At 72.0% G+C, this 57,671-nt stretch carries 48 protein-coding genes (1 of these 48 running past the window's edge); 32 read left to right on the top strand and 16 right to left on the bottom strand.

Going from position 1 to position 57,671, the window contains the following annotated elements; genetic code table 11:
* From ACFV9J_RS32535 to ACFV9J_RS32520, 4 genes are all read right to left on the bottom strand, one after another.
* A protein-coding gene (locus tag ACFV9J_RS32535) for an amino acid ABC transporter permease (RefSeq protein WP_385360244.1) crosses the window boundary here: on the bottom strand, positions 1–203 show its beginning. The gene continues 697 nt to the left of window position 1, outside the view; the window shows 203 of its 900 coding nt (coding positions 1–203); the start codon lies at positions 201–203; its stop codon lies off the left edge, out of view.
* A complete protein-coding gene (locus ACFV9J_RS32530) occupies positions 200–868 on the bottom strand; it encodes an amino acid ABC transporter permease (RefSeq protein WP_385360241.1) in 669 nt (222 codons plus the stop codon). Before ACFV9J_RS32530 ends, ACFV9J_RS32535 begins: the two co-directional genes overlap by 4 nt.
* 84 nt (positions 869–952) lie before the next feature.
* On the bottom strand, positions 953–1,789 hold the full coding sequence (locus ACFV9J_RS32525; RefSeq protein ID WP_385360238.1) for a glutamate ABC transporter substrate-binding protein: 837 nt from the start codon (positions 1,787–1,789) through the stop codon (positions 953–955).
* A 126-nt stretch (positions 1,790–1,915) separates the two neighbouring features.
* The gene (locus tag ACFV9J_RS32520) at positions 1,916–2,692 is read right to left on the bottom strand and encodes an amino acid ABC transporter ATP-binding protein (RefSeq protein WP_385360236.1); all 777 of its coding nucleotides are present in this window, start codon (positions 2,690–2,692) and stop codon (positions 1,916–1,918) included.
* Between the two features lie 302 nt (positions 2,693–2,994).
* Between ACFV9J_RS32520 and ACFV9J_RS32515 the strand changes: the two genes are divergently transcribed.
* Positions 2,995–3,681 carry a response regulator transcription factor gene (locus ACFV9J_RS32515; RefSeq protein WP_385360234.1) on the top strand — a complete coding sequence of 229 codons (687 nt, stop codon included), beginning with the start codon at positions 2,995–2,997 and terminating at the stop codon, positions 3,679–3,681.
* Positions 3,682–3,690: 9 nt separating this feature from the next.
* The gene (locus ACFV9J_RS32510) at positions 3,691–5,136 is read left to right on the top strand and encodes an ATP-binding protein (protein WP_385360232.1); all 1,446 of its coding nucleotides are present in this window, start codon (positions 3,691–3,693) and stop codon (positions 5,134–5,136) included.
* Here the strand turns inward: ACFV9J_RS32510 and ACFV9J_RS32505 are convergent.
* Positions 5,115–6,110, bottom strand: a complete 996-nt coding sequence (locus ACFV9J_RS32505; RefSeq protein ID WP_385360229.1) for a TAXI family TRAP transporter solute-binding subunit — start codon at positions 6,108–6,110, stop codon at positions 5,115–5,117. The two genes, ACFV9J_RS32510 and ACFV9J_RS32505, sit on opposite strands and share 22 nt — an antisense overlap.
* Before the next feature lie 244 nt (positions 6,111–6,354).
* Between ACFV9J_RS32505 and ACFV9J_RS32500 the strand changes: the two genes are divergently transcribed.
* The gene (locus ACFV9J_RS32500; RefSeq protein ID WP_385360305.1) at positions 6,355–6,762 is read left to right on the top strand and encodes a MazG nucleotide pyrophosphohydrolase domain-containing protein; all 408 of its coding nucleotides are present in this window, start codon (positions 6,355–6,357) and stop codon (positions 6,760–6,762) included.
* 67 nt (positions 6,763–6,829) lie between these two features.
* On the opposite strand, the gene ACFV9J_RS32495 is transcribed toward ACFV9J_RS32500, so the two are convergent.
* Both ACFV9J_RS32495 and ACFV9J_RS32490 read right to left on the bottom strand, forming a co-directional pair.
* Positions 6,830–8,071 (bottom strand): cation:proton antiporter, encoded by a 1,242-nt coding sequence (locus ACFV9J_RS32495; protein ID WP_385360227.1) that lies wholly within the window; start codon positions 8,069–8,071, stop codon positions 6,830–6,832.
* Positions 8,072–8,075: 4 nt separating this feature from the next.
* Complete coding sequence (locus ACFV9J_RS32490; protein WP_361007084.1) at positions 8,076–8,561, bottom strand: TrkA C-terminal domain-containing protein; 486 nt, start codon at positions 8,559–8,561, stop codon at positions 8,076–8,078.
* 114 nt (positions 8,562–8,675) lie between these two features.
* Between ACFV9J_RS32490 and ACFV9J_RS32485 the strand changes: the two genes are divergently transcribed.
* Both ACFV9J_RS32485 and ACFV9J_RS32480 read left to right on the top strand, forming a co-directional pair.
* Positions 8,676–9,752, top strand: a complete 1,077-nt coding sequence (locus tag ACFV9J_RS32485; protein ID WP_385360225.1) for a HAMP domain-containing sensor histidine kinase — start codon at positions 8,676–8,678, stop codon at positions 9,750–9,752.
* Positions 9,752–10,411, top strand: coding sequence for a response regulator transcription factor (locus ACFV9J_RS32480; RefSeq protein WP_011030451.1), 660 nt, complete (start codon positions 9,752–9,754; stop codon positions 10,409–10,411). The genes ACFV9J_RS32485 and ACFV9J_RS32480 overlap by 1 nt, the downstream gene beginning before the upstream one ends.
* 30 nt (positions 10,412–10,441) lie before the next feature.
* Here the strand turns inward: ACFV9J_RS32480 and ACFV9J_RS32475 are convergent, their stop codons facing one another.
* On the bottom strand, positions 10,442–11,635 hold the full coding sequence (locus ACFV9J_RS32475; RefSeq protein ID WP_385360223.1) for a cellulose-binding domain-containing protein: 1,194 nt from the start codon (positions 11,633–11,635) through the stop codon (positions 10,442–10,444).
* A gap of 172 nt (positions 11,636–11,807) precedes the next feature.
* On the opposite strand from ACFV9J_RS32475, the gene miaB reads away from it, so the two are divergent.
* A complete protein-coding gene (miaB, locus tag ACFV9J_RS32470; protein ID WP_385360221.1) occupies positions 11,808–13,325 on the top strand; it encodes a tRNA (N6-isopentenyl adenosine(37)-C2)-methylthiotransferase MiaB in 1,518 nt (505 codons plus the stop codon).
* A gap of 49 nt (positions 13,326–13,374) precedes the next feature.
* Positions 13,375–14,091, top strand: coding sequence for a class III extradiol dioxygenase subunit B-like domain-containing protein (locus ACFV9J_RS32465; protein WP_385360219.1), 717 nt, complete (start codon positions 13,375–13,377; stop codon positions 14,089–14,091).
* 190 nt (positions 14,092–14,281) lie between these two features.
* On the opposite strand, the gene ACFV9J_RS32460 is transcribed toward ACFV9J_RS32465, so the two are convergent.
* Together ACFV9J_RS32460 and ACFV9J_RS32455 are read right to left on the bottom strand one after the other, a co-directional pair.
* On the bottom strand, positions 14,282–14,596 hold the full coding sequence (locus tag ACFV9J_RS32460; RefSeq protein WP_385360217.1) for an antitoxin: 315 nt from the start codon (positions 14,594–14,596) through the stop codon (positions 14,282–14,284).
* 24 nt (positions 14,597–14,620) lie between these two features.
* On the bottom strand, positions 14,621–14,914 hold the full coding sequence (locus ACFV9J_RS32455) for a hypothetical protein (RefSeq protein ID WP_385360215.1): 294 nt from the start codon (positions 14,912–14,914) through the stop codon (positions 14,621–14,623).
* A 182-nt stretch (positions 14,915–15,096) separates the two neighbouring features.
* Between ACFV9J_RS32455 and miaA the strand changes: the two genes are divergently transcribed.
* The 6 genes from miaA (at position 15,097) to hflX (ending at position 23,653) form a co-directional block, all read left to right on the top strand.
* On the top strand, positions 15,097–16,035 hold the full coding sequence (gene miaA, locus ACFV9J_RS32450) for a tRNA (adenosine(37)-N6)-dimethylallyltransferase MiaA (protein WP_385360213.1): 939 nt from the start codon (positions 15,097–15,099) through the stop codon (positions 16,033–16,035).
* A 107-nt stretch (positions 16,036–16,142) separates the two neighbouring features.
* Positions 16,143–16,640, top strand: a complete 498-nt coding sequence (locus ACFV9J_RS32445; RefSeq protein ID WP_385360303.1) for a hypothetical protein — start codon at positions 16,143–16,145, stop codon at positions 16,638–16,640.
* Between the two features lie 70 nt (positions 16,641–16,710).
* Positions 16,711–17,580: a diaminopimelate epimerase gene (gene dapF, locus ACFV9J_RS32440; RefSeq protein ID WP_385360211.1), complete on the top strand. Its 870-nt coding sequence runs from the start codon at positions 16,711–16,713 to the stop codon at positions 17,578–17,580.
* A 246-nt stretch (positions 17,581–17,826) separates the two neighbouring features.
* Positions 17,827–20,001, top strand: a complete 2,175-nt coding sequence (locus ACFV9J_RS32435) for a RelA/SpoT family protein (RefSeq protein ID WP_385360209.1) — start codon at positions 17,827–17,829, stop codon at positions 19,999–20,001.
* A gap of 473 nt (positions 20,002–20,474) precedes the next feature.
* Positions 20,475–22,013 carry a M1 family metallopeptidase gene (locus ACFV9J_RS32430; protein WP_385360206.1) on the top strand — a complete coding sequence of 513 codons (1,539 nt, stop codon included), beginning with the start codon at positions 20,475–20,477 and terminating at the stop codon, positions 22,011–22,013.
* 146 nt (positions 22,014–22,159) lie between these two features.
* The gene (hflX, locus tag ACFV9J_RS32425; protein ID WP_385360204.1) at positions 22,160–23,653 is read left to right on the top strand and encodes a GTPase HflX; all 1,494 of its coding nucleotides are present in this window, start codon (positions 22,160–22,162) and stop codon (positions 23,651–23,653) included.
* Positions 23,654–23,748: 95 nt separating this feature from the next.
* Here the strand turns inward: hflX and ACFV9J_RS32420 are convergent, their stop codons facing one another.
* Positions 23,749–24,966: a trypsin-like serine peptidase gene (locus ACFV9J_RS32420; RefSeq protein WP_385360201.1), complete on the bottom strand. Its 1,218-nt coding sequence runs from the start codon at positions 24,964–24,966 to the stop codon at positions 23,749–23,751.
* A gap of 97 nt (positions 24,967–25,063) precedes the next feature.
* A complete protein-coding gene (locus ACFV9J_RS32415; protein ID WP_385360198.1) occupies positions 25,064–26,296 on the bottom strand; it encodes a trypsin-like serine peptidase in 1,233 nt (410 codons plus the stop codon).
* Between the two features lie 532 nt (positions 26,297–26,828).
* Here ACFV9J_RS32415 and ACFV9J_RS32410 point away from each other — a divergent pair.
* The 4 genes from ACFV9J_RS32410 (at position 26,829) to ACFV9J_RS32395 (ending at position 33,064) form a co-directional block, all read left to right on the top strand.
* The gene (locus tag ACFV9J_RS32410; protein ID WP_385360196.1) at positions 26,829–28,151 is read left to right on the top strand and encodes an aminotransferase class III-fold pyridoxal phosphate-dependent enzyme; all 1,323 of its coding nucleotides are present in this window, start codon (positions 26,829–26,831) and stop codon (positions 28,149–28,151) included.
* A gap of 40 nt (positions 28,152–28,191) precedes the next feature.
* Positions 28,192–30,117: an IucA/IucC family protein gene (locus tag ACFV9J_RS32405; RefSeq protein WP_385360193.1), complete on the top strand. Its 1,926-nt coding sequence runs from the start codon at positions 28,192–28,194 to the stop codon at positions 30,115–30,117.
* Between the two features lie 34 nt (positions 30,118–30,151).
* The gene (locus ACFV9J_RS32400; protein ID WP_385360191.1) at positions 30,152–30,847 is read left to right on the top strand and encodes a GNAT family N-acetyltransferase; all 696 of its coding nucleotides are present in this window, start codon (positions 30,152–30,154) and stop codon (positions 30,845–30,847) included.
* 204 nt (positions 30,848–31,051) lie between these two features.
* Positions 31,052–33,064 carry an ATP-dependent DNA helicase gene (locus ACFV9J_RS32395; protein ID WP_385360189.1) on the top strand — a complete coding sequence of 671 codons (2,013 nt, stop codon included), beginning with the start codon at positions 31,052–31,054 and terminating at the stop codon, positions 33,062–33,064.
* A 157-nt stretch (positions 33,065–33,221) separates the two neighbouring features.
* Here ACFV9J_RS32395 and lexA read toward each other — a convergent pair whose 3' ends face one another.
* Positions 33,222–34,001, bottom strand: coding sequence for a transcriptional repressor LexA (gene lexA / locus ACFV9J_RS32390; protein WP_003973219.1), 780 nt, complete (start codon positions 33,999–34,001; stop codon positions 33,222–33,224).
* Between the two features lie 508 nt (positions 34,002–34,509).
* Here lexA and nrdR point away from each other — a divergent pair.
* Complete coding sequence (gene nrdR / locus ACFV9J_RS32385) at positions 34,510–35,058, top strand: transcriptional regulator NrdR (protein ID WP_164278463.1); 549 nt, start codon at positions 34,510–34,512, stop codon at positions 35,056–35,058.
* Between the two features lie 168 nt (positions 35,059–35,226).
* The gene (locus tag ACFV9J_RS32380; RefSeq protein WP_385360185.1) at positions 35,227–38,127 is read left to right on the top strand and encodes a vitamin B12-dependent ribonucleotide reductase; all 2,901 of its coding nucleotides are present in this window, start codon (positions 35,227–35,229) and stop codon (positions 38,125–38,127) included.
* A 77-nt stretch (positions 38,128–38,204) separates the two neighbouring features.
* Here ACFV9J_RS32380 and ACFV9J_RS32375 read toward each other — a convergent pair whose 3' ends face one another.
* Positions 38,205–38,738, bottom strand: a complete 534-nt coding sequence (locus tag ACFV9J_RS32375; protein ID WP_385360183.1) for a TerD family protein — start codon at positions 38,736–38,738, stop codon at positions 38,205–38,207.
* A gap of 160 nt (positions 38,739–38,898) precedes the next feature.
* Between ACFV9J_RS32375 and ACFV9J_RS32370 the strand changes: the two genes are divergently transcribed.
* The 3 genes from ACFV9J_RS32370 to ACFV9J_RS32360 all read left to right on the top strand — a co-directional run bounded on the left by ACFV9J_RS32370 (position 38,899) and on the right by ACFV9J_RS32360 (position 41,225).
* Positions 38,899–39,513 carry a YdbC family protein gene (locus ACFV9J_RS32370; RefSeq protein ID WP_385360181.1) on the top strand — a complete coding sequence of 205 codons (615 nt, stop codon included), beginning with the start codon at positions 38,899–38,901 and terminating at the stop codon, positions 39,511–39,513.
* 134 nt (positions 39,514–39,647) lie between these two features.
* Entirely contained in the window at positions 39,648–40,307 is a 660-nt protein-coding gene (locus ACFV9J_RS32365; RefSeq protein WP_385360179.1) for a histidine phosphatase family protein, read from the top strand.
* A 12-nt stretch (positions 40,308–40,319) separates the two neighbouring features.
* On the top strand, positions 40,320–41,225 hold the full coding sequence (locus tag ACFV9J_RS32360; RefSeq protein ID WP_385360177.1) for an ADP-ribosylglycohydrolase family protein: 906 nt from the start codon (positions 40,320–40,322) through the stop codon (positions 41,223–41,225).
* A 238-nt stretch (positions 41,226–41,463) separates the two neighbouring features.
* Here ACFV9J_RS32360 and ACFV9J_RS32355 read toward each other — a convergent pair whose 3' ends face one another.
* The gene (locus ACFV9J_RS32355) at positions 41,464–43,011 is read right to left on the bottom strand and encodes an MFS transporter (protein WP_385360175.1); all 1,548 of its coding nucleotides are present in this window, start codon (positions 43,009–43,011) and stop codon (positions 41,464–41,466) included.
* A gap of 186 nt (positions 43,012–43,197) precedes the next feature.
* Between ACFV9J_RS32355 and ACFV9J_RS32350 the strand changes: the two genes are divergently transcribed.
* The 3 genes from ACFV9J_RS32350 to ACFV9J_RS32340 all read left to right on the top strand — a co-directional run bounded on the left by ACFV9J_RS32350 (position 43,198) and on the right by ACFV9J_RS32340 (position 45,336).
* The gene (locus ACFV9J_RS32350) at positions 43,198–43,818 is read left to right on the top strand and encodes a TetR/AcrR family transcriptional regulator (protein ID WP_385360173.1); all 621 of its coding nucleotides are present in this window, start codon (positions 43,198–43,200) and stop codon (positions 43,816–43,818) included.
* Positions 43,819–43,900: 82 nt separating this feature from the next.
* Positions 43,901–44,602: a ribonuclease HII gene (locus tag ACFV9J_RS32345; protein ID WP_356862382.1), complete on the top strand. Its 702-nt coding sequence runs from the start codon at positions 43,901–43,903 to the stop codon at positions 44,600–44,602.
* 68 nt (positions 44,603–44,670) lie between these two features.
* Positions 44,671–45,336, top strand: a complete 666-nt coding sequence (locus ACFV9J_RS32340; RefSeq protein WP_385360170.1) for a hypothetical protein — start codon at positions 44,671–44,673, stop codon at positions 45,334–45,336.
* 327 nt (positions 45,337–45,663) lie between these two features.
* On the opposite strand, the gene ACFV9J_RS32335 is transcribed toward ACFV9J_RS32340, so the two are convergent.
* Complete coding sequence (locus tag ACFV9J_RS32335; RefSeq protein ID WP_385360168.1) at positions 45,664–46,278, bottom strand: hypothetical protein; 615 nt, start codon at positions 46,276–46,278, stop codon at positions 45,664–45,666.
* A gap of 287 nt (positions 46,279–46,565) precedes the next feature.
* Between ACFV9J_RS32335 and ACFV9J_RS32330 the strand changes: the two genes are divergently transcribed.
* The 7 genes from ACFV9J_RS32330 (at position 46,566) to ACFV9J_RS32300 (ending at position 57,614) form a co-directional block, all read left to right on the top strand.
* On the top strand, positions 46,566–48,725 hold the full coding sequence (locus tag ACFV9J_RS32330) for a DEAD/DEAH box helicase (RefSeq protein WP_385360166.1): 2,160 nt from the start codon (positions 46,566–46,568) through the stop codon (positions 48,723–48,725).
* Between the two features lie 164 nt (positions 48,726–48,889).
* The gene (locus ACFV9J_RS32325) at positions 48,890–50,485 is read left to right on the top strand and encodes a DUF4192 domain-containing protein (protein WP_385360163.1); all 1,596 of its coding nucleotides are present in this window, start codon (positions 48,890–48,892) and stop codon (positions 50,483–50,485) included.
* Between the two features lie 131 nt (positions 50,486–50,616).
* Positions 50,617–51,375: an NUDIX domain-containing protein gene (locus ACFV9J_RS32320; RefSeq protein ID WP_109029919.1), complete on the top strand. Its 759-nt coding sequence runs from the start codon at positions 50,617–50,619 to the stop codon at positions 51,373–51,375.
* A gap of 55 nt (positions 51,376–51,430) precedes the next feature.
* Complete coding sequence (locus tag ACFV9J_RS32315; protein WP_385360161.1) at positions 51,431–53,575, top strand: ATP-binding cassette domain-containing protein; 2,145 nt, start codon at positions 51,431–51,433, stop codon at positions 53,573–53,575.
* 164 nt (positions 53,576–53,739) lie between these two features.
* The gene (whiH, locus tag ACFV9J_RS32310; RefSeq protein ID WP_385360158.1) at positions 53,740–54,627 is read left to right on the top strand and encodes a sporulation transcriptional regulator WhiH; all 888 of its coding nucleotides are present in this window, start codon (positions 53,740–53,742) and stop codon (positions 54,625–54,627) included.
* A gap of 428 nt (positions 54,628–55,055) precedes the next feature.
* Positions 55,056–56,591: an RNA polymerase sigma factor gene (locus tag ACFV9J_RS32305; RefSeq protein WP_385360155.1), complete on the top strand. Its 1,536-nt coding sequence runs from the start codon at positions 55,056–55,058 to the stop codon at positions 56,589–56,591.
* Between the two features lie 165 nt (positions 56,592–56,756).
* Complete coding sequence (locus tag ACFV9J_RS32300; protein ID WP_385360154.1) at positions 56,757–57,614, top strand: S1 family peptidase; 858 nt, start codon at positions 56,757–56,759, stop codon at positions 57,612–57,614.
* Positions 57,615–57,671 lie beyond the last annotated feature (57 nt).

The raw sequence follows: 57,671 nt of genomic DNA, 5'->3' as shown, positions 1-57,671 counted from the left end.
AGGCCGGGCCAGATGTACGTCGACCAGGGCTCGCCGCTGGTGAAGAACATCTTCCACTTGTCCCAGTCGAGCTGCCCCTTCTCGTCGAGGGTCGTGTACACCCACCACAACAGGGCCACGATGGCGACCAGGAAGACGGCCGTGAACACGGCGTTGCGCCGCTTGGCACGCGGTCCCTGCGCGTCGTAGAGAACGGAACTCATCGCTTTACCGCCACCTTCTTGCCCACCCAGCCGAGAATCAGGCCGGTCGGCAGCGTCAGGATCACGAAGCCGACGGCGATGACCGCGGAGATCAGCAGCAGCTGTGCCTCGTTCTCGATCATGTCCTTCATCAGCGCCGCCGCTTCGGCGACGCCGATGGCCGCGGCCACCGTGGTGTTCTTGATGAGCGCGATCAGTACGTTCGCCAGCGGTCCGACCGTGGACCGGAATGCCTGCGGCAGCACCACCAGGCGGAGCACCTGGCCGAAGCTGAGCCCGATCGCCCGGGCCGCCTCCGCCTGTCCGACGGGCACGGTGTTGATGCCGGAGCGCAGGGCTTCGCAGACGAAGGCCGAGGTGTAGAGGATCAGACCCAGGACGGCGAGCCGGAAGTTGATCGTCTCGAAGTCGTCGCCGCCGCCGAGTGTGACGCCGAGGGTCTGGTTCAGACCGAGGGACGCGAACAAGATGATGACGGTCAGGGGGATGTTGCGCACGGTGTTCACGTACGCGGTCCCGAGGCCGCGCATCAGCGGCACCGGGCCGACGCGCATGGCGGCAAGTATGGTGCCCCAGATCAGGGAGCCGACGGCCGAGAGTACAGCGAGCTGCACCGTCGTCCAGAAGGCTCCCAGCAGGTCGTAATCCTGAAGAAAGTCGAACACGATCTCCCGCGCTTCCGCGTGTAGGGATGCCCGCCCCGGTGCGCCGCCCCTTCCGGAGGGCGGCGCACCGGGGCGGGCCCGGCCTCAGCTCTTGATGTCGCCGATCTTCGGCGCCGGCTCGTTCTTGTAGTTGGCCGGACCGAAGTTGTCCTTCACGGCCTTGTCCCAGGCGCCATCGGCGACCATGGCCTCGAGCGCGTCGTTGATCTTGTTCTTGAGGTCGCTGCCCTTCTTGACGCCGATGCCGTAGTTCTCGTTGGTCATCTTGAAGCCGCCCAGCTTGAACTTGCCCTTGAACTGCGACTGGGCGGCGTAACCGGCGAGGATCGAGTCGTCCGTGGTCAGCGCGTCGATGGCGCCGGTCTGCAGACCGTTCAGGCAGGCGGAGTACGTCGGGTACTTCTGCAGGTTCGCCTTGGGCGCCAGCTTGTCCTTGACGTTCTGCGCCGACGTCGAACCGGTGACCGAGCAGAGCTTCGCGTTGTTCAGGTCCTCCGGCGACTTGATCTTGTCGTCGTCGGCGCGGACCAGCACGTCCTGGTGGGCGAGCAGGTAGGGGCCGGCGAAGTCGACCTTCTCCTGGCGGCTCGGGGTGATCGAGTACGTGGCGGCGATGAAGTCGACGTCACCGCGCTGCAGCATGGTCTCGCGGTCGGCGCTCTTCGACTCCTTCCACTCGATCTGGTCCTCGGTGTAGCCGAGCTTCTTGGCGACGTACGTGGCGACGTCCACGTCGAAGCCCTCGTAGCCGTCCGGGGTCTTCTGGCCGAGGCCGGGCTGGTCGAACTTGATGCCGATGGTGATCTTCTTGCCGTCACCGTCGGACGAGCCGCTGTCCTTGTCGTCGCCGCCGCAGGCGGTGGCGGTCAGGGCGAGGGCGAGCACGGCGGCCGAGGCGGCGGAGACCTTGCGAAGCTTCATGGTGGACATCCTTTGGCTGTGATCGAGCTGCGATCGGACGATCAGAGGATCAGGCGATCAGGTGCGGGCCGTCGGGAGCGGGCCGCCGGTGCGGTCGGCGCGGGGCGCCGGAGCCGCTCCGAAATCTCAGTGGTGCAGGATCTTCGACAGGAAGTCCTTGGCACGGTCGCTGCGCGGATTGCTGAAGAACTGGTCCGGCGTGGCCTCTTCGACGATGCGGCCGTCGGCCATGAACACCACGCGGTTGGCGGCCGAGCGGGCGAAGCCCATCTCGTGCGTGACCACGATCATGGTCATCCCGTCCTCGGCGAGCTGCTTCATGACCTCCAGGACCTCGTTGATCATCTCCGGGTCGAGGGCCGACGTCGGCTCGTCGAAGAGCATGACCTTCGGGTCCATCGCCAGCGCACGCGCGATGGCGACACGCTGCTGCTGGCCGCCGGAGAGCTGCGCGGGGTACTTGTCCGCCTGGGCGCCCACGCCGACCCGGTCGAGCAGGGCGCGAGCCTTCTCGTCGGCCTTCTTGGCGTCGACCTTGCGGACCTTGACCTGGCCCAGGGTCACGTTCTCGAGCACCGTCTTGTGCGCGAAGAGGTTGAACGACTGGAAGACCATGCCGACGTCGGCACGCAGTTTGGCCAGCTCCTTGCCCTCCGCGGGCAGCGGCTTGCCGTCGATCGTGATCGAACCGTCGTCGATGGTCTCCAGACGGTTGATGGTGCGGCACAGGGTGGACTTGCCGGACCCGGAGGGTCCGATGACCACGACGACCTCGCCGCGGTGGATCGTCAGGTCGATGTCCTGGAGCACGTGCAACGCGCCGAAGTGCTTGTTGACACTCTTCAGGACGACCAGTTCGCCGGTCGCAGCCTTGTCTTCCTTGGCCACCGATACTTCGGTCATCGCTCTCGGGCTCCGTCCTCCTGGGTTTCGCAGGACAGTAGTGACCCGGGACACGTCGCGTCTCTACATCTGAGCGAGATCTGAGCATCACGATCCGATAGCAATCGGACACGAGTCGTAGCACTTGTGAGCTGGGCGCATATCGGCCGGATAACTTCGAGCGGCCGCAACCGGAAGCCTCTTGACGCCGTCCCCCTCCATCGGCGTCACTGCACAGGACGCACGCGCGCGTGCCCGTCCATGTGCCCGTCCCGATTTCTACCCGCCCCGAGCGTACGGCCGATGAACCGAAGGGAGCCCGGATGAGACTGCTGCTCGTCGAGGACGACAACCACGTGGCCGCCGCCCTGTCCGCGATCCTGGCACGGCACGGCTTCGACGTCACCCACGCGCGCAGCGGCGAGGAGGCGCTCCAGGCGCTCGTCCCCGAGGTCGACGGCTTCGGCGTCGTCCTGCTCGACCTGGGCCTGCCCGACCAGGACGGTTACGAGGTCTGCGGAAAGATCCGCAAGCGCACCAGCACCCCGGTCATCATGGTCACCGCGCGGGCCGACGTGCGCTCCCGGATCCACGGCCTCAACCTCGGCGCCGACGACTACGTGGTCAAGCCGTACGACACGGGGGAACTGCTCGCCCGGATCCACGCCGTCAGCCGGCGCACCGCCCACGAGGACGCCACCGGGAGCACCGAGACCGTGGTCCGCCTCGGCACGGTGCGCATCGATTTGCCGACACGCCAGGTGAGCGTGGACGGTTCGGTTGTCCAACTCACCCGCAAGGAGTTCGATCTGCTCGCCCTGCTGGCCCAGCGCCCCGGTGTGGTCTTCCGCCGCGAGCAGATCATCAGCGAGGTGTGGCGCACCAGCTGGGAGGGGACCGGGCGCACCCTGGAGGTGCACGTCGCGTCCCTGCGCTCCAAGCTGCACATGCCCGCGCTGATCGAGACCGTCCGCGGCGTCGGCTACCGCCTCGTCGCCCCCACCCCCTAGCGGGTCCGCGTGAGCACCCGCCTGCTCCCGCTGCTCATCGTCCTGATGGCGGCCGTCCTGCTCGCGCTCGGCGTGCCGCTCGGCGTCAGCGTCGCCCGCGCGGAGCAGCAGAAGGTCGTCATCGACCGCATCGACGACACGGCGCGCTTCGCCGCGCTCGCCCAGTTCGTCACGGAGGACGGCTCGGGCGGCTCACGCCGGACGGACACGGACGAGCGCCTGGAGACCCTGCAGACCGAGCTGACCAGCTACTACGAGGTCTACGGCATCAAGGCCGGGGTCTTCTACCGCAACCACATCCCGATGGCCAACGCGCCCACGACCTGGTTCCTGCCCCAGGCCGGCGAGGTCCGCGACTCCTTCGACGAGGCGCTGCTCAGCCGCCGCAGCCACGACCCCGAGCAGGTGTGGCCGTGGCAGGACGGCCGGCTCGTGGTGGCCTCGCCGGTCATCCGGGACGGCGACGTGGTCGCGGTCGTGGTCACCGAGTCGCCGACCGACTCGATGCGTTCGAGCACCCTGCGCGGCTGGCTGGTCATCGGCGCCGGGGAGTTCGCCGCGATGCTGCTCGCCGTCGGTGCGGCGCTGCGGCTGACCGGCTGGGTGCTCAGGCCGGTACGGGTACTCGACGCCACCACCCACGACATCGCCACCGGGAGGCTCAAGTCCCGGGTCGCGCCGTCCGGGGGGCCGCCGGAGCTCAGACGCCTGGCCCGGTCGTTCAACGAGATGGCCGACCACGTGGAGGACGTTCTGGAGCAGCAGCGGGCCTTCGTCGCCGACGCCTCCCACCAGCTGCGCAACCCGCTCGCCGCCCTCCTGCTGCGCATCGAGCTGCTCGCCCTCGAACTGCCCGAGGGCAACGAGGAGATCGCCTCCGTCCAGACCGAGGGCAAACGCCTGGCCCGGGTCCTGGACGACCTGCTCGACCTGGCGCTGGCCGAGCACAGCCAGGCCGACCTGAAGGTCACCGACGTCGGCGCGCTGGCCGCCGAGCGGGTGGCCGCCTGGTCACCGACGGCCGACGTCAAGGGCGTACGGCTGGTCGGCGACTGCCCGCCGACCACGGGCTGGGCCGACCCGGTGGCCCTGTCGAGCGCCCTGGACGCGATCATCGACAACGCGGTGAAGTTCACGCCGCGCGGCGAGAGTGTCCGGGTCGAGGTCGCCTCCACCGGGGACGCCGCCACCGTCGTCGTCACCGACAACGGTCCCGGACTCACCGACGAGGAGCTCACGCGCGTGGGCGACCGTTTCTGGCGCAGCGGCCGGCACCAGAACATCAACGGCTCCGGCCTCGGCCTGTCCATCTGCCGGGCGCTGCTCGCGGCGGGCGACGGCTCGATCTCCTTCGGCCACCACGAGCCGCACGGACTCCGGGTCACGGTCACGGTGCCCCGGACCGGCACGGTGCCCAAGGAGCCCGAGCGGGTCTACGGCTTGACCGACCGGTAGTAGCGCCGGGCGCCCTCGTGCAGTTCGAGCGGGTCGGTGTAGATGGCGGTACGCAGGTCCACCAGCTGCGCGGAGTGCACGTGCGCACCGATGCCGTCGCGGCTGTCGAGCACGGTCCGGGTCAGCCACTCGGTGAGCCGCGGATCGACGTCCGCGCGGGTCACCAGCAGGTTGGACACCGCCATCGTCGGCACCACGGCGCCGTTCTGGACGGTGGGGTAGGCCGACTCCGGCATGTTGGTGGTGCGGTAGTAGCGGGTCGCGCCGCCCGACTGGTGCAGCTTGGTGACCAGGTCGTCGCCGATCGGCACGAACCGGAAGGCGGAGCTCTCCGCGATCTTCTTGAGGCCGTCCGTCGGCACCCCGCCGGACCAGAAGAACGCGTCCAGCTCGTCGCCCAGCCGTCCGGGACCGGTGTCGATCCCGTCCGCCCGGGGGGTGATGTCCGTCTCCGGGTCGATGCCCACCGCCTTCAGCAGCCGGGTGGCGATCAGCCGTACCCCCGAGTTGGGCAGGCCTATGGCCACCCGCTTGCCACGCAGGTCCCGCACCGACTGGATGTCCGAGTCGCTCGGCACGACGAGCTGCACGTAGTCGTCGTAGAGCCGGGTGACCCCGCGCAGCCCTTCGGCGCCCGGGCGGCCGGCCAGCTTGTACGTCTCGACCGCGTCGGCCGCGGCGATGGTGAAGTCGGCCTCCCCGGACGCCACCCGCTCGACGTTCTCCTGCGAGCCCGCGCTGGTCATCAGCCGTACGTCCAGGTCCGGCATGTCCTTGCGCAGCTCGGTGCGCAGCAGCTCGCCGTACTTCTGGTAGACGCCCGCGCGGGTCCCGGTGCTGAACGTGATCGTCCCGCTCGGCGGCTTCTCGCCCAGCGGCAGCAGCCACCACAGCAGCAGCCCGAGCACGACGGCACCGGCGACCGTGCCCTGGACGGCCCGGCGCCTGCCGATACGGGAGAGGAGCGTGGACATGGGGGCGATCCTGCCAGCCCGCACCCGCACTGACCAGGGCCCACTGTCAGTGGTGGTCACTACAGTCGTCGGCATGAGCAACACCCCGCCCGCCGAGAGCGGCCCGCCGTCCGCCGAGGGCCGCACCCCGTCCGCCGGGGGCAGGACGTCGCCCGCCGAGGGCCGCACCCCGCCCGCCGAGAGCGGCCCGCCGTCCGCCGAGGGCCGCACCCCGTCCGCCCGGGGCAGGACGTCGCCCGCCGACCTGGTCCGCGCCTTCCACCTCGCCTTCGGGCTGGACGCCCGCAGTACTCCGGCCGAGGTTCCGCCCGCCCTGGCCGCGCACCGGGGCGAGCTGCTCGCCGAGGAGGCGGCCGAGGTCGCCGAGGTGTCGGTGCGGGGCCCGCTCGACCGGCTCGCGCACGAACTGGCCGACGTGGTCTACGTGGCCTACGGCACCGCCCTCGTGCACGGCATCGACCTGGACGCGGTGATCGCGGAGGTCCACCGCTCCAACATGACCAAGCTGGGCCCCGACGGCCGCGTCAGCCGCCGGGCCGACGGCAAGGTCCTCAAGGGCGACCACTACGAGATACCGGACGTGTCCGGCGTGCTGCGCCGGCAGGGCTGGACACCGCGGACGCCGGACGCCCCGGAACCGAGCGGCGCCTGACCCCGGCGTGCGACGACTCCGGCACCCGGGTGCCGGAGTCGTGTCAGGGGGTTGAGCCCGGTGCCGGTCAGTCGCCCACCGAGGCCTCCGCCTCCGTCGCCGCGGCCCGGGGCGCCCCCTCCGCGAGGCCGCTCGGGCGGTCGGGGTTGTTGTCGCGGCGCCGGAAGAGCCGCATCGCCAGCGGCTCGGTGAAGCGCGCGGTGAGGGGGCCGAGGACGACCAGGATCAGGACGTACGCCGTGGCCAGCGGGCCCAGGGACGGCTCGATGCCGGCGGAGACCGCGAGGCCCGCGATCACGATGGAGAACTCACCGCGCGCCACCAGCGCACCGCCCGCCCGCCATCGGCCCTTGACGGAGATCCCGGCGCGCCGTGCCGCCCAGTACCCCGTGGCGATCTTCGTCACGGCGGTCAGCAGCGCCAGCGCCAGCGCGGGCAGCAGGACCGGCGGAATGCTGGCCGGGTCCGTGTGCAGCCCGAAGAAGACGAAGAAGACGGCCGCGAACAGGTCCCGCAGCGGGCTCAGCAGCGTGTGCGCGCCCTCCGCGACCTCCCCGGACAGCGCGATGCCCACCAGGAAGGCGCCCACCGCGGCCGACACCTGGAGCTGCTGCGCGACACCGGCGACGAGGATCGTCAGACCCAGCACCACGAGGAGCAGCTTCTCCGGGTCGTCGCTGGAGACGAAGCGGGAGATGAGCCGGCCGTAGCGCACCGCCACGAAGAGCACCAGGCCCGCCGCGGCCAGCGCGACCGCCAGCGTGATGCTCCCGGTCATCAGACCGGCGCCGGCGACCAGGGCCGTGACGATCGGCAGGTACACCGCCATCGCCAGGTCCTCCAGGACCAGCACGCTCAGGATCACCGGCGTCTCGCGGTTGCCGACCCGGCCCAGGTCGCCGAGGACCTTCGCGATCACACCGGACGACGAGATCCACGTCACGCCGGCCAGGACCACGGCGGCCACCGGACCCCAGCCCATCAGCAGCGCGGCCACCGCGCCCGGCACGGCGTTGAGCGCGCAGTCGACGAGACCGGCCGGATAGTGGGACTTGAGGTTGGTGACCAGGTCGCTGGCCGTGTACTCCAGGCCCAGCATCAGCAGCAGGAGGATGACACCGATCTCGGCGCCGGTCGCGACGAACTCCTCGCTCGCGCCGAGCGGCAGCAGGCCGCCCTCGCCGAAGGCGAGACCGGCCAGCAGGTACAGCGGGATGGGCGACAGCCGGTAACGGCCGGCGAACCGGCCGAGCAGCCCGAGCCCCAGGATGATGGAACCGAACTCGATCAGGAGTACCGCGGAGTGCACGCGCTCACTCCTGCCCGAGTATCGCCGCGGCGGCGTCGACGCCCTCACGGGTGCCGATGACGATCAAGGTGTCACCACCCACGAGCCGGAAGTCCGGCGCCGGCGAGGGAATCGCCTCGGCTCGCCGCAGCACCGCCACGATCGAGGCACCCGTGTCGGTCCGCATCCGGGTGTCGCCCAGCAGCCGTCCGTTCCACCGGGACGTGGCCGCCACCTCGACCCGCTCGGCGACCAGCCCGAGATCCGTGGTGTAGAGCAGGCTCGCGCTGTGGTGGGACGGCTTCAGCGCGTCGATCAGCGCGCCCGCCTCGGGCCCCGTCAGCCGCAGCGAGTGGGCACAGGAGTCGGGGTCGTCGGACCGGTACACGTTCACCGTGCGGGCACCGTCGCGGTGGGCCACCACCGACAGGTGGCGGTGCTCGCGGGTCACCAGGTCGTACTGGACCCCGATACCCGGGAGCGGCGTCGCCCTCAGGCGTGGTGCTGACACGTGCTTTCCCCTCACTCGTCCTGCGTTGCCTGCCGCGTCCCCGGCTGCGCTTTCCGCACGTGGGTGCCGTGCCCGCGACCTCGCCATGCTGCCATCCGCACGTACGGTGGCGATATGGGTGTCGTGACGGATATACGCAGCCGGTCGCGGTCGGCGAAGCTCGCTGCGGGGGTGTCGTGCGAGCAGGCCGGGAGGAGCGGAAAGAGGAACGTGTCGCTGTTCTGGCGGATCTTCTCGCTCAACGCCGCCGGCCTGGTCGTCGCCACCGCACTGCTCCTTGGGCCGGTCACCGTGTCGACGCCCGTGCTGGCCGGGGAGGCCCTCGTCCTGCTGGCCGGCCTCGCGGCCCTGCTGGCCGGCAACGCGGTCGTGCTGCGCATCGGGCTCACCCCGCTGCACCGGCTGGGCCGGGCCATGTCCACCGCCGACCTGCTGGTGCCCGGGACCCGTCCCGAGGTCTCCGGACCGGCCGAGGCGGCGCAGCTCATCGCGACGTACAACACGATGCTGGACCGGCTCCAGGCCGAACGCGCCGCCGGTGCCGGTCGGGCCCTGCAGGCCCAGGAGCGCGAACGCCACCGCATCGCCCGCGAACTCCACGACGAGGTGGGCCAGACCCTGACCGCCGTCCTCCTCCAGCTCAAGCGCGTCGCGGACCGGGTCCCCGGGGAACTGCGCGACGAGGTGACCCTGGCGCAGGAGGCCACCCGGGCCGGGCTCGACGAGATCCGCCGCATCGCCCGCCGGCTGCGTCCGGGCGTCCTGGAGGAACTCGGCCTGGCCAGCGCCCTGCGCTCGCTCGCCGCCGAGTTCACGCACCACGGACTGACCGTCCAGCACCACATCCCCGGCGACCTCCCCCCGCTCGCCCCGGAGGCCGAACTCGTGCTCTACCGGGTCGCCCAGGAGGGACTGACCAACACCGCCCGCCACGCCGACGCCGCCCGCGCGGCGCTCACGCTGCGTCCGCTGCCCGACGACGCCGGTGTCGAACTGCTCGTCCGGGACGACGGCGCCGGTCTCGGCACGGCCGCCGAGGGCGCCGGCATCCGCGGGATGCGGGAGCGGGCCCTGCTGATAGGAGCCGAGATCCACTTCGAACCCGCCCCCGGAGGGGGCACCGACGTACGCCTGCGCGTCCCCGCGCCGCCCGGGGACCGTTCCGCAGACCGAACCGGAGACAGCCCCTGATGTCCGCACGGCCCCCGATCCGCGTCCTGCTCGCCGACGACCACACCCTCGTACGCCGCGGAGTCCGCCTCATCCTGGACGGCGAACCCGATCTGACGGTGGTCGCCGAGGCCGGTGACGGTGCCGAAGCGGTAGCGGCCGCGCGGGCCACCGAGATCGACCTGGCCGTCCTGGACGTCGCCATGCCCCGCATGACCGGCCTCCAGGCGGCCCGCGAACTCTCCCGGCGCCTGCCCGAGCTGCGCATCCTCATCCTGACCATGTACGACAACGAGCAGTACTTCTTCGAGGCCCTCAAGGCGGGCGCCTGCGGATACGTCCTCAAGTCCGTCGCCGACCGCGACCTGGTCGAGGCGTGCCGGGCCGCCGTGCGCGACGAACCGTTCATCTACCCCGGCGCCGAGCGGGCCCTCGTCCGCTCCTACCTGGACCGCGTGCAGGGCGGTGGCGGCCTGCCCGAGCGGCCCATCACCGAGCGCGAGGAGGAGATCCTCAAGCTGGTCGCCGAGGGGCACACCTCCAAGGAGATCGGCGAGCTGCTCTTCATCAGCGCCAAGACCGTCGAACGCCACCGCGCGAACCTTCTGCAGAAACTGGGCGTACGGGACCGCCTGGAACTCACCAGGTACGCGATCCGCGCGGGCCTCATCGAGCCCTGAGCCGGCGCGGACCGCGTACCGCCGCGCCGGTCAGCAGCCGATCGGCGCGGAGCCCACGGCCACGTCGTCGAACCAGACGGTGTCGTCACCCGTCGCGTAGCTCTCCCAGCCCAGTCGCAGGGCGGTCGGCCTGGGTGCGGTGCCGCGGGTGAGCCACTGCTGGTCGACGTCCTGCGTCGGCACCCCGTCGGCGTGCAGGCCCGGAACCTGCTCGTCGCCGAGCCAGGTGTCGAGGCCGGCGGCCGAGGTGTCGATCGCGAACCGCAGGCACTGCCAGCCGTCCGTCGGCAGCGGCCTGCTCAGCGCCACCCCGGCCGGGCTCTGCGCGGGCAGGGTGGCGTCGTCGCTCTCCCGGTTCCACTGCAGCGCGCCGTTCTGGCCGCCCACGCGCAGCGCCCGGCCCCCCTGCGCCGAGTCCGGCATCGACACGAAGGTGACGTGCGAGGTCGGCAGCGCGGTGGTGTGCCGGACCCACATGCGCACGTACATCACGGGGCCGACCGACGACAGGTCCGCGGTGTGGGCGACGAAGGCGTGGTTGCAGTACCCGGCCCGGCCGTCCACCCGGAGCGACCTGCCGCCCCCGTGCGACACCGCCGAGTCCACGGCCGCCGTGCCCGTGCCCTGGCAGTCGGGCGCGGTGAACCGCCAGTCGCCGGAGGGCGCGGGGCCGGCCTGGTCCTCGAAGCCCGAGCAGATCACCGCGTCACCGCACTCCGCGGACGGCGGTGGAGTGGTCGTGGGAGGCGTGGTCGGCGGTGTGGTGGGGGACGTCGTCGGGGTGGCGGGCGGGGTGCCGCCGTCGTCGCCGCAGGAGGTGCCGTTGAGCGCGAAGTCGTCCGGCTCGGGGCCGGTGGACCGCCAGGTCCCCTGCAGTCCGAACTCGGCGGTGCCGCCCGTGGACACGGCGCCGTTCCAGCCGGCGTCGTCGGCGACGACGGACGCGCCGGTCTGCGCGACGGTCGCGTTCCACGCCGACGTCACCTGCTGATCGCCGGTGTAGGTCCAGGTCAGACGCCAGTCGCTCACCGCGGGTCCGAGGTTGGTGATCCTCACCCGGGCCGTGTAGCCGCCCGCCCACGCGTCGACGCTGTAGTCGACCCGGCAGGCGGCCGCCGCCGCGCCGCTCGCGGGCATCGCCACCAGGACCGACACCACCAGCGCCACGGCGGCCACGGCCGCGGTCCAGGGCCGGCGCGGTAATCGAAGGACTCGGGTGCGCACAGGGTGCCTCCAGTGCGGGAGAAGGGATGCGTCAGCGCATGCATGGGGCCTGTACGGGGCATGCACGGTGTGATGCATGGGAGCGCTCCCATGCATCACACCGAGATTGGCGGTGTACTGTCAAGATGCGTGCGGGCGTCCGCCCCGATCGTGACCGCCTACCCTTAGTGCCATGAGCAGCATCGACCGGAGCCAGTCAGTGGGCGGCACGCGCACCTACGAAGTACGCACCTACGGGTGCCAGATGAACGTCCACGACTCCGAGCGATTGTCCGGTCTGCTGGAGGGCGCGGGTTACGTCCGCGCCCCCGAGGGCGCCGACGGCGACGCCGACGTCGTCGTCTTCAACACCTGCGCCGTACGGGAGAACGCCGACAACAAGCTGTACGGCAACCTCGGCCACCTCGCCCCGAAGAAGGCGAGCCGCCCCGGCATGCAGATCGCGGTCGGCGGCTGCCTGGCGCAGAAGGACCGCGACACCATCGTGAAGCGGGCCCCCTGGGTGGACGTCGTCTTCGGCACCCACAACATCGGCAAGCTCCCGGTGCTGCTCGAACGCGCCCGCGTGCAGGAGGAGGCGCAGGTCGAGATCGCCGAGTCCCTGGAGGCGTTCCCGTCCACGCTGCCCACCCGGCGCGAGAGCGCGTACGCGGCCTGGGTCTCCATCTCCGTCGGCTGCAACAACACCTGCACCTTCTGCATCGTCCCCGCCCTGCGCGGCAAGGAGAAGGACCGCCGCCCCGGCGACATCCTCGCCGAGGTCGAGGCCCTGGTCGCCGAGGGCGTCAGCGAGATCACCCTGCTCGGGCAGAACGTCAACGCCTACGGCTCCGACATCGGTGACCGCGAGGCGTTCAGCAAGCTGCTGCGCGCCTGCGGGAACATCGACGGCCTGGAGCGTGTCCGCTTCACCTCCCCGCACCCCCGCGACTTCACCGACGACGTCATCGCCGCCATGGCCGAGACGCCGAACGCGATGCCGCAGCTGCACATGCCGCTCCAGTCCGGCTCCGACCCGGTCCTCAAGGCGATGCGCCGCTCCTACCGCCAGGAGCGCTACCTGGGGATCATCGAGAAGGTCCGCGACGCCATCCCGCACGCGGCGATCACCACCGACATCATCGTGGGCTTCCCCGGCGAGACCGAGGAGGACTTCGAGCAGACGCTGCACGTGGTGCGGGAGGCCCGCTTCGCCCAGGCCTTCACCTTCCAGTACTCCAAGCGCCCCGGCACCCCGGCCGCCGAGATGGAGAACCAGATCCCCAAGGCGGTCGTCCAGGAGCGCTACGAGCGCCTCGTCGCCCTCCAGGAGGAGATCTCCTGGGACGAGAACAAGAAGCAGGTCGGCCGCACCCTGGAGCTGATGGTCGCCGAGGGTGAGGGTCGCAAGGACGGCGCCACCCACCGTCTCTCCGGCCGGGCCCCCGACAACCGCCTGGTGCACTTCACCAAGCCCGACCAGGAGGTCCGCCCCGGCGACGTGGTGACCGTGGAGATCACCTACGCCGCCCCGCACCACCTCCTCGCCGAGGGCGCGGTGCTCGACGTGCGCCGCACGCGCGCGGGCGACGCCTGGGAGAAGCGCAACACCGCCGAGCAGGCCAAGCCCGCGGGTGTGCTGCTGGGACTGCCGAAGGTCGGCGTTCCCGAGCCCCAGCCGGCCGTGGCGAGCGGCTGCGGCTGCGACTGACCGCAGAGGGTGCCGCCGGGGGCGGCGGTACGGGGATACGCTGCCGATCATGCTTGTCGCCGCCGCCGTCTGCCCCTGCCCGCCGCTCCTCGTGCCGGAGGTCGCCGCGGGTGCCGCACCCGAGCTGGACGCCGCACGCGCCGCGTGTACGGACGCGCTGGGCGTGCTCGCCGCGTCCCGGCCCGACCGGCTCGTGGTGGTCGGTCCCGCGGACTCCGCCGGGCCCGAGGTCTATCCGCGCGGTGCGCGGGGCTCCTTCCGCGGCTTCGGCGTGGACGTGGAGGTGTACCTGGGCGCCGACAGCGGCGGTGCCGAGGTGACCGAGCTGCCCCACGGTCTCGCCGTCGGCGCCTGGCTGCTCGGGCGGACCGGCTGGGCCGACGCCCCCGTCGACGCCATCGGGGTGGGGGACGGGCTGTCCGCCGAGCACTGTGCCGCCGTCGGCCGGGACATCGCCGCGCGGGCGGCGGGACGGACGGCGCTGCTGGTGCTGGGCGACGCCAGCGCGTGCCGCACGCTGAAGGCGCCCGGCTACCTCGACGAGCGGGCGGCGCCCTTCGACGCGGAGGTCGGCCGCGCGATGGAAACGGCGGACCCGGCCGCGCTCGCCGCCCTGGACCCCGGTCTGGCCCGCGAACTCAAGGCGTCGGGCCGGGCACCCTGGCAGGTCCTCGCGGGTGCCGCCGGGGACTCGGACCTGGACGGGTCGCTGCTGTACGAGGACGCGCCCTACGGGGTCGGGTACCTCGTGGCGACCTGGTCGTAATGCACGGGCGCAGCGGCGGGGTGTCACCTGGTCGCAGCGGCCGCGCGGCCACCATGTCGTAGTCGTAGTCGTAGTCGTAGTCGTAGTCGTAGTCGTAGCCGTAGCCGTAGCCGTAGCCGTTGACGCGCCCGCGGACGGTCCGGAGCCCGCCCGGGGGCCGGGCTCCGTGACCGTCCGGCGGCGTACCGGGTCAGGAAGCCGGTGGCGGGCCGGCCGGAGGGGTGCCGCCGGGCGTGCCGCCGGGTGCGCCGCCGGGTGCGCCGCCGCCTTCTTCCCCGCCCCTGTCGTCCTTGTCGTCCTTGTGGGCGAGGCGGTCCATGGCGCCCTTGGCCTTGCCCGTGCCGGTCTGGATCCGGTCGCTGTACTTGCCCTTGGTCCTCTCGTCGACGGTCCGCGCCATCTTGTCGAGACCGCGATCGATCTTGTCGCCGTGCTGCTGCGCGAGGTCGGAGACCTTGCCCTTCGCCGGTTCGAGTCTGGCCTTCAAGTTGTCCAGGAGACCCATGGTTCGCCTTCCCTCACGGGGCAGTCAGGTGCGGGCGCCGTTGTCGGCCTCGTTGTCGACGGCCTCCCCGGCGGACTGCTGCTTGGGGATGCCGACGCTCTCCGGGTCGCCGGCCTCGGCGGAGGTACCGTCGGCTTCGCCGGCCTCCGCCGTGTTCCGCGGACCGGCGTCGGCGGTCTCGGCCACCCCGGCAGCCTCCGCCGCCTTCGCCTCCGCCTCCGCCGCGCTCCCGGTGTCCGGGACGTCGGTCCGCGTCTCCGCGGCCGCCGCCGCCTCGGTGTTCTTCGACCTCCGAAAAAGCCGTGCAAAAACGCCCATATCAACTCCATACGTTACTCGTGCGGGCGAAATCCCGCGGCATCCGGTGCGTCCGTTTGCGTGGCCGGGGCCCTGAGCCGGTGGCCCGGGGAGCGGGAACCTCGCAACGGGCAACGACCCCGGACGCGGACCGTCACGTAACTCGTTCGAGGGCGAGGTGAGAGGTTTGCGAGACTGGGGCGGTGAGCAGCGCACCCCCCGCCCCCCGCGTCATCGCCGTAGTCGGACCCACCGCGGCCGGAAAGTCCGATCTGGGCGTCTTCCTGGCCGAGCGGCTCGGCGGCGAGGTCGTCAACGCCGACTCCATGCAGCTCTACCGAGGGATGGACATCGGCACCGCCAAACTGACGCCCGAGGAACGCGGTGGCGTCCCGCACCACCTGCTGGACATCTGGGACGTGACGGTCACGGCCTCCGTCGCCGAGTACCAGCGCCTCGCGCGCGAGCGGATCGACGCGCTGCTCGCCGAAGGACGCTGGCCGATCCTCGTCGGCGGTTCCGGTCTCTACGTCCGCGGGGCCGTCGACAACCTGGAGTTCCCCGGTACCGATCCCGAGATCAGGGCCCGCCTCGAGGAGGAGCTCGAACTGCGCGGCCCGGGTGCGCTGCACGCCCGGCTGGCCCTCGCCGACCCGGAGGCGGCACGGGCCATCCTGCCCAGCAACGGGCGTCGCATCGTGCGCGCCCTAGAGGTGATCGAGATCACCGGCCGGCCCTTCACCGCCAACCTCCCGGGTCACGACTCCGTCTACGACACCGTGCAGATCGGCGTCGACGTGGCCCGGCCCGAGCTGCACGAGCGCATCGCCCTGCGCGTCGACCGGATGTGGGAGGCCGGTCTGGTCGAAGAGGTGCGCGCACTGGAGGCGCAGGGGCTGCGCGAGGGGCGTACGGCGTCCCGCGCGCTCGGCTACCAGCAGGTCCTCGCGGCACTCGCCGGCGAGTGCACGCTCGACGAGGCGCGCGCCGAGACCGTCCGTGCCACCAAGCGCTTCGCGCGCCGTCAGGATTCGTGGTTCAGGCGCGACCCGCGGGTGCACTGGTTGAGTGGGGGTGTGGCGGATCGCACGGAACTTCCGCGGCTCGCCCTGTCGTTGGTCGAACGACCGGTTACAGCCTGATCACGTGATGGCATCGGGACGCCCCGGCCGTCATCCGGGCCTTCGGCGGCGTGCCATCATCGAGCTTCGATCGACCGAGTGAGTCCTAGTTGGGAGGGCGCGTGGCGATGGAGGCCGGCCCTCGCGACACCGCACCGAGCACCGAACACGGCACCGCCGACCGCGGCGGACCGGAGCCGGACGGCGGCGCCCTGAGCCCCGACGGTCCCGACGAGACGCCGGACGGCGTCGCCGACGGTCCCGCGCCCGACGAGATGTACGGGGACGAGGTCGAGGTCGAGTTGCGGCCCCAGCGCCGGCTGCGGATCTGGCAGCTCGCGCCCATCGTGTGCCTGGCCGCGCTCGGCTCCCTGATGTTCGCCTTCCCGCTCGCCTTCGACTTCGGCGACAGCGGCGCCGTGATCGCGATGCTGGGACTGCTGATCTGCTCCTGCGCGGCCGGCTGGGGCATGATGGCCGCCCGCCGGGTCGGCTACACCTGGCCGGGCCTGCCCCAGCGCGGCTCGGGGCGCCGAGCCGACTGGCGGACGATCCTCGTGTACGCCCTGGCGGTCGCCGCGGTCGTCGTCCTGGCCGTGTGGCGGGTCGCCCGCCTTCGGAGCTGACGGGGCCCTCCCGCCCGGGCCCGGCTCCGCCCCTCGTCGTCGCGGTGCACCCACCCCGTACGATCGAGGAATGAGCACGCGGATCGCCTTCCTCAAGGGTCACGGCACCGAGAACGACTTCGTGATCGTTCCCGACCCGGAGAACGCCTTCGACCTGCCTCCCGCCGCCGTCGCCGCCCTGTGCGACCGCCGTGCGGGCCTCGGCGGGGACGGGCTGCTGCACGTGGTGCGGTCCGCGGCGCACCCCGAGGCCCGGGGCATGGCCGCCGAGGCGGAGTGGTTCATGGACTACCGCAACGGCGACGGCTCGGTCGCGGAGATGTGCGGCAACGGCGTGCGGGTCTTCGCGCGCTACCTCCAGCACGCCGGGCACGTCACCGGGGGAGACCTCGCCGTCGCCACGCGCGGGGGCGTGAAGACCGTGCACATCGCCAAGAACGGCGACGTCACCGTCGGCATGGGCCGCGCGCTGCTGCCCGAGGGCGACGTCGAGGTGAGCGTGGGCGAGCGCGACTGGCCCGCGCGGAACGTGAACATGGGCAACCCGCACGCGGTCGCCTTCGTCGCCGACCTCGACCACGCGGGCGACCTGTACGCCCCGCCCGCCCACGCGCCCGCCGGCGCCTATCCGGACGGGGTCAACGTCGAGTTCGTGGTCGACCGGGGCCCCCGCCACGTCGCGATGCGCGTGCACGAGCGCGGCTCCGGCGAGACCCGCTCCTGCGGTACCGGCGCGTGCGCCGTCGCCGTCGCCACCGCCCGCCGGGACGGCCTCGACCCCGCGGCCACCGGAACCCCGGCCACCTACACCGTCGACGTGCCCGGCGGCACCCTGGTGATCACCGAGCGCCCGGACGGCGAGATCGAGATGACGGGGCCGGCCGTGATCGTCGCGGAGGGCGAGTTCGACTCCGCCTGGCTGGAAGGGGTACTCGCCTGAACCACGACCCGGTGACCCGGACCGCGGTGAACCACAGCTCGGTCCATGACACTCAGTGCGAAAACGTAAACCCTCGGACCATCGCTCGAATGGGTGATCCGTTTCACGCTCGGCGAGAGGCGGTCGGCCGCACGTGATGGGCTCGATAGCATCAAGCACCGGCCCGGACGGGGGACCGACAGCATCCCCTGAGCCGTGTCCGCCCTGGGATTCCCCGTCCGCCGGTCCGCGCAGCCGGAGGTGCCCATGAACGCGGAGGCCGTGAATCCAGCGAGCCCGGGGCCCGTGCCGCCCGCGGCCACCGGTGCCGTCACGCCGGCACCCCGCAGGAAGGCCCGCCCCCGGATCGACCTGCGCCGCCTCGGCCGGGCCGCCCTGCTCGGCTCCGCCACCCGCAGCCGGGGCCTGCCCGACGCCATCGGCCACGTCGTCGAGGCCCACCGCGCCCACCACCCCGACGCCGACCTCGACCCGCTGCGCCGCGCCTACGTCCTGGCCGAGTCCTCGCACCGCGGGCAGATGCGCAAGAGCGGCGAGCCGTACATCACCCACCCGCTCGCCGTCACCCTGATCCTCGCCGAACTGGGCGCGGAGACCACCACCCTGACCGCCTCGCTCCTCCACGACACCGTCGAGGACACCGAGGTGACGCTCGACCAGGTCGGCGAGCAGTTCGGCGCCGAGGTCCGCTACCTCGTGGACGGCGTCACCAAACTGGAGAAGGTCGACTACGGCACCGCCGCCGAGCCGGAGACCTTCCGCAAGATGCTCCTCGCCACCGGCAACGACGTCCGCGTGATGTCGATCAAACTCGCCGACCGGCTGCACAACATGCGCACCCTCGGCGTCATGCGCCGCGAGAAGCAGGAACGCATCGCCAAGGTCACCCGCGACGTCCTCATCCCGCTCGCCGAACGGCTCGGCGTCCAGGCGCTCAAGTCCGAGCTGGAGGACCTCGTCTTCGCGGTCATGCACCCCGAGGAGTACGCGCACACGCGGGAGCTGGTCCAGGAGAACGCCGCCCGCGCGGACGACCCGCTCGCCGCGGTCGCCGACGAGGTGCGGGGCGTGCTGCGCGAGGCCGACATCCAGGCCGAAGTCCTCATCCGCCCGCGCCACTTCGTCTCGGTGCACCGTGTCTCCCGCAAGCGCGGCACGCTCCGCGGCGCGGACTTCGGCCGCCTCCTGGTGCTCGTCCAGGAGGACGCCGACTGCTACGCGGTCCTCGGCGAGCTGCACACCTGTATGACGCCGGTCGTCTCGGAGTTCAAGGACTTCATCGCCGTCCCCAAGTTCAACCTCTACCAGTCGCTGCACACGGCGGTAGCCCGCGCGGAGGACGGTCAGGTCGTCGAAGTCCTCATCCGCACCCACCAGATGCACAAGGTCGCCGAGGCCGGTGTGGTCGCGCTCGGCAACCCGTACGCGCCTTCGGCGGAGGAGCAGAGCGCGGGCGACGGCGAGCGCGCCGACCCCACCCGGCCCGGCTGGCTCTCCCGGCTGCTCGACTGGCAGCGCGGCGCCCCCGACCCCGACACGTTCTGGTCCACCCTCCGCGAGGACCTCGCCCAGGACCGCGAGATCACCGTCTTCCGCCCCGACGGCGGCACCCTCGGCCTCCCCGACGGCGCGACCTGCGTCGACGCCGCCTACGCCCAGTACGGCGAGGACGCCCACGCGACCATCGGCGCCCGGGTCAACGGCCGGCTGGCGCCCATGAGCACGGTGCTGCGGGACGGCGACACCGTACAGCTCCTGATGGGTCAGGACCCCGCCTCCGAGCCCTCCAGGGAGTGGCTGGAGCACGCCCACACCCCCGCCGCGCGGATCGCCATCCAGCGACGGCTCGCCGCCCACCCGGAAGCGGCGCCCGAGGCGCAGGACCCGCCCCGCGGACCCGACCTGCCCGAGCCCCACGCCCACCCGGACGCCCCGCGACCGGCCCCGGACGCCGCAGCCGCCCGCCCCGCCGCCGACGTCCTCGTCGACCCACCGGGCGCGACCGTACGACTGGCCGGCTGCTGCACCCCCGTACCGCCGGACGAGATCACCGGTTTCGCCGTGCGCGGAGGCGTGGTGACCGTGCACCGCGCCCAGTGCGCGGTGGTGGCGCGCATGAAGAGCACCGGGCGCGCGGAGGTCGGTGTGCGCTGGGGGGAGAGCACCGGCTGCCGGGTGACCCTGCTCGCCGAATCGTTCGGCCGCCCGCACCTCCTGGCCGACCTCACCGAGGCCATGGCCCTCGAAGGCGCCGAAATCGTCTCCGCCACCGTCGAACCCCCGGACCGCCAGCGGGTCCGGCACAGCTACACCGTCGTACTCCCGGACGCCGCCCGGCTGCCCGCGCTCATGCGCGCCATGCGCGACGTGGCCGGCGTCTACGACGTCAGCCGCGCCCAGCCGCAGCCGACCGGCGCGTGATCCGGCACCCGGCGCCGTACCTGTCCGGTCCGGCACGGTGTACCGCGCTTGCCGCATCCGGTAGGCGGTGCCGATTCCGTGCGGTTGCGCGGGGGCGGTGCCGAACCCGCGTGTCCGGTCCGAGGTACCGCACCTGTCCGATCCGGCATGCCGCGCCGAACCAGCCGGGCTCACCGCAGCAGACCAGCGCGTGATCCGACGCACGGCGCCGCATCTGTCGGGTTCGGCACGGTGTACCGCACCTGTCGGGTTCGGCACGGTGTACCGCATCTGTCGGGTTCGGCACGGTGTACCGCACCTGTCCGGTCCGGCACGGTGTACCGCACCTGTCCGGTCCGGCACCGTGTACGCACCTGTTCGGTCCGGCACCGTGTACCGCGCCCGTCCGGTCCGGCGTGCCGCGCCGTACCCGTTCGGGTGCCCCGGGCGCGCGCCGTCGCCGTCGGACACGCGGGCGCTGATAGCCGTGGGGGATGCTGCACACCCCTCACCCCCCGACCCCGCGACTCCGCGCACGCCCCCGGCGGCGGCTCAGGGCCGTGGCGCTGCTCGCCTCCGCCGTCTCCGTCTGCCTGGTCGCCGCGAGCGCCCCGCCGACCCCGCTCGGCGTCGGCGACCGTCTCTTCCCGCAGCTGGGCAACCCCGGGTACGACGTGGCGGCGTACGACCTCTCCTTCACCTACTCCGGCAGCAACAGCGAGCCGCTGAAGGCCGTCACCACCATCGAGGCCCGGACGACCGCCGACCTGGACCGGATCAACCTCGACTTCGCCCACGGGAAGGTCGACTCCGTCGAGGTCGACGGCGAACCCGCCGGCTTCGCCACCGCCGGCGAGGACCTCGTCGTGACGCCCGAGGACGCGCTCGACGAGGGCGACTGGACGCGGATCACCGTGCGGCACAGCAGCGACCCGGTGTATCCCGAGGACCGCCAGGGCGGCTGGGTGCGCACCGCCGACGGCCTCGCCATGGCCAACCAGGCGGACGTCGCCCACCTGGTGTTCCCCTGCAACGACCATCCCTCCGACAAGGCGCGGTTCACCTTCCACATCACCGCCCCCGACGGGCTCACGGCCGTCGCGAACGGCCTGCCGACCCGCGTGGACCGCACCGGCGGATCGACCACCTGGACCTACCGGAGCCCGCACCCCATGGCCACCGAGCTGGCCCAGGTGTCCATCGGCCGCTCCACGGTGCTGCACCGCGCCGGGCCGCACGGACTGCCCATCCGGGACGTGGTGCCGACCGAGCACCGCGCGGCCCTCGAACCGTGGCTGGAGAAGACCCCCGGCCAGATCACGTGGATGGAGCAGAAGGTCGGGCGCTACCCCTTCGAGACGTACGGCCTGCTCATGGCCGACGCCACCACCGGCTTCGAACTCGAGACCCAGACGCTCACCCTCTTCGAGCGGGAGCTGTTCACCGAGCCGGCCTACCCGAAGTGGTACGTCGAGTCGATCATGGTGCACGAGCTGGCCCACTCGTGGTTCGGCAACAGCGTCAGCCCGGCCACCTGGTCCGACCTGTGGCTCAACGAGGGCCACGCCACCTGGTACGAGGCGCTGTACGCGGAGGAGACCGCGGACAAGCCGGTGGCGGCCCGTATGAAGGCCGCCTACGGGGCCTCCGACCGCTGGCGCACGGCCGGCGGACCCCCCGCCGCCCCCAAGCCGCCGAAGAACGGCAGCAAGACCGGGATCTTCCGCGCCAACGTCTACGACGGCGCCGCGCTCGTCCTCTACGCCCTGCGCCAGGAGATCGGCCGTCCCGCCTTCGAACGCGTCGAGCGCGCGTGGGTCGCCCGCAACCAGGACGGCACGGCGACGACCGCCGACTTCGTCCGGCTCGCCTCCGAGACCTCCGGCCGGGACCTGGGCGGCTTCTTCCAGGCCTGGCTGTACGGCGCGAAGACCCCGCCGATGCCCGGCCACCCGGACTGGAAGCAGAACCCCGTCGAGAAGGCCGCCGGGAAGCAGCCCGCCAAGGCGTCCCGGAACGCACACGGGGAATAAGCCGGTGACGAGACGGCCCGTGCCGTGCGACCATCTTCGGGACGGCGCGGTACGGGCTCCGGGAATCTCCCCGGTGGTTCGCACGTTGTACACGATGTCGCGGCCCGTGCGCCGCGCCGACCCCTTCCCAGCTACGTAAGGATCCAATGACCTCCTCTTCTTCCCCCTCCCAGGACACCAAGCGTCTCGCGCAGACCTATCCCGAGGGCCTCCGGGCCGATGCCCTGATGGAAGAGGACGTCGCCTGGAACCGCGGAAGCGACTCGCAGTGGGACGGCGAGCAGTTCGACCGCTCCGACCGCGCGGCACTGCGCCGCGTGGCCGGCCTCTCCACCGAGCTCGAGGACGTCACCGAGGTCGAGTACCGCCAGCTCCGTCTGGAGCGGGTCGTCCTCGTCGGCGTATGGACCTCGGGCACCGTGCAGGACGCGGAGAACTCACTGGCCGAGCTGGCCGCCCTCGCGGAGACGGCGGGTGCGCTCGTGCTCGACGGCGTCGTCCAGCGCCGGGACAAGCCCGACGCCGCCACCTACATCGGCTCCGGCAAGGCCGAGGAGCTGCGGGACGTCGTGCTCGACACGGGCGCGGACACCGTCATCTGCGACGGTGAGCTGAGCCCGGGGCAGCTGATCCACCTCGAGGACGTCGTCAAGGTCAAGGTCATCGACCGCACGGCCCTGATCCTGGACATCTTCGCCCAGCACGCCAAGTCCCGAGAGGGCAAGGCGCAGGTCGCGCTCGCGCAGATGCAGTACATGCTGCCGCGGCTGCGCGGCTGGGGTCAGTCGCTGTCCCGGCAGATGGGCGGCGGCAAGGGCGGCGGCCTCGCCACCCGTGGTCCCGGTGAGACCAAGATCGAGACGGACCGGCGCCGGATCCGCGAGAAGATGGCGAAGATGCGCCGGGAGATCGCGGAGATGAAGACCGGCCGCGAGATCAAGCGCCAGGAGCGCAAGCGCCACAAGGTGCCCTCCGTCGCCATCGCGGGCTACACCAACGCCGGCAAGTCCTCGCTGCTCAACCGCCTCACAGGCGCGGGCGTACTGGTCGAGAACGCCCTGTTCGCGACCCTCGACCCGACCGTGCGCCGGGCCGAGACCCCCAGTGGGCGGCTGTACACCCTGGCCGACACCGTCGGCTTCGTCCGGCACCTGCCGCACCACCTGGTCGAGGCGTTCCGCTCCACGATGGAGGAGGTCGGCGACTCCGACCTGATCCTCCACGTGGTCGACGGTTCGCACCCCGTCCCGGAGGAGCAGCTGGCCGCCGTGCGCGAGGTGATCAGGGACGTCGGCGCCACCGGCGTACCCGAGATCGTCGTGATCAACAAGGCCGACATGGCCGACCCGCTGGTGCTCCAGCGGCTGCTGCGGGTCGAGAAGCGGGCCATCGCCGTCTCGGCGCGCACCGGCCAGAACATCGACCAACTGCTCGCCCTGATCGACAACGAGCTGCCGCGTCCCTCGGTCGAGATCGAGGCGCTCGTGCCGTACACCCACGGCAAGCTGGTGGCCCGCGCCCACGACGAGGGCGAGGTGATCTCCGAGGAGCACACCCCGGAGGGCACCCTGCTCAAGGTGCGGGTGCACGAGGAGCTGGCGGCGGAGTTCGCGCCGTACGTTCCGGCGCCGCTCGCCTGAGACCCGCCCGGCCGGACAGCAGGCCGGCCGACCGAGGGCCCGCCCCCTGCCTCGGCAGGGGGCGGGCCCTCGGTCACGCACGGATCCCGTACGGGTCACTGACCGCCGTACGTCTTGCTCATGTTCTGGTACATCGCCTCGGCCGACGGCCCGAGCTGCGGTCCCGCCAGCCAGGTGTTCTCCAGCGGGCCGATCGAGGTGTTCGAGACCAGCTTGGTCTCGCCGTCCACCACCCGGAACCAGCCGCCGCCGGACGAACCGCCGGTCATGGTGCAGCCGATGCGGTACATCGTCGGCAGCGACGGGCTCAGCGACAGCCGGCCGGGGCGGTCGACGCACTTGAACATCTCCAGGCCGTTGTACGGCGCGGCCGCCGGGTAGCCCCAGGCACCCATGCTGGACACCTCGGTCGCCGACGGGGCGGAGAAGTCCACCTCCAGCGCGGCGCCGACGGTCTCCTCCAGCGACTTGCCGCCCTGCTCGGGCTTCACGTGCAGCACCGAGTAGTCGTACGCGGCCCCGTCACCGCCGCTCTCCGAACCACCCTTGATCCACTGGTCCGACGTCGACGCCCAGTCCGCCCACCAGGTGCCGTACGGCGCCATCTCGGTGGTCGTCGCGTTCGCCAGCTCCGCCTCGGACTTGCCGTAGTCGTTGTACGACGGGACGAAGGCGATGTTGCGGTACCAGCCGCCGCTGCCGCCCGCGTGCACGCAGTGGCCCGCCGTCCACACCAGGTTGGACTTCCCGGGGTGGTTCACGTCCTTGACCACCGTGCCGGAGCAGACCATCGAGCCCTCGGGGGAGTCGAAGAAGACCTTCCCCACCGGAGCGGCGTTCTCGTGGTACGGCTTCTCCTCGGCCACGGCCTCGACGGGCGCCGGCTCCGGGTCGGTGGCGCCCTGGTCGGCGGCGGCGTCCTTGGTGGTGACGGTCTTGTCGGCCTCCTTCGCGGACTTCATCCGGTCCGGCTCCCACAGGCCCTCGATCACCGGGTTGACGAAGTCCTTGGCCTCACTGAGCCACTTGTCCCGGTCCCAGTCCTTCCAGCCGCCGTCCTTCCACCGGTCGACGTCGATGCCGTGCTCCTTGAGCCGGTTCGCGAGGCCGGCCGCCGGCCCGCCCTCGCCGCCACCGGTGCCGCCCGCGTCGGCGGCCCCGGAGGTGCCGCCGCCGGGCTTGGCGTCGGCCTCGTCCTGCTCCGTTCCGCCGCAGGCGGTCGCCGTGAGCGTGAGCGCGGCGACCAGACCGGCGGCGGCGAGTGCGGTGCGCCGCCCGCGCCGTGGCCCGGCGGACAAAGATGTGGAACGCATGGTGCGACAACCCCCGTTGAAACGTGTGAACGCGTGAATCTCTGTCATGGGACGCGCGGCGGGGTGCCGGCCTCGGGCCCGACGCACCCCACCGTCCTCACTGGTCGGCGAACTTGCCGCTCACCGCGTCGAACACGCCCTTGGCCTCGTCGCCCAGGCGCGGACCGGCCAGCCAGCCGGCCGTCACCGGGCCGATGGAGGTGTTGGAGACCAGCGCGGGCTTGCCGTCGGAACCGGCGGCGACCCAGCCGCCGCCGGACGAGCCGCCGGTCATGGTGCAGCCGATGCGGTACATCGTCGGGTCGGAGGCGTTGAGCGACAGCCGTCCGGGCTTGTCCTGGCACTGGTACAGCTTCTGGCCGTCGTACGGCGGCGCGGCCGGGTAGCCGATCGCCTTCATGCTCTCGATCTCCGGCACGGCGGGCGCGTCGAAGTCGACCGGCAGCGCGGCGCCGACCGTCTCCTCCAGCGACTTGCCACCGCTGCCCTTCTCCGGCGTCACATGGATCACGGCGAAGTCGTACGAGGCGCCGTCACCACCGGTCGCACCACCCTGCTCGATCCACTGGTCCGAGGTCTGCGCCCAGTCGCCCCACCAGACACCGTAGGGAGCGAGCTCCTCCTTGGTGGCGTTCTGCAGCTCCTCCACCGACTTGTCCGCGTCGTTGTACGACGGGACGAAGGCGATGTTGCGGTACCAGCCGCCGCTCTTGCCGGCGTGCACGCAGTGACCGGCCGTCCACACCATGTTGGACTTGCCGGGGTGGGCCGGGTCCTTCACGACCGTCGCCGAGCACACCATCGAACCCTTGGGGGAGTCGAAGAGGAGCTTGCCGGCCGTGGCGGCGTTGTCGTGGTACTTGGCCGGTACGGCCTCCGCCTCGACGGGCGCGGGCTCCGGGTCGGTGACGCCCTGGTCGCCGGAGATGTCGTTCTCGTCGACCTCCTGGTCCGGCTCCTCGGCGTCCCGCATCCGGTCCGGGTCCCACAGGCCCTCGATGATCGGGTTGACGAAGTCCTGCGCCTCGCGCAGCCAGTCGTCCTTGTTCCAGTTCTTCCAGGCGCCGTTCTTCCAGTCGTCGACGTCGATCCCGTGTTCCTTGAGCTTGTCCTTGATGTCGTCCGGGATCCGGATGCCGCCGTTGCCGTCGTCCGCGGCGGACGCGGAGGCCGAGGCGTCGCCGCCGCCCGCCTCGGGGTCGCCGTCCTCGCACGCCGTGGCGGTGAGCGCGAGCGCCGAGACGAGCGCCACGGCGGCGGCCGCGGAGGAGGTTCCGCGCCGTCCGCGCCTGTTTCCGCGCGTGCTGAACGACGGCCGTATGGATCGCATGGTGTTGACTCCCCCTGCTGTGAACGAACGTGGTGCCGCGGTCGAACCGCCGAACGACGGTGACCGGGAACGGCACCACACACTATGCGGTGGCTGTGGGGGAGTTCCGACGGAACGGCAACGGTTCGGATACAGCCGCCTGACCTGGCACGCGTCGCCCGCCGGGCCGGACCGCCGAGTCGCGGAGCCGGGGCGGACCGTGAAAGCCCCGTGCGAACCCCCGCCGTGGCAACGATCTTCAGGCAGGCCGTAACCCCCTGAACGGTCCTCGGTTGGTAGCGGTGGGGGGCCTGCTGTCCGGACGCGGTCCCCCATGCCGGGAGCGCCCGGCACGCCGGGTCGGGTCCGGGCAGCGGGAGGTCGACGAGCCGTGGCGGGATCCCCGTACGGAGGGTGCGCGGGCGCCGGTGGGAACGCCTGGCCGGTCGTGGCGAGGGAGCCAGCGGTCGGGGCGCCCACGCGGGCGCACGCCACGCGCGTGGGCGCTGGGCAGGGGCGCGGCATGCACGAGGGCGCGGGGCAGGGGAGCGGCATGGCAGGACCAGGGCCGGGGCCCGGGCCCGGGTCGGGGGACGGCGGGCGAAGGGGCGCTCCGAAGCGCCGCGCGGCGCGGGAACCGGCCGCGCGTACCTACGCGCGCGCCCTCCCGGTCGTACCCGTCCGCGCCCGGGGACTCACCATCGAGGGTGCCGACGGCCGCCGTTACCTGGACTGTGTCTCCGGCGCGGGCACCCTGGCCCTCGGCCACAACCACCCCGTCGTCCTCGACGCGATCCGCGCGGTCCTCGACTCGGGCGCGCCCTTGCACGTCATGGACCTCACCACACCGGTCGAGGACGCGTTCGTCACGGAGTTGCTGCGCACCCTGCCGCCGGGACTCGCCGACCGCGCGCGCGTGCGGTTCTGCGGCCCGGCCGGCACGGACCCGGTCGACACCGCCGTCGCGCTGGCCCGCGCCGCCACCGGAAGGACCAGGGTGGTCACCGTCACCGTCACGGACGCCGACGCCGACGCCGACGAGACGGTTCTCGGCGACGGCGACGGCGACGGCAACGGCAACGGCAACGGCGGGCCGGGACGGGAGCGGCCTGCCGGACTCCTCCTGGAACCGGTCCGGAGCGAGGCCGGAGTGCGTCCGGTGCCGGACGGCCTGGTGCGGCGCCTGCGGGCCCGCGCGGCCGAGCGTGCCGTCCCGCTCATCGTCGACGAGACCGGGACGGGCGTCGGCCGGACCGGCGCCTACTGGGCCTTCGAGCACAGCGGAGTCACGCCCGACGTGCTGGTCCTCGCCAGGGCGATCGGCGGCAGCCTCCCACTGGCCGTGGTGGTCCACCGCGAGGACCTGGGCGCACCCGACCGTGCGGCCGGCGCCTTCCGGGGCAATCAACTGGCCCTGGCCGCAGGAGCCGCCACCCTCGCCCACGTCCGCGAGCACCGGCTCGCCGAACACGCCGCCACGCTGGGCGACCGGATGCTGACCGGACTGCGCGCCCTGGCCGCGGAGTTCACGTGCGTCGGCGACGTGCGCGGGCGGGGCCTGATGGCCGGTGTCGAACTGGTGGCACCGGACACCGCGCCCGACGGCACCGCCCATGGCGCCCGCCCCGGGACCGCCGTCCGCCCCGGTACCGCCGCCGATCTCGCCACCGCCGTCCGCCGGGAATGCCTGCGCCGCGGGCTGATCGTGGACGTCACGGGCCCGCGCGCGAACGTCGTACGGCTGTTGCCGCCGCTCATCGTGACCGAGGAGCAGACGTCCGCCGTCCTCGACCGACTCGCCGACGCCGTACGGGCGGTGGACCGCGACCGCCCCGGCGGCTCCGTCCCGTTACGCGGGAAGCGCGGCCCGAGATGAGACCCCACGCCCCGGACACGGCACGCCAGGAGGACCCGCGTTGCACACCGACCCCGCCCCCGAACCGGCCCTCGCGGTCACCTCCACCTCCGGGACGCCGGCTGCTCCTGGGCCTGTTGCCGCTCCGGACGCCGCGCGCGACGCCGCTTCGGAGTCCGACGGAACTCCGGCCACCGCACCACGGCTTGCCCCGGCGCACGCCGACCTCCCCGGGCCGCGGCCCGCGCCGCACACCCGCCAGTCCCCGGCCGACCCCCTGGACGACCCCGATCCCTGCGCCGCCGCCCAGGCCGCGGGCACGGAGAACCTGATCCGCTGCTGGGCCCGTGAGGCCGACGTGTCCGCCCCCGACGACGGCGTCCTCCACGTGCCGCTCCCGGCCTCCGGTACGGCGCTCGTCGTGCCCGTCCGCTACTGGTCCCCGACCGGGGCGCACCGCTTCGGCCCTCCGCGGCTTTCCGGCTCCCCCGCGTCGGCGCCGCCGGTGGACGCGGTCACGCTCGCCGCGCTGCTCGTACGCGAGACGGCCGGTGCCCCGGGGCGGGACGGTCCCGACCTCGTCGCGCGCGTGGCCGACTCCGTCCGCCGCACCGCCGTCTTCCTGCGGGACCGCGCCGGTTCGGGCGAACGCGGCGGAACCGACCTCTTCCTCGCCGCCGAACAGGCGCTGCTCCTCGGACACCCGCTGCATCCCACCCCGAAGAGCCGGGAGGGCCTCACCGAGGACGAGGCACGCCGCTACTCACCTGAGCTGCGCGGCTCCTTCCCCCTGCACTGGCTGGCCGTCGCCCCCTCCGTACTCGGCACCGACTCGGCCTGGACCGAGCGCGGCCGCCCGGTCACCGCGCCCGAGCTCACCGCACGCCTCGCGGCGGACACTCCGGCGGCACCGGAGGGGTATGCGCTCCTGCCCGTGCACCCCTGGCAGTTCCGCGCGGTGCTGCACCGGCCGGACGTCGCCGCCCTCCTGGACGCCGGGCTGGTCAGGGACCTCGGCGCCCGGGGCCCGGCATGGCATCCCACGTCCTCCGTGCGCACCGTCCACCGCGGCGGCGCCCCCGCCATGCTCAAGCTCTCGCTGGGCCTGCACATCACCAACTCCCGCAGGGAGAACCTCCGCAAGGAGCTCCACCGCGGCGTCGAGGTGCACCGCCTGCTGCGCCGCGGCCTGTCCCGCCAGTGGCGGTCGGCCCACCCGGACTTCGACATCGTCCGCGACCCGGCCTGGCTGGCCGTCGACGGGCCCGACGGCACGCCCGTGCGGGGCCTCGACGTCGTCGTCCGGCACAACCCCTTCCGGCCGTCGGACGACGTCTGCTGCGTGGCCTCCCTCGTGGCGCCGCGGCCGCACACCCGGCTGGCCGAAGTGGTCACCCGGCTCGCCGGGCGGTCCGGCCGATCGCGCGGGGCGGTCGCCGTGGAGTGGTTCCTGCGCTACCTCCACCACGTCGTGCGCCCCGTCCTGTGGCTGGACGCCCGCGCGGGGATCGCCCTGGAGGCGCACCAGCAGAACACGCTCGTCCTGCTGGACGCCGACGGCTGGCCCGCGGGCGGCCGCTACCGCGACAACCAGGGCTTCTACTTCCGCGAGTCCCGGCGTGCGGAACTCGACGCCAGGCTCCCCGGGATCGGCGAACACAGCGACACGTTCGTGGCCGACGCCGTCACCGACGAGCGCTTCGCCTACTACCTCGCCGTCAACAACGTGTTCGGTCTCATCGGCACCTTCGGCTCCGAGCGTCTCGCCCCTGAGGGCACGCTGCTGGCGGCCTTCCGCCGCTTCCTCGGTGAGCTGGACTCGGGCCCCGACCCCCAGGGCGGCCCGCTCCCCGCCTACCTGCTCGACTCACCCGTGCTGCGCTGCAAGGCGAATCTGCTGACCCGGCTGCACGGCCTCGACGAACTCGTCGGCCCGGTGGACACCCAGTCCGTCTACGTCACCATCGCCAACCCTCTGCAAGCCTGAGCGGGCCGGGCCGCCCTTCCGAAGGAGCGACACTGTGAATTCCACCGACGCGAGCGCCGACGACACCCTGGACCTGCACCTGCCCGAGGAGTTCGGCGCCCTCTTCCGGACCCCGGCGAACGACCCCGCCCAAGCGGCGACGGCACGCGCGCGTGAGGACCTCCTCGACGGCATCGTCGGCTGGGGGCCGAGCGACACCCCCGCCGGAGTCTTCCATCTGGTCCCCGTCGACCTGGAACGGGACGTCCCGCTCATCGCCCGCTGGATGAACGACCCCGCCGTCGCGGCGTACTGGGAGCTGACCGGCCCGCAGCGCGTGACCGCGGACCACCTGCGGGCCCAGCTGACCGGCGACGGGCGCAGCGTCCCGTGCGTCGGGACGCTGGACGGGGTGCCGATGAGCTACTGGGAGATCTACCGCGCCGACCTCGATCCGCTGGCCCGGTACTGCCCGGTCCGGCCCCACGACACCGGCGTCCACCTGCTGATCGGCGACGGCGCCCACCGCGGGCGGGGCCTCGGAACCGAGCTGATCAGGGCCGTCGCCGACCTCGTCCTCGCGGGCCGACCGGCCTGCACGCGCGTGCTCGCCGAACCCGACGTCCGCAACAGGCCGTCCGTCGCGGCGTTCCTCGGCGCCGGGTTCCGGCCGACGGGGGAGGTGGACCTGCCCACCAAACGCGCCGTCCTCATGATCCGGGCACGCGAGGCACGGGAACAGTCGCCGTGAAGCGCGGCGCCCACCGTATCGGTCGTCCCCGCCCCGTCCCCGCCGGCCGCCCGCCCGTCCCGTGCCGCCGGTCCGTCCCACCCCGTTTCGCCGGCCAGCCGCCCAGGAGCCACCCTTGCCCCGCCTGTCCCCACGGTCACTCACGTCGCTCGCCGCCGCCTCGCGGACCCGTTTGTCAGTCCCGGGCCGTAGGGTGGTCGCGCTATGACGAAGCCCTCACTCCCCGAACTCCTGCACGCCGCCGTCACCGCCGTCGGCGGCACGGAGCGTCCCGGCCAGGTGGCCATGGCCGAAGCCGTCGAGGAAGCCATCGACGGCGGCTCCCACCTGCTCGTCCAGGCCGGCACCGGCACCGGAAAGTCGCTGGGCTACCTGGTGCCCGCGCTGGCGCACGGAGAGCGGGTGGTCGTGGCCACGGCGACCCTGGCCCTGCAGCGCCAGCTGGTCGAGCGGGACCTGCCCCGCACGGTCGACGCGCTCCACCCCCAGCTGCGCCGCCGCCCCGAGTTCGCGATGCTCAAGGGCCGGTCGAACTACCTGTGCCTGCACCGGCTGCACGAGGGCGTTCCGCAGGACGAGGAGGAGGGCCTCTTCGACCAGTTCGAGGCCGCCGCGCCCACCAGCAAGCTGGGCCAGGACCTGCTGCGGATGCGCGACTGGGCGGACGAGACCGAGACCGGCGACCGCGACGACCTCACGCCGGGCGTCTCCGACCGTGCCTGGGCGCAGGTGTCGGTGTCCTCCCGGGAGTGCCTGGGCGCCACGAAGTGCGCCTACGGCGCCGAGTGCTTCGCCGAGTCGGCCCGTGAGCGGGCCAAGCTCTCCGAGGTCGTCGTCACCAACCACGCGCTGCTCGCGATCGACGCCATCGAGGGCGCGCCCGTCCTCCCGCAGCACGAGGTGCTGATCGTCGACGAGGCGCACGAGCTGGTCTCCCGGGTCACCGGAGTCGCCACCGGCGAGCTGACCCCCGGCCAGGTCAACCGTGCGGTGCGCCGCGCCGCGAAGCTGGTGAACGAGAAGGCCGCCGACCAGCTCCAGACCGCCGCGGAGGGCTTCGAGCGGCTGATGGAGCTGGCGCTGCCGGGCCGCCTGGAGGAGATCCCGGAGGACCTCGGCTACGCCCTGATGGCCCTGCGGGACGCCTGCCGCACGGTCATCTCGGCGATCGGGAGCACCCGCGACAAGTCGGTGCAGGACGAGGACGCGGTCCGCAAGCAGGCGCTGGCCTCCGTGGAGTCCGTGCACGACGTCGCGGAGCGGATCACGAACGGCTCCGAGTGGGACGTCGTCTGGTACGAGCGCCACGACCGGTTCGGTGCCTCGCTGCGGGTTGCTCCGATGTCCGTCTCCGGGCTGCTGCGGGAGAAGCTCTTCACCGACCGCTCGGTCGTCCTGACCTCCGCGACCCTGAAGCTGGGCGGCGACTTCAACGGCGTCGGGGCGTCCCTGGGCCTCGCCCCCGAGGGCACCGAGGGCGACGACGTGCCCCAGTGGAAGGGCGTCGACGTGGGCTCGCCCTTCGACTACCGCAAGCAGGGCATCCTCTACGTCGCCAAGCACCTGGCCCGCCCCGCCCGGGACGGCGACCGCGGCGACATGCTCGACGAGCTGACCGAGCTGATCCAGGCGGCGGGCGGCCGCACACTGGGGCTGTTCTCCTCGATGCGCGCGGCCCAGCTGGCCGCCGAGGAGCTGCGCTCGCGGATCCCGGAGTACCCGATCCTCCTCCAGGGCGAGGAGACCCTCGGCGAGCTGATCAAGAACTTCGCCGCCGATCCGCGGACCTGCCTCTTCGGCACCCTGTCCCTGTGGCAGGGCGTCGACGTGCCCGGGCCGAGCTGCCAGCTGGTCGTCATGGACAAGATCCCGTTCCCGCGTCCGGACGACCCTCTGATGAGCGCCCGCCAGAAGGCGGTGGAGGAGGCGGGGGGCAACGGCTTCATGGCGGTCGCCGCCACCCACGCCGCGCTGCTCATGGCGCAGGGCGCCGGCAGGCTGGTCCGCGCTTCGGGCGACCGCGGGGTGGTCGCCGTACTGGACCAGCGGCTGGCGACGGCCCGGTACGGCAGCTATCTGAAGGCGTCGCTGCCCGACTTCTGGTTCACCACGGACCGCAACCAGGTCCGCAAGTCACTCGCCGCGATCGACGCGAAGGCGCGGCAGACCGAGGGCGCCGAGCAGACCGAGCGGGCCGAGCAGACCGAGGGCGACTGATTGCGGTCACTGATTGCGGTCAGGGCGCGGCGCCGGGCGGCCGTGCCCCGGCACCGCCCGGTCCCCGCACAGCGCTGGGCCCCGGAACCGGCGCAGAGGTCCCGGGGCCCGGTCTGGTCGGCGGGGCGCTGTCGCGCGTACCCGCCCGCCGTGGCGCTCAGACGCGACGCAGTACGGCCACCACCTTGCCGAGGATGGTCGCGTCGTCACCGGGAATCGGCTCATACGCCGAGTTGTGCGGGAGGAGCCAGACGTGGCCGTCCTCGCGCTTGAAGCGCTTGACGGTGGCCTCGCCGTCGAGCATCGCGGCCACGATGTCGCCGTTCTCCGCGACCGGCTGACGGCGGACCGTGACCCAGTCGCCGTCGCAGATCGCGGCCTCGATCATCGAGTCGCCGACGACCTTCAGGACGAACAGCTCGCCGTCGCCGACCAGCTGCCGGGGGAGCGGGAAGACGTCCTCGACGGACTCCTCGGCCAGGATCGGACCACCGGCGGCGATCCGGCCGACCAGCGGGACGTACGAGGCGGCCGGCTTTCCTGCGGTGTCGGTGGGCTGCACCGAGGCGGCCTGGTCGGAGCCGCGCACCTCGTAGGCACGCGGGCGGTGCGGGTCCCGGCGCAGGAAGCCCTTGCGCTCCAGTGCCATCAGCTGGTGCGCCACCGACGAGGTGCTGGAGAGGCCGACGGCCTGGCCGATCTCCCGCATCGACGGCGGGTATCCGCGTCGCTGCACGGAGTCGCGGATGACCTCGATCACCCGGCGCTGGCGGTCGGTGAGCCCCGAGCTGTCCGCCCGGATGCCGGGAGGTCGTCCTGGCAGGGAGCGCTTGTGCCCCTCGGGATTCGCGGCGTCGCTCATCGCGTGCACCGGCTCAGGTCGGCCCTGGGGGCGTTCCTGGGCAGTGATGGTGGCACTGTCGGCGGTGGTGGTCACGTCGGCCCCTCTCGATGGTCTCCCTGCTGCACAACGGTAGTAGCTTTCGAAAGGTTGCGCCAAACACACGTTCGAGTGAAAAAACGCGAATCGCTCGCTCGTATTGCATGTCTGGGTGTATGGCTACCGTGGCGCCTGGCGGACAAAAGGGTTCATTGCTGTACTCTTCACCGCCGTGGTGACAACCTCCGGGATGTCGCCCCAGTCTGCCATCCGGCATCCCGTTCGACGGGGCGGGTCTCCCATCTGTTGCGGTAGCCCCACGTCCCCTCCCCGCGGTGCCCACGGTATCTCCGCATGCCCCGGGCGACACGGCCCCGACACGCGTGCAGGGCGTGTATGTATGAGCCAATCCCCACATCTAGTGGTTGGATAGCGAGAGCAGCCCACAAGTTGTGGTCCCCCGGGTCTTCGAGCCCGCCGCGATCGCCTATGCTGGGGGCTGCTTCGAGGGGCCTGAAGGGCCTTTCGAGGCTGTTGAGTCTGCTGTGAGGAGGGTTCGGAGTCCATGCACTGCCCCTTCTGCAGGCACCCCGACAGCCGTGTCGTCGACAGTCGTACGACCGACGACGGCACGTCGATCCGCAGGCGCCGCCAGTGCCCTGACTGCTCCCGTCGGTTCACGACCGTGGAGACGTGCTCGCTCATGGTGGTGAAGCGGTCCGGGGTCACCGAACCGTTCAGCCGGACCAAGGTGATCAACGGTGTGCGCAAGGCCTGTCAGGGCCGGCCCGTCACCGAGGACGCGCTCGCCCAGCTCGGCCAGCGGGTCGAGGAGGCGGTGCGGGCCACCGGAAGCGCCGAGCTGACCACCCACGACGTGGGGCTGGCCATCCTCGGACCGTTGCAGGAGCTCGACCTCGTCGCCTATCTGCGATTCGCCTCCGTCTACCGGGCGTTCGACTCGCTCGAGGACTTCGAGGCCGCGATCACGGAACTGAGGGAGACGACGGGGCACCCCGGCGAGGACGACGACACCGGCACGGGGAGCCAGGAGAACGACCGCGGGCCCACGGGGGCGGGACAGGTCCCCGAGCCCGCAGGCGCCGCCGACTGATCGGCGGGCCGGACCCGGACTTCGGCGCCCGGGCCCGGCCGGACGGCGGCGAGCGAACAAGACCTGTTGCGGGCGGTGCGAGAGATGCCCGCAACACCAGACAGAACACCGTGCTCACGGGAACAATCGGGGCACTTCAGGGCGTTTTCGCCCGTACAGGGAGGCGGCATGACAGAGACGGCGAGCGGTCCGGCACGGAGTTCCCGCGCCAAGGGCACCAAGGCGGGCAAGGGACTCCGCGTCGAGCGCGTCCACACCACTCCCGGCGTCCACCCCTACGACGAGGTGGCCTGGGAGCGTCGTGACGTCGTCATGACCAACTGGCGCGACGGCTCGGTCAACTTCGAGCAGCGTGGCGTCGAGTTCCCCGAGTTCTGGTCGGTGAACGCGGTCAACATCGTCACCAGCAAGTACTTCCGGGGCGCCGTGGGCACCCCGCAGCGCGAGGTGAGCCTGAAGCAGCTCATCGACCGCATCGTGAAGACGTACCGGAAGGCCGGCGAGGACAACAAGTACTTCGCCTCGCCCGCCGACGCCGAGATCTTCGAGCACGAGCTGGCCTACGCCCTCCTGCACCAGATCTTCAGCTTCAACAGCCCGGTGTGGTTCAACGTCGGCACGCCCCAGCCGCAGCAGGTCTCCGCCTGCTTCATCCTGTCCGTCGACGACTCCATGGAGTCGATCCTCGACTGGTACAAGGAAGAGGGCATGATCTTCAAGGGCGGCTCCGGCGCCGGCCTGAACCTCTCCCGGATCCGCTCCTCCAAGGAACTGCTCTCCTCCGGCGGCAACGCCTCGGGACCGGTCTCCTTCATGCGTGGCGCCGACGCCTCCGCCGGCACCATCAAGTCCGGTGGCGCCACCCGCCGCGCGGCCAAGATGGTCATCCTCGACGTCGACCACCCCGACATCGAGGACTTCATCCAGACCAAGGTCTCGGAGGAGGAGAAGATCCGCGCCCTGCGCGACGCGGGCTTCGACATGGACCTGGGCGGCGACGACATCACGTCCGTCCAGTACCAGAACGCCAACAACTCGGTCCGCGTGAACGACACGTTCATGAAGGCCGTGCAGGACGGCGGCAGGTTCGGCCTGACGTCCCGCATGACCGGCGAGGTCATCGAGGAGGTCGACGCCAAGGCGCTCTTCCGCAAGATGGCCGAGGCCGCCTGGGCGTGTGCCGACCCGGGCATCCAGTACGACGACACCATCAACGCCTGGCACACCTGCCCGGAGTCCGGCCGCATCAACGGCTCGAACCCGTGCAGCGAGTACATGCACCTGGACAACACGTCCTGCAACCTCGCCTCGCTGAACCTGATGAAGTTCCTGAAGGACGACGGCAAGGGCAACCAGTCCTTCGACGCCGAGCGCTTCTCCAAGGTCGTCGAGCTGGTCATCACCGCGATGGACATCTCCATCTGCTTCGCGGACTTCCCGACCCAGAAGATCGGCGAGAACACCCGCGCCTTCCGCCAGCTCGGCATCGGCTACGCCAACCTCGGCGCCCTGCTGATGGCGACCGGCCACGCCTACGACTCCGACGGCGGCCGCGCCCTGGCCGGCGCCATCACCTCCCTGATGACCGGCACGTCGTACCGGCGCTCCGCCGAGCTCGCCGCGATCGTCGGCCCCTACGACGGCTACGCCCGCAACGCGAAGCCGCACCTGCGGGTCATGAAGCAGCACTCCGACGAGAACGCCAGGGCCGTCCGCATGGACGACCTCGACACGCCGATCTGGGCCGCCGCCACCGAGGCCTGGCAGGACGTGCTGCGCCTCGGCGAGAAGAACGGCTTCCGCAACTCCCAGGCGTCCGTCATCGCCCCGACCGGCACCATCGGTCTGGCGATGTCCTGCGACACCACCGGCCTCGAGCCCGACCTCGCCCTGGTCAAGTTCAAGAAGCTGGTCGGCGGCGGCTCGATGCAGATCGTCAACGGCACCGTCCCGCAGGCCCTGCGCCGCCTGGGCTACCAGGAGGAGCAGATCGAGGCGATCGTCGCCCACATCGCCGAGAACGGCAACGTGGTCGATGCCCCGGGCCTCGCGCACGAGCACTACGAGGTGTTCGACTGCGCCATGGGCGAGCGCTCCATCTCCGCGATGGGCCACGTCCGCATGATGGCCGCCATCCAGCCGTGGATCTCCGGCGCCCTGTCCAAGACGGTCAACCTGCCGGAGTCGGCGACCGTCGAGGACGTCGAGGAGGTCTACTTCGAGGCCTGGAAGATGGGCGTCAAGGCGCTCGCCATCTACCGCGACAACTGCAAGGTCGGCCAGCCCCTCTCCGCCAAGACCAAGTCCGCCAAGGACGAGAAGGCGGAGATCACCGAGAAGACCGAGGCGGCCATCCGCGAGACGGTCGAGAAGGTCGTCGAGTACCGCCCGGTCCGCAAGCGCCTGCCGAAGGGACGCCCCGGCATCACCACGTCCTTCACCGTCGGCGGCGCCGAGGGCTACATGACCGCCAACTCCTACCCGGACGACGGTCTCGGCGAGGTCTTCCTCAAGATGTCCAAGCAGGGCTCGACCCTCGCGGGCATGATGGACGCCTTCTCCATCGCGGTCTCCGTCGGCCTCCAGTACGGCGTGCCGCTGGAGACGTACGTCTCGAAGTTCACCAACATGCGCTTCGAGCCGGCCGGCATGACGGACGACCCGGACGTGCGGATGGCGCAGTCGATCGTCGACTACATCTTCCGCCGCCTGGCGCTGGACTTCCTGCCCTTCGAGACGCGCTCCGCGCTCGGCATCCACTCCGCCGAGGAGCGCCAGCGCCACCTGGAGACCGGGTCGTACGAGCCGTCCGACGACGAGCTGGACGTCGAGGGCCTGGCCCAGTCGGCGCCCCGCGCCCAGGAGCTGGTGGCCGTCGCCACGCCTAAGGCTGAGGCCGAGGCCGCCAAGCCCGCTCCGCAGCAGGCGCACACCAGCGCCGAGCTGGTGGAGATGCAGCTGGGCATCCAGGCCGACGCCCCGCTCTGCTTCTCCTGCGGCACGAAGATGCAGCGCGCCGGCTCCTGCTACATCTGCGAGGGCTGCGGCTCGACCAGCGGTTGCAGCTGACGCGTAGTCGTCCCAGCCGTCCATGAGTAAGGGGCGCCCGCCAATGGTGGGCGCCCCTTACTCATGCACCGGCGGCGTCAGGGCCGCCGTGCCGCGCCCATCACCCGGGTGAACGCCGCGGGATCGCCGTCGAAGCCGCGCACGCCGGCGCGGAACTCCCACGCCCCCGCCTCGTCCCGGACGAACTCCGCGACCGTCGCCGCGGTGGCGGCCAAAACGCCGGCGAAGTCCTCCGCGGCCAGGTCCGTGTAGCCCTCGCGGATGCGCAGGCCCGGGCCGGCCACGTCGCGGAAGGTCCGCTCCTCGGTGTGCTGCTGGATGGCGACGCCCACCACCACGCGCGCGTACCGGGCGTCCAGCCGCTCCAGCTCCAGGGTCATGACCTCGTCGAAACCGAAGCCCTTGCCGTCCTTGCTGTCCCGGTTGAGGTAGATCGTGCCGTCGGGCGAGCGGCTGTCGAAGTGCACCACGTAGACCGGGGCCCCGTAAGGGTCACCGGCCGGATAGGTCCCGGCGACGAGGTCCAGATCGGTGGGTGGCTCTCCCGCCGGACTCGGGTCCCACCGCAGCGCGACCTCGACCTTGCCCATGCCCTTGCTGAGGCCGTTCACAGACTTCCCCTTCCCAGGTCCCCCCGCCCCGCCCGGGCCACCTGAACTGCCGGGCGATGGCGGCCGGTTGCCCATCCTGCCACGCACCGGGACGGGGGTGCGGTCAAGCGGTCCCGCGGAGACCGACCGGCGCCGGGTTCCCTGGCCTTACCATGGCGCGGTGCTGGTCAAGTGGATTCGCTGCACCGTGGTGGACCGCCGCGGTTTCGAGCGGGGGCAGCGGAAGTGGGCGGGGCTTCCGGGGGAGCCGGGTTTTCGGGGACAGGGGGGTGGCTGGAGCCGGGGGCGGCCGGACGTGGCGCACGTCTTCGCCTTCTGGGAGAGCCGTGCCTTCTACGACTCCTTCATGGCCCGCTCCCACGACAGGCTGGCCTCGGCCCAGGTGGGCACCTTCAAGGACGCCCGGGTCAGGCTCTTCGACTACCGCTTCGACGTGAAGACCGGCTTCGAGCCGCGTTTCACCGACGCCGACCTGCTGCGGGTGGCGCTGTGCCGGGTCCACGAGGAGCGGTCGGAGCACTACGTCCTCATGCAGGAGAAGGTCTGGAACCCGGCGATGGCCGGCTCGCCGGGCATGATCCGCGGCCTGTTCGGCGAGGCCCCGGGGAACGGGTACAACGAGTACCTCGTGCTGTCCATGTGGCTGTCGGCCGCCGAACACGGGAAGTACCGCACCGAGCGGGTGGAGCGGCTCGCCCTGCGCGCCCAGACGGAGGCCGACATCGCGGCGCTGACGGGCGACATCGTGCAACTGGAACCGTCCTGGACCGTTTGAACGTTTGAACGTTTGAACTGAACGTTTGAGCTCCGGACCCGCATACCTCTCCCAGGTGTGGAAACTGTGTGACGTACGCCGTACGGGGCCCGTACGGATGCTTGGTTCCGCAGGTCTCGATCTAGGGTTCTGGCATGGCACGACCACGGCGCATCGTTCTTGTCCGGCACGGCGAGTCGACCGGCAACGTCGATGACACCGTGTACGAGCGCGAACCCGACCACGCGCTCGCCCTCACCGACCGAGGGCGGGCGCAGGCCGAGGGGACCGGCAAGGGGCTGCGCGAGGTGTTCGGCAGCGAGCGGATCAGCGTGTACGTCTCCCCGTACCGCCGCACCCACGAGACGCTCAGCGCCTTCCGCCTCGACCCGGACCTCATACGGATACGGGAGGAGCCCCGGCTGCGGGAGCAGGACTGGGGAAACTGGCAGGACCGCGACGACGTGCGCCTGCAGAAGGCCTACCGCGACGCCTACGGGCACTTCTTCTACCGCTTCGCCCAGGGCGAGTCCGGCGCCGACGTGTACGACCGGGTCGGCGGCTTCCTGGAGAGCCTGTTCCGCAGCTTCGAGGACCCCGACCATCCCCCGAACGTGCTGCTGGTGACGCACGGGCTGGCCATGCGGCTGTTCTGCATGAGGTGGTTCCACTGGACGGTCGCGGAGTTCGAGTCGCTGTCCAACCCCGGGAACGCCGAGATGCGGATGCTCGTTCTCGGTGAGGACGGCAAGTACAGCCTTGACCGGCCCTTCGAACGCTGGCGAGATCCGGAACCGTACGGGATCACCGGATAGAGTGGCGGGGCGATGACCCTTCATTCTTCTTCTGACGGGCGCCTGGACCGCGCCCTTTCCAGCCTGCGCGGACTTTCGGTGGGGGACGCGCTCGGCTCCCAGTTCTTTGTTCCCGCGAACTACCCGCTGCTGGGGCGCCGCGAGCTGCCGTCCGGTACCTGGCAGTGGACGGACGACACGGAGATGGCCTGTTCCGTCGTCTCCGTCCTGGCCGCCCACCACCGCATCGACCAGGACGCCCTGGCACACTCCTTCGCCCACCACCACGACTTCGACCGGGGATACGGTCCCGCGGTCAACCGGCTGCTGCGGCTGGTCCGCGAAGGCGGCGACTGGCGCGAGCTGGCCGCGGCGCTGTTCAACGGCCAGGGCTCCTGGGGCAACGGCGCCGCCATGCGCATCGCCCCGCTCGGCGCCTGGTACGCGGACGACCCGGAGCAGGCGACCCACCAGGCGGAGATCTCGGCCTACCCGACACACCAGCACCGTGAGGCCGTGGTCGGGGCCATGGCCGTCGCGGCGGCCGCGGCGCTGGCCGCCGATCCGGCCGGTCCGCCCGCCGCGCACACGCTCCTCGACGGGGTGATCGCGCTCGTACCGAAGAGCGCGGTGGGCGCAGGGCTGCGACGCGCCCGGGACATGCTCGACTACGCCGACGCGGCCACGGTCGCGGCGGTCCTGGGCTGCGGTCGGCGTACGACCGCCCATGACACGGTCCCCTTCGCCCTCTGGTCCGCGGCGCGCGCCCTCCGGGACTACGAGACGGCGTTCTGGACCACTGCCCAGGTCGGCGGGGACGTGGACACCACCTGTGCCATCGTGGGCGGGGTGATCGCGGCCGGCAGGGCGGGGGCGCCCCCGGCCGAGTGGGCGGACCGGGTCGAGGCGCTGCCCGCCTGGATGACGACGTCGGCCTGACCGGCCCCTCGGCAAAAACTCTCCGTGTGCGTTGGGAACTCTGCGTGACCGCCTGCGCGTTGTCATGACAACCGCTGTCCGGGGCACGGCCTCCGGGCATACAGGAAGGTCATGGGGGTGGGACGTGGACGCGCTGTCGGTGTTGGCCGCGCTGCTGTCCGTCGCCGTCGTGGCCTTTGCCGCCCCGCTCGGCCGGCCGAGCGGGGCGGCGCCTTCAAGTGCCAGCAGTGCGGGGGTGTCAGCCCATACCTGGCCCGGCCGTGCCGGACAGGGCGTCCAGGTCGCTCTTGCGCACCCGTATCACCAGCCAGGCCGTCGCCAGGGCGAGTACGGCCATGGCCGCCGCCGGGATGAAGGCGGCCGAGATGCCCTGTGCCAGCACGTCGTGCGACCAAGGCGCGGGCAGTTGATGCGTCTGGGCGAACTCCGCCTTCTGCTCCGGCGAACCGTTGGTGAGGAAGTCGGGCACCTGCTTCTCCGCCTCGTCCTTGCTGGCCGTGCCGAAGACCGTCGTCAGGATGGCGAGGCCGATCGATCCGCCCACCTGCTGCATCGCGTTGAGCAGGCCCGACGCCGCGCCCGCCTCGTGCTGGGCGACGCCGGAGACCGCGGTCAGCGTCAGCGTGACGAAGTTCAGCCCCATGCCGAAGCCGAAGATCAGCATCGGTCCCAGGATTCCGCCGACATACGAGCTGTCGGAGCTGATGAGGGCCTGCCAGCCGAGCCCGAGCGCCGCGAGCGCCGAGCCCGCGATCATGAACGGCTTGGGGCCGAACACGGGCAGGAAGCGCTGCGACAGTCCGGCGCCGAGCGCGATCACGACCGTGACCGGGAGGAAGGCCAGTCCGGCCTCGATGGGGGTGTAGCCGAGCACGTTCTGCACGAACAGCACGATGTAGAAGAACATGCCGAACATCGCCGCGGCCAGGCTCAGCATGATCACGTACGTGCCGGAGCGGTTGCGGTCGGCGAACATCTTCAGCGGGGTGATCGGTTCCTTGGCCCGCTGTTCGATGAGGACGAAGGCCAGCAGCAGGACCGCGGCGGCCGCGAAGGAGCCGATGGTCAGGTTGTCCCGCCAGCCCTCGTCCGCGGCCCGGATGAAGCCGTAGACGAGAGACGCCATACCCGCAGTCGAGGTGACCGCCCCGGCGATGTCGAAGCGGCCGGAGTGCCGTTCGGACTCGCTGATGTACAGCGGCGCGAGCACGGCGATCAGTACGCCGATCGGGACGTTGACGAAGAGCACCCAGCGCCAGTCGAGCCACTCGGTGAGCATGCCGCCCGCCAGCAGGCCGATCGCACCGCCACCCGCGGAGACGGCGGCGAAGACGCCGAAGGCCCGGTTGCGTTCCGGCCCCTCGGGGAAGGTGGTGGTGATAAGGGCCAGCGACGTGGGCGACGCGATCGCGCCTCCCATGCCCTGCAGGACGCGCGCGGCCAGCAGCTGCCAGGGTTCCTGGGCGAAGCCGCCGAGCAGCGAGGCGAAGGTGAACAGCAGGATGCCCGTCATGAAGACCCGGCGCCTGCCGAGGATGTCACCGGCTCGGCCGCCGAGCAGGAGCAGACCGCCGAAGGTGAGCGTGTAGGCGCTGACGACCCAGGTGAGGTCCGTGGTGCTGAACTCGAGCGCGTTCTGGATGTGCGGGAGCGCGATGTTCACAATCGTCGCGTCGAGTACGACCATGAGTTGGCAGGCCGCGATGACGGCGAGTGCGATGCCGGGATGCCCCTCCCGGCGGGCCGCTCCCGGCTTCTTGTCTTTGATCAGAGAAGAGGTTGTCACTATGTGTCCCCCACGGACGATTTAGTGAACGCTCGCGTTCACTGTTGCTTCAACGTTAGTGACCCGGAGACAGTGAACGCAACCGTTCACTTTTTGTGTCGTCGCGCGTCCGGTCCCCGTCGCGGTCGCGCGATGCGTGCCTCATCCCCGAATACCCGTTTTCACCGCTTTCTGGAGACCTCCGACATGGTTGCTTCGCACTGGGCGTCCGCCTCCGCCCAGACGCCCTCCCGCCGGCGTGGTGCGGTCCTGGAGCGCGCGATCCTCGAGGCCGCGCTGGACCAGCTCGGGACCGTCGGCTGGAACGGCCTGACGATGGAGGGGGTGGCCGCGGGCGCGCAGACCGGCAAGGCCGCCGTCTACCGGCGCTGGCCCTCCAAGGAAGACCTCGTCGCGGAGGCGCTGCGGTCAGGGCTGCCGGACTTCGACACGGCCCCCGACTGTGGCAGCGTGCGCGAGGACCTGCTGGAGCTGTGCCGCAGGGCGCGCGACGCGATGTTCTCCCGACCCGGATTCGCTCTGCGTTCCGTGATTCACGAATGCGATGCCGCGCAGGCCGAACGCTTCCATGCGGTAATCGTCAAGGGGGTTGTCGAGCCGACCCTCAAGCTGCTCCGTGAGGTCATCGAGCGCGGAACGGAGCGGGGAGACGTCCGGCGCGACGCGGTCAACGGATACGTCTGCGACGCCATCCCGGCGATGATGATGTACCGCTCCAAGATTTGTGCAAGTGAATGGACGGATCGCGAGCTCGAGGAAATGATCGACCAGTTGATGATCCCGCTGCTGCGGCCCGGCAGCCCCTGACCCCGGGCGGCCAGAAGGCCGTTCCCGCTTTGGGCGACCGGGGTGTCGCCCGGCGATCGCAGCGGCGTACGCTAGGGGCGCCATGCCGTACGAACCACCTACTCACACCGTCGAGCGCTCCCTTCGCGCCACGACCGGAGCGAAGATCATTGCCGGTGTCGACGAGGTGGGGCGCGGTGCGTGGGCCGGTCCGGTCACCGTCTGTGCCGCGATCACCGGACTGCGCCGGCCCCCGGTCGGTCTGACCGACTCCAAGCTGCTCACCATCAAGCGACGCACCGAACTCGAGGTGGAGTTGCGGACCTGGGTCACGTCCTACGCCCTGGGGCACGCCTCCCCGGAGGAGATCGACGCGCTGGGGATGACCGCCGCGCTGCGACTGGCGGCGGTGCGGGCCCTGGAGACCCTGCCCGTCCGCCCCGACGCCGTCATCCTCGACGGCAAGCACGACTATCTCGGGGCACCTTGGCGGGTTCGCACGGTGATCAAGGGCGATCAGTCCTGCGTCGCCGTCGCGGCGGCCTCGGTGCTCGCCAAGGTCCAGCGCGACAAAATGATGGCCGAACTGGGTGTCGACCATGCAGACTTCGGTTTTGCGGACAACGCCGGGTATCCCTCGCCCGTGCACAAGGCCGCACTGGAGGAGCGGGGCCCCACCCCGCACCACCGGTTGTCGTGGGCGTATCTTGATGCGCTGCCCCAGTGGCGGCACCTCAAGAAGGTCCGCAGTTGGGTGGAGGGAAGCGTTCCGGAAATCGAGGGTCAGCTCGGATTCGATTTCTGACGGTTCCGCTCGCAGGTATGTGCCACCCGCCGACGCGAGCCGCACCAACGTTTGATAAATATCAGCTCATGCCTCTCATTCCCGAGGAGCCTCAGATTCACGAGAAGGCCCAGGGTCCCCGCGCCACTCCGGCCAGTGGCCGCACCGCGCCGACCCCCCGCCCCGTACCCGGCCCCCGTCCCGCGGCTCCGCCGCGCCCCGGCCGTCCCGGCCCGGTGCGGCCGGCACCGCCGGCGCAACGCGCGTCGCGTGACACGGCCGCGGCCGCCAAACCCGGACCTTCGGGTCCGGCCGCCCCGGCCACCCCGGAAGCCACCTCGGCCACCCCGGAAGCCACCTCGGCCGCCCCGCAGATCCAGTTGATCCCGGCCACCCCCGACGGCGCGCTCGACGCCGCCGAAGAGGCCGTGGACCTGCTGCTGGACTCGGGTCGTACCCCCGGTGACGTGCTGGTGATCACCACCGGCGAACTCCACCCGTGGGCGGCCCACGAACTGTCCTTCGGCGATGCCGCCTACTGGGCGCAGCACGACGCGGGCGACGACGTCTTCTGCGCCGACGCCGCCGTCGCCGACCGTGCCGCGTCGCGGGCCGTGGTCGTGGTCGCGGTCAACGGCGGCCCCGAGGCCGCCGCTGTCACGGCCCTGACCGTGGCCCACGCCCGGGCCGGTGCCCTGCTGATCGTCTGCGGTGATCCGCAGCGGATCAACTCGGTGCTGGGCGCGGGCGTCTGAGCCCGTCCCGCCGAGCGCGGCGGACACCGGCGCGAAACAGGGGGCGCCCGGCCGGAGCCCCGGCACGGTGGCATCTTCGGCGTGCCCGGGTGTCCCGAGGACCCCGGGCGCCCGACCGGATCGGACCCGACGCGGGCAACCGGTGTACGTGCCGGCTGCCAGGACCGGTGCGCCGTACGGACACTGCCGGGCCCGAGACCCTACGGACGCTGCCGGGCCCCGGCGCGGTCGGCGCCGACGGGTCCCGCACGCCGGTCGGGTCTCGGGCGACGGGCGCCGCCGCTCGGGTGCCCCGTAGCACCCCCGGGTCCGCCCGTCCCGCGGTGCTCAGCGGGCCGCGGCGCGCCGCAGCACGTCCGAGGCGACACCGCCGGTGCGTGGCGGCGGGGGCGGCGACTCCGCCGTGGCGAAGGGCTCCGGCGCCGACGCCGCGTTGGGCCGACGCCCGCCGCGGCCCTCGCCGAGGACCTGCCAGCCGTCCCGGGTCAGCGTGATGTACGCGCCGCAGCGCAGCCCGTGCAGTGTGCACGCGTCCCGCAGCCCCCACATCCACGCGCCGTCCTCCTGCGTCCAGCGCCCGTCGCCCTCACGGCAGTAGAGCAGCACGGCGGTGCGCACCGGAGTGCGGCGCCGCAGGTCGTGCGGGATGACACGGCGCAGCTGGGAGAGCAGCGCGTTGCGGAACATCCATCCGTCGGCGGGTGAGCGGCGGCTGGTGAACGAGGCACTGGCGCGCAGCCGTTCGTCCGGGTCGAGTACGGCCACGACCGCCGTCGCCGGTTCGGGACGGTGCCGTGAGTGCAGCCCTGTGACGACCTCGCGGGGATTGCGCAGCAGTGGGATTCCGGCGGCGGCCCACTCCGCCGGTTCGAGCATGCGAGTGGCGGAAGCGGCGGACGACGAAAACGAGGCCGCCGAGGACGGAGCGAATCCGAAGGTCACGTTCCTCCCTTCGGCTACGCGCCCACACTGCGGGCAGGGTCGGATTCGGGGAGCGCGCACCGCAGCGAAGCCCTGCCGGGTCACGGAGGGCCGTGCGGGGAGCGGACTTCAATTCTTCCTGTCGAACTTGGATGCGGCAACGAGCAATTGAGACCGGGGACCCATATCGGCCGATGTGCGTTCTATATCCCTACCCGGAGTGTCACCGGGCGACGCATGGGGCACGGCGCGCGCCCCGGCCCGTTCCGGATTCGCCGATTGTCAGTGCCATCGGGTTGCATGGGGGCATGGACCACGTGGAACTCCGGACCGAAGCCGACGCCGTCCTCGCCGAGCTCGTCGGCGACCGTGAGGGCTCGGCACGGCTGCGGGAGGATCAGTGGCAGGCGGTGGCGGCCCTGGTGGAGGAGCACCGGCGGGCCCTGGTGGTGCAGCGCACCGGCTGGGGCAAGTCGGCCGTGTACTTCGTCGCCACCGCCCTGCTGCGCCGCCGTGGCGCCGGACCCACGGTGATCATCTCGCCGCTGCTGGCGCTCATGCGGAACCAGGTCGAGGCGGCCGCGCGGGCGGGGATCCGGGCGCGCACGATCAACTCGGCGAACCCGGAGGACTGGGAAGCGATCTACGGGGAGGTCGAACGGGGTGAGACGGATGTCCTCCTGGTGAGCCCGGAGCGCCTCAACTCCGTCGACTTCCGCGATCAAGTACTGCCGAAGCTCGCGGCCACCACCGGCCTGCTCGTGGTGGACGAGGCGCACTGCATCTCCGACTGGGGGCACGACTTCCGCCCCGACTACCGCAGGCTGCGCACGATGCTGGCCGAGCTGCCGGCCGGGGTGCCGGTGCTGGCCACCACGGCGACCGCCAACGCGCGGGTCACGGCCGACGTGGCCGAGCAGCTGGGCACCGGCGCCGGGGACGCTCTGGTACTGCGGGGGCCGCTCGACCGGGAGAGCCTCCGGCTGGGCGTGCTCGTGCTGCCGGACGCGGCGCACCGGCTGGCGTGGCTGGGGGAGCGGCTGGGCGAGCTGCCCGGTTCCGGGATCATCTACACCCTGACGGTGGCTGCGGCGGAGGAGGTCGCGGCGTTCCTGCGGCAGCGCGGATATCCGGTGGCCTCCTACACGGGGAAGACGGAGAACGCCGACCGGTTGCAGGCGGAGGAGGATCTGCTGGCGAACCGGGTGAAGGCACTCGTGGCGACGTCGGCGCTGGGCATGGGCTTCGACAAGCCCGACCTGGGCTTCGTCGTTCACGTGGGGTCGCCCTCGTCCCCCATCGCCTATTACCAGCAGGTGGGGCGTGCCGGTCGTGGCGTGGACCATGCGGACGTCCTGCTGCTGCCCGGGCGGGAGGACGAGGCGATCTGGGCGTACTTCGCCTCGGTGGGCTTCCCGCCGGAGGAACAGGTCCGGCGCACGCTGTCGGTGCTGGAGGAGGCGGGGCGGCCCATGTCGCTCCCGGCGCTCGAGCCGCTGGTGGACCTTCGCCGATCGCGCCTGGAGACCATGCTCAAGGTCCTGGACGTGGACGGCGCGGTCAAGCGGGTGAAGGGCGGCTGGGCCGCCACGGGACAGGCGTGGGCGTACGACGCGGAGCGGTACGCCTGGGTGGCCCGGCAGCGGCAGGCGGAGCAGCAGGCCATGCGGGACTACGTGTCCACCACGCGGTGCCGGATGGAATTCCTGCAGCGGCAGCTGGACGACGAGAAGGCGGCCCCGTGCGGTCGCTGCGACACCTGCGCCGGCCCCTGGCTCGACCCCGCCGTCTCCGCCGCGGCCCTCGCTGCGGCGACGGGCGAGCTGGACCGTCCGGGCGTGGAGGTCGAGCCGCGCAAGATGTGGCCGACCGGCCTCGCCGCGGTGGGCATGGACCTCAAGGGCCGCATTCCCGCAGGCCGGCAGGCCCTCACCGGGCGGGCACTGGGAAGGCTGTCGGACATCGGCTGGGGCAACCGGCTGCGGCCCCTCCTGTCCGCGCAGGCCGCGGACGGTCCGGTCCCGGACGACGTGCTGCGGGCCGTCGTGACGGTGCTGGCCGACTGGGCCCGCTCACCGGGTGGCTGGGCCACCGGCTCCCCCGACGCGGTGGCGAGGCCCGTGGGCGTCGTCGCCGTGCCCTCCCGCAGCCGGCCCCAGCTGGTCGCCTCACTGGCCGAGGGAGTGGCCCGGGTCGGCAGGCTCCCGCTGCTGGGCAGCCTCGCCCACACTCCCCACGCCGACGAGTACGCCGCCCACCGCAGCAACTCCGCCCAGCGGCTGCGTGCCCTGGCCGAGTCGTTCACCGTGCCCGGCGAACTCGCCGCGGCGCTGGCCGCCACGGACGGTCCGGTCCTGCTCGTCGACGACTTCACCGACTCCGGCTGGACCCTGGCCGTCGGCGCACGCCTCCTGCGGCAGGCCGGTGCCGACGAGGTGCTCCCGCTCGTCCTGGCCCTGGCCGGATAACGGGTTCCGGCCCTCGGAGGCTGTCGCCCGGCCAGGGGTCAAGGCCGGTGGGACGGCACGTCGAGCGGTTCCGCGACGACAGGGATCGCCCGGTGTGACGTGTCCCTGTCGATAGTTGTCCACAGGGCAAAGCGGAGTTTTCCGATCCGCGAGATCGTCCAGTCATGACGAACCACAGCGAAACGACTGGATCCTCCGAGAACGGCGACATCTCGCGGGCCGCGGAGCGCGGGCGGGAGCGGGCGGACGGCGCCACGCCCGAGAGCCCCGCAGACGAACACCAGGTCACCCTGCGCACCCCCGCCGAGCTCGCGGACGCCTTGCCGTACCTGCTCGGGTACCGCCCCGAGGACAGCATCGTCCTGGCGGCTCTGCGCGACAGGGACGGTCGGGGCCGGTTCGGCGGCCGCGCGCGGCTCGGCATCCCGGCGAGCCCGGACGACTGGGCGGCCGCGGCCGGACAACTGGTCCACGGCCTGGTGACCGGGAGCGAGCGCCGAGGGGCGCGGCCCGAGCAGATGGTCGCCTACCTCTGCCAGGAACCGCGCCCGGGCGAGACGGGCCGGAAGGTGATGGAGCGACTCCGGCCGCTGGCCCAGAAGCTCCGTGTCGAGTGCGGTGCCCTCGACATTCCCGTCGTCGAAGCCCTGTGCATCTCGGACGGGCGCTTCTGGTCGTACTGCTGCGACGAAGAGGCCTGCTGCCCTGCCGACGGCCTCCCCATGGGACTGCCGGGTACGTCGGTGCTGGCCGCGGCGGCCACCTACGCCGGTATCCAGGTGCGCGGCTCGCTCACCGAGCTGCGGGCCAGGATGCTTCCGAGGGAGCACGAGACGGCGGCCGAGCAGGCGGCCGCCCTGGACACGGCCGCCACGACGCTGGTCGCCAGGATCCTTGACGCCGGGGGCCGGGCGGAGGTGGCCGAGGAGACGCTGGAGACGGCGGAGCGGATCATGCGACGCCTCGCCGGGGCCCCGCCCGTGTCCGGAGCGCCGGCCGAGGATGTGCGGGACGATCGACTGCTCGGGCACGACGAGGCGGCGGCACTGATCCTGGGGCTCCAGGACCGTACGACGCGTGACCGTGCCGCCGCCTGGATGGAGGGTGCCGAGGCGGTACCCGCGATGCGCCTCTGGCGGGCCCTGGCCCGACGCTGCGTCGGGCCGTACGGCGAACACGCGGCCGCGCCCCTCACCCTCGCGGGCTGGGTCGCCTGGTCCACCGGTGACGAGCTGGAGGCGCGGGAGGCACTGGCCATGGCCCTCGGGGCGGACCCCGACTACCTCTTCGCCCGGCTCCTGCACCAGGCGTGCAACGAGGGTCTCGACCCCGAGTCGATCCGCCGCTGCCTGCGCGAGGGCAGGGAGGGCGGCCAAGGCACGGGGGACACCACCGCGGACGACGACGGACGCGGCGGTGCGGCCGTGGAAAGGGAAGGGGAAGGGGATGGGGATGGGGAACCGGACCGGCCGTCGTCCGCCGCTCCGTCCCGCCGTCGGCGCCGCGGGCGCTCGCTCGCCACGCCCTCCGGCGTACGACGCCGGACGAGGGCGGGCGGTCACCGGCCCGGGACCGAGACCATGCCTCCCCGCACCACGCCTCCCCGCACCACCCCCGGGGCCGGCCACCCCGGCGTCCCGCGCACGGGCCGGAACCGCCCCCACGCACCGGCGACGCCGGTCACCGGCCGGGAGGGCGCCTGCCCGGAGGGCGCGGGCCCGGGAGAGGGCGGGAGCCACGGGGACAGGGAGCGCTCCTGAGGCGGATGGCCGAGGCCGGGACGTACCCGGAGCCGCCGGGCGGGGAGGCGCAGGTCGGGAGGAGGTGGATCAGCGGCGAAGCGGTTGGCGAAGGGAGTGTTTATCGTCAGGCAGACGACTATGATCGCCGCATGCCCTACGACCCGTCAGCTTTTCCGCCCTTCGCCGTCACTGTGGACCTGGTCGTGCTGACCGTGCGTCGCCACTCACTGTGCGCGCTGGCGGTGCGCAGGGGCGAGCCGCCGTTCCAGGGCCGTTGGGCCCTGCCCGGTGGGTTCGTACGGGACGGCGAGGACCTGGCGCAGGCGGCGGCGCGGGAGCTGGCCGAGGAGACCGGGCTGTGCGTCCACGACCCTGCCGCACCGACCCAGGACAACGGCGCCCACCTGGAGCAGCTCGCGACGTACGGTGACCCCGAGCGCGACCCCCGCATGCGGGTGGTCAGCGTCGCCCACCTCGCGCTCGCCCCCGACCTGCCCGCGCCGCGAGCCGGTGGCGACGCCAGCAACGCCCGCTGGGCGCCGGTCGAGGAACTGCTCGAACAGAGCGGCTACGGCCGTGCCGACGAGGCGGTGGCACCGCTCGCCTTCGACCACGCCCAGATCCTGGCGGACGGCGTGGAGCGAGCCCGCTCCAAGATCGAGTACTCGTCCCTGGCCACCGCCTTCTGTCCGCCCGAGTTCACCGTGGGGGAGCTTCGCCGTGTCTACGAGGCGGTGTGGAGCGTGGCGCTCGACCCCCGCAACTTCCACCGCAAGGTGACGGGCACCCCGGGCTTCCTCGTCCCCACCGGCGGCACGACCACCCGCCAGGGCGGGCGTCCCGCCCAGCTCTTCCGCGCGGGCGGCGCGACCCTCCTCAACCCGCCGATGCTCCGTCCCGAGGTGTGACGCCGAGCCCCTGCGATGCCCGAAAAACCGGATATCACACGCTATCTTGCTACGGGTGATCCAGGCCTTCGGACTGACCAGCAACCCCCGCAAGGAGCTTCCGCCCGCCGTCGACGACGTCTCGTTCGAGGCGCGCGCGGGCCGCGTCACCGCGCTGCTCGGAGCATCGGGCGCCGGCAAGACGACGGCACTCAGACTCATGCTCGACCTTCAGCAGGGCCGTGGCCTCACCTACTTCAGAGGCCGCCCCCTGCGCCGCATCGCCCACCCCTCGCGCGAGGTCGGCGTGCTGCTGGGGGACGTTCCGGGCCACCCCGCCCGTACGGTGCGCGGCCATCTCCGCATGCTGTGCGCCGCCGCCGGCATCCCCGTCCGCAGGGCCGACGAGGTCCTGGAGTCGGTCGGTCTCCTGGGCCTGCGCGACGAACGCCTCGGCTCCCTCTCCCGGGGCATGGACCGGCGCCTCGGACTGGCCTGCGCACTGGTCCCCGACCCGCACACCCTGGTCTTCGACGACCCCGCCGCCGCCCTCTCCGGCCAGGATGCCCGAGAACTGCACGCAGCGCTGCGCGCGCATGCCGCACAGGGCGGCACGGTCCTGTTCAGCACGGCGGATCCCAAGGAGGCCGCGCGCAGCGCCGACCACGTCGTCACGCTCGAGCGGGGCAGGGTCGTCGCCGACCAGGAGGCGGCGGAGTTCTCCCGTACCCGGCTGCGCCCCCGCGTCGCCGTACGCAGCCCGCATGCCGCCCGGCTCGCGGCCCTGGTGACCAAGGAGGCACGCGCGGCACGCCGTTCCGTCGAGGTGGTACGCGAGGGCGGCAACCGGCTGGCGGTGTACGGCAGTACGTGCGCCGACATCGGCGAGACGGCCTTCCGGCACGGCATTCTCGTGCACCAACTCGCCGACGAGGTCGGTGACATGGGCCCCGGAGCCGGTGAGATCCCCGCAGCCCGGCAGCAGGAGCAACGGGAGACGGACTGCGGGCGCGCGCCGGGCACAGGCGCGCCGAGCGCGGGGAAGCCGGGCCCCGAGACGCCCGGCGCGCTCCTCCCGTCGCCCGCCACGGACGGCGACACCCCCGGAGACGGGCGTGGTGTCGGGCGCGGAGACGCGGACGACCCCGCATCGGGGACCGTCCCGAACAGAACTCCCGGCCCCCGCCAGGCCCCCGTCTCCGGTCGCCACCCCGAAGCCGCTCCCACTCCCTCCGGGCCGGCTCCCACTCCCTCCGGGCCGGCTCCCAGTCCCGCCGACCCCGCACCCGGGCCTTCCACACCCGCTCCCGGCCCCACCGCGCCTGCTCCCGGCCCCGCCGCGATCGACGCCGCTCCGCTCCGCACCCCGCGCCCGTTCCGTGCCCTCGCCCCGGGCGGCGCGCGGACCCGGGAAGCGGCCGCCACGCTGCCGCCGCCGATCTCCGTCCGCTCCGCCCCCAGCCCGCTCCGTCCGCTGCGCTATGAACTCCGTCGCGCGGTGGGCGTCCGCACCGGGTTCGTCACCGGTGCGGTCGTGCTCCTCGTGTCCGCCGTCATCGCCGTGGTCCTGGCCCGAGTCGGACACACCCCGCAGCCGCGACTCCTGGCCGCCTGGCCGCGGGAGCTGCCGCTGCCGCCCGCCGCGCTCGGTGCCGGGCTGCTCGGCGCCCTCGCGTTCGGCGACGAGTTCCGCCACCCCGCCCTGGCGGCGGACCGCGGCACCGTGCCCCGCCGCATGGGGCTGCTGACCGCCAAACTCCTCGTCTCCGCGGCCACCGCACTGCTGCTGGCCGCGCTGACGGTGGGCTGCGACGCCGAGGTGCTCCGCCTCTTCTACGGGCCGGATCTCGCCCAGGCCCCCGCCGACTGGCCCGCGCTGAGTGCCGGTTGGCTCGGACTCGTCGTCGGGTGCGCCTGGTCCGGAGTGCTCGCCGCGGGCGTCTTCCGGTCGACCACCGCAGGGCTGGCTGCGGTGGTCGCCGTCCCGGTGGTCGTCGTACCGCTCGTACAGAAGGCCTGGGAGGGCCCGTCCGTGCGGACGGCCGCCGGGCTGCCGATGCGGGTGCGCGAGGTCCTCCTGACCCAGTGGCCGTTCGGAGGCGAGCGCTACGTGGCGGAGGTGCTGCGCCTGATCGCCCAACCGGTGGGCGGCGCAATGACGTTGTCGCTGACCGCGCTGCTCTGCGCCTATCTGCTCACGACCCTGCGCAGCAGGGTTTGACGACCCCTCTCCCACCCTTCCGTTCCGGCCGTGTGCGCAACTCCCCGGGGAAAGCCCATTTCTTTCCGATAAGGCGTCAATTGCGACGGGGTGAGCGATCACCCTTTCGTGTGCTTTTCACCAAAGACCTCAAGGGAGTTGAGGTCGGCGCCGACAAAGGATGCGTGAGTACCCTTGCGCACACCATGATGACCGCCGCCCGTTCCGCCGACTCCGGCCTCGCGAACCCGGGCGAACTCGACCGCTACCCGTACGCGGAGACGCCCGCCGTCGACCGCGTCGGGGCGCCCTCCTGGGAAGGGGTGGAGCCCGAGCTGGGGCGCGTGGGCCGGCGCACCGCGGGCAACCGTGGCCGCGGACTGCACGGGCAACTCGTCCAGCAGCTGGGCCAGATGATCGTTTCCGGCGACCTGGGTGCCGACCGCCCGCTGGTGCCCGAGGAGATCGGACAGCGTTTCGAGGTCTCCCGCACCGTGGTGCGCGAGTCCCTTCGCGTGCTGGAGGCCAAGGGGCTGGTCAGCGCCCGCCCCAATGTCGGCACCCGCGTGCGTCCCGTCAGTGACTGGAACCTCCTGGATCCGGACATCATCGAGTGGCGCGCCTTCGGCCCGCAGCGCGACGACCAGCGCCGCGAGCTGAGCGAGCTGCGCTGGACGATCGAGCCGCTCGCCGCGCGCCTGGCCGCCGGGCACGGGCGCGAGGACGTCCAGCAGCGGCTGTCCGACATGGTCGGGATCATGGGCCACGCCATGGGGCAGGGCGACGCGCTCACCTTCTCGCGCGCCGATGCCGAGTTCCACACCCTGCTCATCCAGATCGCGGGCAACCGGATGCTGGACCACCTCTCCGGCATCGTCTCCGCGGCCCTCCATGTCTCCGGCGGTCCGGTCACGGGCTGTGACCGGCCGAACGACGTGTCGCTCGCGCAGCACGGCAGGATCGTCGACGCCCTCGCCACCGGTGACGGCGCGGCGGCCGAGGCGGCCATGCGTCAACTTCTGACCGTCCACCCCGAGGTGGAACGCGTGGTGCCCGCCCCTCGCGAGCACTGACCGCCTTCCGCCGAAACGGCGCGGTCCGGGCACGCCAAACCCCTCCTGTGGCTGTGGCCGGCCATCGCCGCCACCTTCGGACCCCGCGGAGCCGCTCGCGGTTCCACGGGGTCCGAAGGTGTGATGAGCAGCCTGAGCCTTCCTCGGGCGGTCGGAAGGTACGAGTTGATGACCTTGTTTATCCGTATCTGACCAATTTTGATCGCTTACGGGGTGTGACTCGGGCCACGCGGATTGGGCGTAACGCTCTTGGGAACAACACGATGACCTAAGAGGTGACAGCCGCGGAGGGAATACGGACGCCGTTCACGGCGCTGTGCATCTCCCCGGCCCGCCCGCACCGTCGGCCCATTCCCAAGCCGGTGGTCGGCCCCTGTCCGCCGTGGACGGGGCCGGAAGCCGTTTTTCAACGTTCCGAGAGGTTGTTCGTGTCGGCCAGCACATCCCGTACGCTCCCGCCGGAGATCGCCGAGTCCGTCTCTGTCATGGCGCTCATCGAGCGGGGAAAGGCTGAGGGGCAGATCGCCGGCGATGACGTGCGTCGGGCCTTCGAAGCTGACCAGATTCCGGCCACTCAGTGGAAGAACGTACTGCGCAGCCTCAACCAGATCCTCGAGGAAGAGGGTGTGACGCTGATGGTCAGTGCCGCAGAGCCCAAGCGCACCCGAAAGAGCGTCGCAGCGAAGAGTCCCGCCAAGCGCACCGCCACGAAGGCGGTCGCGGCGAAGCCGGTGACCAGCAGGAAGGCGGCCGCTCCCGCCGCCCCGGCGGCGCCCGCGACCGAGCCCGCCGCCGTCGAGGAAGAGGCGCCCGCCAAGAAGGCGGCGGCCAAGAAGACGACCGCCAAGAAGGCGACGGCGAAGAAGACCACCGCCAAGAAGACGGCGGCCAAGAAGACCACCGCCAAGAAGGAAGACGGCGAGCTTCTCGAGGACGAGGCGACCGAGGAGCCGAAGGCCGCGACGGAGGAGCCCGAGGGCACCGAGAACGCGGGCTTCGTGCTGTCCGACGAGGACGAGGACGACGCCCCGGCCCAGCAGGTCGCCGCGGCCGGTGCCACCGCCGACCCGGTCAAGGACTACCTCAAGCAGATCGGCAAGGTCCCCCTGCTCAACGCCGAGCAGGAGGTCGAGCTCGCCAAGCGCATCGAGGCCGGTCTGTTCGCCGAGGACAAGCTGGCGAACTCCGACAAGCTGGCGCCCAAGCTCAAGCGCGAGCTGGAGATCATCGCCGAGGACGGCCGCCGCGCCAAGAACCACCTGCTGGAGGCCAACCTCCGCCTGGTGGTCTCGCTGGCCAAGCGCTACACCGGCCGCGGCATGCTCTTCCTGGACCTCATCCAGGAGGGCAACCTCGGTCTGATCCGCGCCGTGGAGAAGTTCGACTACACCAAGGGCTACAAGTTCTCCACGTACGCCACCTGGTGGATCCGCCAGGCGATCACCCGCGCGATGGCCGACCAGGCCCGCACCATCCGTATCCCGGTGCACATGGTCGAGGTCATCAACAAGCTCGCGCGCGTGCAGCGCCAGATGCTCCAGGACCTGGGCCGCGAGCCCACCCCGGAGGAGCTGGCCAAGGAGCTCGACATGACCCCGGAGAAGGTCATCGAGGTCCAGAAGTACGGTCGCGAGCCCATCTCGCTGCACACGCCGCTGGGCGAGGACGGCGACAGCGAGTTCGGTGACCTCATCGAGGACTCCGAGGCGGTCGTCCCGGCCGACGCGGTCAGCTTCACACTCCTGCAGGAGCAGCTGCACTCCGTTCTCGACACCCTGTCCGAGCGCGAGGCGGGCGTCGTCTCCATGCGCTTCGGGCTCACCGACGGTCAGCCGAAGACCCTCGACGAGATCGGCAAGGTGTACGGCGTCACGCGTGAGCGCATCCGCCAGATCGAGTCGAAGACCATGTCGAAGCTGCGTCACCCCTCGCGCTCGCAGGTGCTGCGCGACTACCTCGACTAGGTCGTGGCCGACAGTACGGACCGGCAGTAGAGCGGACGGTACGAGCGACTGAGGCCCGGTCCCGCCAGGTGCGGGACCGGGCCTCAGTGCTGGGCAGCGGGTGCGCGGCACGGCGTACTGGATCACTCTGGGTGTCCCATGACCACCTAGGAGTGAGGAGCCCGCATGCGTCGTCTCTTTGCCCGGACACTGGCCCGGCCGCTGGTGCTGGCGGCCGCGGCGACCGCGATACCGCTGGGGTCCGCCGCCCCCGCGGCCGCCGACAGCATCGTCGTCGGAGGCTTTCCGGTCGAGGTGTCCGACAGTCCGTGGACCGTCGCCCTGTCCAGTCGTGACCGGTTCGGGGGTACGCGGGCGGGACAGTTCTGCGGCGGAGTGGCCGTCGGCCGGACCACCGTGCTCACGGCGGCCCACTGCCTGGGGGAGGAGGTGCTCGGGTCGCCGCCGGAACAGGTGGAGGACCTGAGGGTCATCGCGGGCCGCACCGACCTGCTGTCGGACCGGGGCCAGGAGATCCCCGTCCGCTCCGTGTGGGTGAATCCGGAGCACGACGACGGCACCAACGCCGGCGACTTCGCGGTGCTCACGCTCTCCGAAGCCCTCCCCGCCGGCTCGGTCATAGGGATGGCGGCGGAAGGCGACCCGGCGTACACACCGGACACCGGGGCCCTTGTCTACGGCTGGGGGGACACCTCGGGCGCCGGAGACTACGCGAACGGCCTGCACGCGTCCCGGGTGCGCGTACTCCCCGACGCGTCCTGCGAGCGGGCGTATCCGGGCGATGACGACGGCCACTACCTCCCGAGCACCATGCTCTGTGCCGGGGAGGAGGCCGGGGGCCGTGACGCCTGTCAGGGGGACAGCGGAGGACCGCTGGTCGGCCGGGGCAGGCTCATCGGTCTCGTGTCCTGGGGGAGCGGCTGTGGGCGCCCGGGCAGTCCCGGGGTGTACACGCGCGTCTCCTCGATACTGCGGACGCTGGGCTGGGACGGCACGGCCGCGCGGCAGCGCGGTGGCGTCTGACGGCCGCTGAGAGCCTTTCGGGTACGAGCACGGGCGGCCGCCTCCGGAATCCGGAGG

The sequence above is a fragment of the Streptomyces sp. NPDC059906 genome, from assembly GCF_042730645.1.
GTDB lineage: Bacteria > Actinomycetota > Actinomycetes > Streptomycetales > Streptomycetaceae > Streptomyces > Streptomyces rubrogriseus.
Note: the sequence above shows the minus strand (reverse complement) of the source record. Positions and strands in the feature narration are given on the sequence as shown.

Excerpts from the sequence above, each read along its gene's own strand:
- nrdR (WP_164278463.1), top strand. The coding sequence starts at position 34,510 with ATGCACTGCCCCTTCTGCAGGCACCCCGACAGCCGTGTCGTCGACAGT.
- ACFV9J_RS32505 (WP_385360229.1), bottom strand. The coding sequence starts at position 6,110 with ATGTCCACGCTCCTCTCCCGTATCGGCAGGCGCCGGGCCGTCCAGGGC.
- ACFV9J_RS32455 (WP_385360215.1), bottom strand. The coding sequence starts at position 14,914 with ATGGGCGTTTTTGCACGGCTTTTTCGGAGGTCGAAGAACACCGAGGCG.
- ACFV9J_RS32480 (WP_011030451.1), top strand. The coding sequence starts at position 9,752 with ATGTCCGCACGGCCCCCGATCCGCGTCCTGCTCGCCGACGACCACACC.
- ACFV9J_RS32485 (WP_385360225.1), top strand. The coding sequence starts at position 8,676 with ATGGGTGTCGTGACGGATATACGCAGCCGGTCGCGGTCGGCGAAGCTC.
- ACFV9J_RS32350 (WP_385360173.1), top strand. The coding sequence starts at position 43,198 with ATGGTTGCTTCGCACTGGGCGTCCGCCTCCGCCCAGACGCCCTCCCGC.
- miaB (WP_385360221.1), top strand. The coding sequence starts at position 11,808 with ATGAGCAGCATCGACCGGAGCCAGTCAGTGGGCGGCACGCGCACCTAC.
- ACFV9J_RS32325 (WP_385360163.1), top strand. The coding sequence starts at position 48,890 with ATGACGAACCACAGCGAAACGACTGGATCCTCCGAGAACGGCGACATC.
- ACFV9J_RS32415 (WP_385360198.1), bottom strand. The coding sequence starts at position 26,296 with ATGCGATCCATACGGCCGTCGTTCAGCACGCGCGGAAACAGGCGCGGA.
- ACFV9J_RS32395 (WP_385360189.1), top strand. The coding sequence starts at position 31,052 with ATGACGAAGCCCTCACTCCCCGAACTCCTGCACGCCGCCGTCACCGCC.
- ACFV9J_RS32520 (WP_385360236.1), bottom strand. The coding sequence starts at position 2,692 with ATGACCGAAGTATCGGTGGCCAAGGAAGACAAGGCTGCGACCGGCGAA.
- ACFV9J_RS32320 (WP_109029919.1), top strand. The coding sequence starts at position 50,617 with ATGCCCTACGACCCGTCAGCTTTTCCGCCCTTCGCCGTCACTGTGGAC.
- hflX (WP_385360204.1), top strand. The coding sequence starts at position 22,160 with ATGACCTCCTCTTCTTCCCCCTCCCAGGACACCAAGCGTCTCGCGCAG.
- ACFV9J_RS32365 (WP_385360179.1), top strand. The coding sequence starts at position 39,648 with ATGGCACGACCACGGCGCATCGTTCTTGTCCGGCACGGCGAGTCGACC.
- dapF (WP_385360211.1), top strand. The coding sequence starts at position 16,711 with ATGAGCACGCGGATCGCCTTCCTCAAGGGTCACGGCACCGAGAACGAC.
- ACFV9J_RS32380 (WP_385360185.1), top strand. The coding sequence starts at position 35,227 with ATGACAGAGACGGCGAGCGGTCCGGCACGGAGTTCCCGCGCCAAGGGC.
- ACFV9J_RS32420 (WP_385360201.1), bottom strand. The coding sequence starts at position 24,966 with ATGCGTTCCACATCTTTGTCCGCCGGGCCACGGCGCGGGCGGCGCACC.
- ACFV9J_RS32410 (WP_385360196.1), top strand. The coding sequence starts at position 26,829 with ATGGCAGGACCAGGGCCGGGGCCCGGGCCCGGGTCGGGGGACGGCGGG.
- ACFV9J_RS32460 (WP_385360217.1), bottom strand. The coding sequence starts at position 14,596 with ATGGGTCTCCTGGACAACTTGAAGGCCAGACTCGAACCGGCGAAGGGC.
- ACFV9J_RS32300 (WP_385360154.1), top strand. The coding sequence starts at position 56,757 with ATGCGTCGTCTCTTTGCCCGGACACTGGCCCGGCCGCTGGTGCTGGCG.
- ACFV9J_RS32340 (WP_385360170.1), top strand. The coding sequence starts at position 44,671 with ATGCCTCTCATTCCCGAGGAGCCTCAGATTCACGAGAAGGCCCAGGGT.
- ACFV9J_RS32435 (WP_385360209.1), top strand. The coding sequence starts at position 17,827 with ATGAACGCGGAGGCCGTGAATCCAGCGAGCCCGGGGCCCGTGCCGCCC.
- ACFV9J_RS32465 (WP_385360219.1), top strand. The coding sequence starts at position 13,375 with ATGCTTGTCGCCGCCGCCGTCTGCCCCTGCCCGCCGCTCCTCGTGCCG.
- ACFV9J_RS32330 (WP_385360166.1), top strand. The coding sequence starts at position 46,566 with ATGGACCACGTGGAACTCCGGACCGAAGCCGACGCCGTCCTCGCCGAG.
- ACFV9J_RS32345 (WP_356862382.1), top strand. The coding sequence starts at position 43,901 with ATGCCGTACGAACCACCTACTCACACCGTCGAGCGCTCCCTTCGCGCC.
- ACFV9J_RS32430 (WP_385360206.1), top strand. The coding sequence starts at position 20,475 with ATGCTGCACACCCCTCACCCCCCGACCCCGCGACTCCGCGCACGCCCC.
- ACFV9J_RS32525 (WP_385360238.1), bottom strand. The coding sequence starts at position 1,789 with ATGAAGCTTCGCAAGGTCTCCGCCGCCTCGGCCGCCGTGCTCGCCCTC.
- ACFV9J_RS32515 (WP_385360234.1), top strand. The coding sequence starts at position 2,995 with ATGAGACTGCTGCTCGTCGAGGACGACAACCACGTGGCCGCCGCCCTG.
- ACFV9J_RS32360 (WP_385360177.1), top strand. The coding sequence starts at position 40,320 with ATGACCCTTCATTCTTCTTCTGACGGGCGCCTGGACCGCGCCCTTTCC.
- ACFV9J_RS32445 (WP_385360303.1), top strand. The coding sequence starts at position 16,143 with ATGGAGGCCGGCCCTCGCGACACCGCACCGAGCACCGAACACGGCACC.